The organism is Halomonas sp. DP5Y7-2 (genome assembly GCF_019802025.1).
In the GTDB taxonomy this organism is placed as follows: domain Bacteria; phylum Pseudomonadota; class Gammaproteobacteria; order Pseudomonadales; family Halomonadaceae; genus Halomonas; species Halomonas litopenaei_A.
The window spans coordinates 115,343-173,013 of the sequence record NZ_JAHVHY010000010.1 but is presented as its reverse complement, the minus strand read 5'-3'; the positions used below and the strand labels follow the sequence as shown (position 1 = coordinate 173,013).

General features: G+C 62.4%; 48 protein-coding genes (2 of these 48 running past the window's edge). 20 read left to right on the top strand and 28 right to left on the bottom strand.

Features of this window, described 5'->3' with window-relative positions; all coding sequences use genetic code 11:
* Positions 1-100, top strand: partial view of an NADPH-dependent FMN reductase gene (locus KUW18_RS18695; RefSeq protein ID WP_224852163.1) — the final stretch only. It extends 473 nt beyond the left edge of the window; only the last 100 of its 573 coding nucleotides appear in the window; the start codon falls outside the window, past its left edge; its stop codon occupies positions 98-100.
* Positions 101-161: 61 nt separating this feature from the next.
* Here KUW18_RS18695 and KUW18_RS18690 read toward each other — a convergent pair whose 3' ends face one another.
* Entirely contained in the window at positions 162-551 is a 390-nt protein-coding gene (locus KUW18_RS18690; RefSeq protein ID WP_222239329.1) for an MAPEG family protein, read from the bottom strand.
* Between the two features lie 124 nt (positions 552-675).
* On the opposite strand from KUW18_RS18690, the gene KUW18_RS18685 reads away from it, so the two are divergent.
* Positions 676-1,284, top strand: coding sequence for a cytochrome b (locus tag KUW18_RS18685; RefSeq protein ID WP_222562087.1), 609 nt, complete (start codon positions 676-678; stop codon positions 1,282-1,284).
* 100 nt (positions 1,285-1,384) lie between these two features.
* Here the strand turns inward: KUW18_RS18685 and KUW18_RS18680 are convergent, their stop codons facing one another.
* From KUW18_RS18680 to KUW18_RS18665, 4 genes are all read right to left on the bottom strand, one after another.
* Positions 1,385-2,872 carry a sodium:solute symporter gene (locus KUW18_RS18680; protein ID WP_222562086.1) on the bottom strand — a complete coding sequence of 496 codons (1,488 nt, stop codon included), beginning with the start codon at positions 2,870-2,872 and terminating at the stop codon, positions 1,385-1,387.
* Between the two features lie 181 nt (positions 2,873-3,053).
* Positions 3,054-3,446, bottom strand: coding sequence for a RidA family protein (locus KUW18_RS18675; protein ID WP_206944283.1), 393 nt, complete (start codon positions 3,444-3,446; stop codon positions 3,054-3,056).
* Between the two features lie 68 nt (positions 3,447-3,514).
* Entirely contained in the window at positions 3,515-4,975 is a 1,461-nt protein-coding gene (locus KUW18_RS18670) for an N-acyl-D-amino-acid deacylase family protein (protein WP_222562085.1), read from the bottom strand.
* Position 4,976: 1 nt separating this feature from the next.
* Positions 4,977-5,840: a MurR/RpiR family transcriptional regulator gene (locus KUW18_RS18665; protein WP_206944288.1), complete on the bottom strand. Its 864-nt coding sequence runs from the start codon at positions 5,838-5,840 to the stop codon at positions 4,977-4,979.
* A gap of 213 nt (positions 5,841-6,053) precedes the next feature.
* Here KUW18_RS18665 and KUW18_RS18660 point away from each other — a divergent pair, with 213 nt between their 5' ends.
* Together KUW18_RS18660 and KUW18_RS18655 are read left to right on the top strand one after the other, a co-directional pair.
* The gene (locus KUW18_RS18660) at positions 6,054-7,298 is read left to right on the top strand and encodes an amino acid deaminase (protein WP_409995838.1); all 1,245 of its coding nucleotides are present in this window, start codon (positions 6,054-6,056) and stop codon (positions 7,296-7,298) included.
* A 305-nt stretch (positions 7,299-7,603) separates the two neighbouring features.
* Positions 7,604-8,653, top strand: a complete 1,050-nt coding sequence (locus KUW18_RS18655; RefSeq protein ID WP_222562084.1) for a DUF2235 domain-containing protein — start codon at positions 7,604-7,606, stop codon at positions 8,651-8,653.
* Between the two features lie 103 nt (positions 8,654-8,756).
* On the opposite strand, the gene KUW18_RS18650 is transcribed toward KUW18_RS18655, so the two are convergent.
* From KUW18_RS18650 to KUW18_RS18640, 3 genes are all read right to left on the bottom strand, one after another.
* The gene (locus KUW18_RS18650) at positions 8,757-10,247 is read right to left on the bottom strand and encodes a CoA-acylating methylmalonate-semialdehyde dehydrogenase (RefSeq protein ID WP_206944293.1); all 1,491 of its coding nucleotides are present in this window, start codon (positions 10,245-10,247) and stop codon (positions 8,757-8,759) included.
* A 93-nt stretch (positions 10,248-10,340) separates the two neighbouring features.
* Positions 10,341-11,624, bottom strand: coding sequence for a M24 family metallopeptidase (locus KUW18_RS18645; RefSeq protein ID WP_206944295.1), 1,284 nt, complete (start codon positions 11,622-11,624; stop codon positions 10,341-10,343).
* Positions 11,625-11,779: 155 nt separating this feature from the next.
* A complete protein-coding gene (locus tag KUW18_RS18640; protein WP_222562083.1) occupies positions 11,780-12,658 on the bottom strand; it encodes a hypothetical protein in 879 nt (292 codons plus the stop codon).
* A gap of 105 nt (positions 12,659-12,763) precedes the next feature.
* On the opposite strand from KUW18_RS18640, the gene KUW18_RS18635 reads away from it, so the two are divergent.
* From KUW18_RS18635 to KUW18_RS18620, 4 genes are all read left to right on the top strand, one after another.
* Positions 12,764-13,648: a LysR family transcriptional regulator gene (locus KUW18_RS18635; RefSeq protein WP_222483697.1), complete on the top strand. Its 885-nt coding sequence runs from the start codon at positions 12,764-12,766 to the stop codon at positions 13,646-13,648.
* A gap of 227 nt (positions 13,649-13,875) precedes the next feature.
* The gene (locus tag KUW18_RS18630; RefSeq protein WP_222562082.1) at positions 13,876-14,103 is read left to right on the top strand and encodes a hypothetical protein; all 228 of its coding nucleotides are present in this window, start codon (positions 13,876-13,878) and stop codon (positions 14,101-14,103) included.
* A gap of 665 nt (positions 14,104-14,768) precedes the next feature.
* Positions 14,769-15,350 (top strand): manganese efflux pump MntP family protein, encoded by a 582-nt coding sequence (locus KUW18_RS18625; protein WP_206944302.1) that lies wholly within the window; start codon positions 14,769-14,771, stop codon positions 15,348-15,350.
* Between the two features lie 750 nt (positions 15,351-16,100).
* Positions 16,101-17,486 carry a hypothetical protein gene (locus KUW18_RS18620; protein WP_222562081.1) on the top strand — a complete coding sequence of 462 codons (1,386 nt, stop codon included), beginning with the start codon at positions 16,101-16,103 and terminating at the stop codon, positions 17,484-17,486.
* A gap of 13 nt (positions 17,487-17,499) precedes the next feature.
* On the opposite strand, the gene KUW18_RS18615 is transcribed toward KUW18_RS18620, so the two are convergent.
* The 4 genes from KUW18_RS18615 to KUW18_RS18600 are packed head-to-tail and all read right to left on the bottom strand — an operon-like array spanning position 17,500 to position 24,902.
* Positions 17,500-20,010: a CoA transferase gene (locus KUW18_RS18615; RefSeq protein ID WP_222562080.1), complete on the bottom strand. Its 2,511-nt coding sequence runs from the start codon at positions 20,008-20,010 to the stop codon at positions 17,500-17,502.
* Between the two features lie 60 nt (positions 20,011-20,070).
* The gene (locus KUW18_RS18610; protein WP_222483678.1) at positions 20,071-21,645 is read right to left on the bottom strand and encodes a BCCT family transporter; all 1,575 of its coding nucleotides are present in this window, start codon (positions 21,643-21,645) and stop codon (positions 20,071-20,073) included.
* Between the two features lie 54 nt (positions 21,646-21,699).
* Positions 21,700-23,370: a GMC family oxidoreductase gene (locus KUW18_RS18605; protein ID WP_206944317.1), complete on the bottom strand. Its 1,671-nt coding sequence runs from the start codon at positions 23,368-23,370 to the stop codon at positions 21,700-21,702.
* 23 nt (positions 23,371-23,393) lie between these two features.
* The gene (locus KUW18_RS18600; RefSeq protein ID WP_222562079.1) at positions 23,394-24,902 is read right to left on the bottom strand and encodes a CoA-acylating methylmalonate-semialdehyde dehydrogenase; all 1,509 of its coding nucleotides are present in this window, start codon (positions 24,900-24,902) and stop codon (positions 23,394-23,396) included.
* A gap of 178 nt (positions 24,903-25,080) precedes the next feature.
* On the opposite strand from KUW18_RS18600, the gene KUW18_RS18595 reads away from it, so the two are divergent.
* The 4 genes from KUW18_RS18595 (at position 25,081) to dusA (ending at position 29,575) form a co-directional block, all read left to right on the top strand.
* Positions 25,081-25,989, top strand: a complete 909-nt coding sequence (locus KUW18_RS18595; protein ID WP_222164354.1) for a LysR family transcriptional regulator — start codon at positions 25,081-25,083, stop codon at positions 25,987-25,989.
* 189 nt (positions 25,990-26,178) lie between these two features.
* Entirely contained in the window at positions 26,179-26,877 is a 699-nt protein-coding gene (locus KUW18_RS18590) for a glutathione S-transferase C-terminal domain-containing protein (protein ID WP_206944323.1), read from the top strand.
* Positions 26,878-27,226: 349 nt separating this feature from the next.
* On the top strand, positions 27,227-28,393 hold the full coding sequence (gene ampC, locus KUW18_RS18585) for a class C beta-lactamase (protein WP_222562078.1): 1,167 nt from the start codon (positions 27,227-27,229) through the stop codon (positions 28,391-28,393).
* Positions 28,394-28,573: 180 nt separating this feature from the next.
* Positions 28,574-29,575, top strand: a complete 1,002-nt coding sequence (gene dusA / locus KUW18_RS18580; protein ID WP_222562077.1) for a tRNA dihydrouridine(20/20a) synthase DusA — start codon at positions 28,574-28,576, stop codon at positions 29,573-29,575.
* Positions 29,576-29,660: 85 nt separating this feature from the next.
* On the opposite strand, the gene KUW18_RS18575 is transcribed toward dusA, so the two are convergent.
* Complete coding sequence (locus tag KUW18_RS18575) at positions 29,661-30,695, bottom strand: succinylglutamate desuccinylase/aspartoacylase family protein (RefSeq protein WP_206944329.1); 1,035 nt, start codon at positions 30,693-30,695, stop codon at positions 29,661-29,663.
* A gap of 182 nt (positions 30,696-30,877) precedes the next feature.
* Between KUW18_RS18575 and KUW18_RS18570 the strand changes: the two genes are divergently transcribed.
* Complete coding sequence (locus KUW18_RS18570; RefSeq protein WP_206944332.1) at positions 30,878-31,501, top strand: TetR family transcriptional regulator; 624 nt, start codon at positions 30,878-30,880, stop codon at positions 31,499-31,501.
* A 14-nt stretch (positions 31,502-31,515) separates the two neighbouring features.
* Here the strand turns inward: KUW18_RS18570 and KUW18_RS18565 are convergent, their stop codons facing one another.
* The 4 genes from KUW18_RS18565 to KUW18_RS18550 all read right to left on the bottom strand — a co-directional run bounded on the left by KUW18_RS18565 (position 31,516) and on the right by KUW18_RS18550 (position 38,644).
* On the bottom strand, positions 31,516-32,247 hold the full coding sequence (locus KUW18_RS18565; protein ID WP_224852167.1) for a hypothetical protein: 732 nt from the start codon (positions 32,245-32,247) through the stop codon (positions 31,516-31,518).
* A gap of 295 nt (positions 32,248-32,542) precedes the next feature.
* On the bottom strand, positions 32,543-35,770 hold the full coding sequence (locus KUW18_RS18560) for an efflux RND transporter permease subunit (protein WP_206944334.1): 3,228 nt from the start codon (positions 35,768-35,770) through the stop codon (positions 32,543-32,545).
* Positions 35,767-37,095, bottom strand: a complete 1,329-nt coding sequence (locus KUW18_RS18555) for an efflux RND transporter periplasmic adaptor subunit (RefSeq protein ID WP_206944336.1) — start codon at positions 37,093-37,095, stop codon at positions 35,767-35,769. The genes KUW18_RS18560 and KUW18_RS18555 overlap by 4 nt, the downstream gene beginning before the upstream one ends.
* Positions 37,096-37,180: 85 nt before the next feature.
* A complete protein-coding gene (locus KUW18_RS18550) occupies positions 37,181-38,644 on the bottom strand; it encodes a TolC family outer membrane protein (protein WP_206944337.1) in 1,464 nt (487 codons plus the stop codon).
* Positions 38,645-39,006: 362 nt separating this feature from the next.
* Between KUW18_RS18550 and KUW18_RS18545 the strand changes: the two genes are divergently transcribed.
* Together KUW18_RS18545 and KUW18_RS18540 are read left to right on the top strand one after the other, a co-directional pair.
* Complete coding sequence (locus KUW18_RS18545; RefSeq protein WP_222562076.1) at positions 39,007-39,915, top strand: alpha/beta fold hydrolase; 909 nt, start codon at positions 39,007-39,009, stop codon at positions 39,913-39,915.
* A 97-nt stretch (positions 39,916-40,012) separates the two neighbouring features.
* The gene (locus KUW18_RS18540) at positions 40,013-40,324 is read left to right on the top strand and encodes a YqfO family protein (protein ID WP_222562075.1); all 312 of its coding nucleotides are present in this window, start codon (positions 40,013-40,015) and stop codon (positions 40,322-40,324) included.
* 117 nt (positions 40,325-40,441) lie between these two features.
* Here KUW18_RS18540 and KUW18_RS18535 read toward each other — a convergent pair whose 3' ends face one another.
* Positions 40,442-40,999, bottom strand: a complete 558-nt coding sequence (locus tag KUW18_RS18535; RefSeq protein ID WP_206944340.1) for an NUDIX hydrolase — start codon at positions 40,997-40,999, stop codon at positions 40,442-40,444.
* 101 nt (positions 41,000-41,100) lie between these two features.
* On the opposite strand from KUW18_RS18535, the gene KUW18_RS18530 reads away from it, so the two are divergent.
* The 4 genes from KUW18_RS18530 to KUW18_RS18515 all read left to right on the top strand — a co-directional run bounded on the left by KUW18_RS18530 (position 41,101) and on the right by KUW18_RS18515 (position 44,889).
* Positions 41,101-41,736 (top strand): CoA pyrophosphatase, encoded by a 636-nt coding sequence (locus KUW18_RS18530; protein ID WP_206944341.1) that lies wholly within the window; start codon positions 41,101-41,103, stop codon positions 41,734-41,736.
* 66 nt (positions 41,737-41,802) lie between these two features.
* Positions 41,803-42,462: a 2OG-Fe(II) oxygenase gene (locus KUW18_RS18525; RefSeq protein WP_206944342.1), complete on the top strand. Its 660-nt coding sequence runs from the start codon at positions 41,803-41,805 to the stop codon at positions 42,460-42,462.
* Positions 42,463-42,522: 60 nt separating this feature from the next.
* Complete coding sequence (locus KUW18_RS18520; protein WP_222562074.1) at positions 42,523-44,136, top strand: PAS domain S-box protein; 1,614 nt, start codon at positions 42,523-42,525, stop codon at positions 44,134-44,136.
* 69 nt (positions 44,137-44,205) lie between these two features.
* Positions 44,206-44,889, top strand: a complete 684-nt coding sequence (locus tag KUW18_RS18515) for a response regulator transcription factor (protein ID WP_261396793.1) — start codon at positions 44,206-44,208, stop codon at positions 44,887-44,889.
* 49 nt (positions 44,890-44,938) lie between these two features.
* Here KUW18_RS18515 and KUW18_RS18510 read toward each other — a convergent pair whose 3' ends face one another.
* On the bottom strand, positions 44,939-45,520 hold the full coding sequence (locus KUW18_RS18510; protein WP_222562073.1) for a DUF6624 domain-containing protein: 582 nt from the start codon (positions 45,518-45,520) through the stop codon (positions 44,939-44,941).
* 270 nt (positions 45,521-45,790) lie between these two features.
* On the opposite strand from KUW18_RS18510, the gene KUW18_RS18505 reads away from it, so the two are divergent.
* On the top strand, positions 45,791-46,279 hold the full coding sequence (locus KUW18_RS18505) for a nucleoside deaminase (protein ID WP_315900691.1): 489 nt from the start codon (positions 45,791-45,793) through the stop codon (positions 46,277-46,279).
* Here the strand turns inward: KUW18_RS18505 and KUW18_RS18500 are convergent.
* The 9 genes from KUW18_RS18500 to KUW18_RS18460 all read right to left on the bottom strand — a co-directional run.
* Positions 46,269-47,126 carry an MOSC domain-containing protein gene (locus KUW18_RS18500; RefSeq protein WP_206944349.1) on the bottom strand — a complete coding sequence of 286 codons (858 nt, stop codon included), beginning with the start codon at positions 47,124-47,126 and terminating at the stop codon, positions 46,269-46,271. The genes KUW18_RS18505 and KUW18_RS18500 overlap by 11 nt on opposite strands.
* Positions 47,127-47,390: 264 nt before the next feature.
* On the bottom strand, positions 47,391-48,080 hold the full coding sequence (locus tag KUW18_RS18495) for an aspartate/glutamate racemase family protein (RefSeq protein WP_222164224.1): 690 nt from the start codon (positions 48,078-48,080) through the stop codon (positions 47,391-47,393).
* Between the two features lie 87 nt (positions 48,081-48,167).
* Positions 48,168-48,650: a GNAT family N-acetyltransferase gene (locus KUW18_RS18490; protein WP_222562072.1), complete on the bottom strand. Its 483-nt coding sequence runs from the start codon at positions 48,648-48,650 to the stop codon at positions 48,168-48,170.
* A 91-nt stretch (positions 48,651-48,741) separates the two neighbouring features.
* Complete coding sequence (locus KUW18_RS18485) at positions 48,742-49,515, bottom strand: enoyl-CoA hydratase-related protein (protein WP_222164226.1); 774 nt, start codon at positions 49,513-49,515, stop codon at positions 48,742-48,744.
* A gap of 269 nt (positions 49,516-49,784) precedes the next feature.
* Positions 49,785-50,636 carry a 3-hydroxybutyryl-CoA dehydrogenase gene (locus KUW18_RS18480; RefSeq protein ID WP_206944354.1) on the bottom strand — a complete coding sequence of 284 codons (852 nt, stop codon included), beginning with the start codon at positions 50,634-50,636 and terminating at the stop codon, positions 49,785-49,787.
* 163 nt (positions 50,637-50,799) lie between these two features.
* Positions 50,800-52,428, bottom strand: a complete 1,629-nt coding sequence (locus tag KUW18_RS18475; RefSeq protein WP_222164227.1) for an acyl-CoA synthetase — start codon at positions 52,426-52,428, stop codon at positions 50,800-50,802.
* Between the two features lie 130 nt (positions 52,429-52,558).
* Positions 52,559-54,346 (bottom strand): acyl-CoA dehydrogenase, encoded by a 1,788-nt coding sequence (locus KUW18_RS18470; RefSeq protein ID WP_222562071.1) that lies wholly within the window; start codon positions 54,344-54,346, stop codon positions 52,559-52,561.
* Between the two features lie 454 nt (positions 54,347-54,800).
* A complete protein-coding gene (lolA, locus tag KUW18_RS18465) occupies positions 54,801-55,439 on the bottom strand; it encodes an outer membrane lipoprotein chaperone LolA (protein ID WP_206944357.1) in 639 nt (212 codons plus the stop codon).
* Positions 55,440-55,629: 190 nt separating this feature from the next.
* A protein-coding gene (locus KUW18_RS18460; protein WP_261396792.1) for a DNA translocase FtsK crosses the window boundary here: on the bottom strand, positions 55,630-57,671 show its 3' portion. The gene runs 1,684 nt beyond the window's last position; only the last 2,042 of its 3,726 coding nucleotides appear in the window; its start codon lies off the right edge, out of view; its stop codon occupies positions 55,630-55,632.

The window sequence follows — 57,671 nt, the reverse complement described above, 5'->3', positions numbered from 1 at the left end:
TGCCGGTGAGGCCTTCCATGAAGACGGTAGTCTGGCAGACGAAGGCAAGGCCAAGGCCCTGGACGGTATCTGTCAGCGACTGGTGGATAGTTTGACATAGCGCCAGTGAGGGCCGTCTGACCACCGACGGCGACCCAGGCAAGAGGCACGTATCGGGGCGCCTACCACAGCGCCCCGATCATGATGACAAGGCATGCCAGCATACCCATGGCAAACACACCAGAGCGGATCCATTGCCAGTCGAGGGCATAGGCGATGGGATGCAGCAGGCGCGAGGCAAGAAAGACTAGCGCAGGCGTGTCGAGGCTGTTCAGATCGGCGCCAGCGCCCATGGCGACCACGGCCGTGCTCAGATAGACGATCAATGCCTCCCAGGCATTGGACTGGGCCGCATGCAGGCGCGCGCCAATCCCTTCCATGGCGGCCTGCTGGGCGCGCGGATGGCGGTTATCGAGATGGCCGAACTGGCGCACGCGCCAGGCGGCACCGATCCAGGCCAGCAGGATCGGCAGCAGGGAAGCGATAAACAGGGTGACGAGAAAGATCGACATGGCAGGCTCCGAGGGCGAATCTTCCTCAGCATGGCACAGGCAATGGCTGACAGGCGAAGGGACAGGCGTCAGCATGGCGGTACTTGCCTGATGCCTGGCTTACCGAGCCCAAGAGGTTTCCTCCATGCCCGCAAGCCGAGACCGCGACGTCCCCCACGTACCCGATGTCCACCCTGCCCGCCACGCCCTGACCAGTCGTGCCCTGCACGCCTTGCTGGCACTGACCATCGGCCTTCTTTACCTGAGCGCCTACGGGCGCAAGTGGGCGACCACCCAACTGGAAGCCGCCAACTGGTATCTGCTGGTGGCCCACATCAACCTGGGACTGTTAAGCGTAGCGCTGTCGCTGGGCCTGCTGATGACGCACCTATGGCTGCCTCGACCTGCCCCCCAGGGCCTGCCCCGGTTGACTCGCCTCGCTCACCGAGGCCTGCTCGCGTTACGGCTGGCGCTGCCAGTCGCGGCCTATGTCGGCACCGGCTTCGACCTCAAGGTGCTGGGCCAGTGGACACTGCCTTCGTTTCAACGCCTGCCAGTGGCTGACTGGCTGTCGGATGCACTGGCCCAACCGCTGATAAGCCTGATGGATCCTTTCGCTCGTTTTCACAAGGATTGGGGCGCCGATATGCTGCTGCCGGTGCTGCTGGGCGGCCATATCGCGGGCGCCCTTTTCCATCACTGGGTACTCAAGGATGATGTCCTCAGGAACATGTGGACGCTCAAGTCACCCTAGGGTTATCGGGGCGGGGCCCTGTGCAAGATGGTCGATGAATAAAACCCCGCGTCACATGCATGACGCGGGGCCCTGGAATCCTCATGAGTGCCTTACTCGATCAGGCCTTGGCCCCCTTGCGCAGTGGCACCTCGGGTACGGCTTCCATACGCTCACGTTCCTGGGTGATCAGCTCCAGCGCCTGATCCTCGGTCAGCTCGGATGCTGGGGTGAACAGACTCACCACGATACCCACCAGGATTGCCATTCCCACTGCCGGGATACTCGGATTGCCCCAGTACAGGTTCCAGCCACTATGGCTGATCACCACCAGTGACGTTATCGAGGCAGTTGCCAGGGAAGCGATCGCCCCCTGCCAGGTATAGCGAGACCAGAAACGTCCCAGAATCCCGCAGACGAACATGCCCGCCAGTACCGTGGCCACCATCTTGGTGATGTAGGCGATCACGTTATCGGAGGTCAGGGCGAAGGCCAGCGCCAGGCTGATCGTGAACACCAGACCGACACGGGACAGCCAGACCACGCTGTTGGCCGAAGGAGCACGACCCTTGACCAGCACGTAGAGGTCACGAATCAAGGTGGTGACCCCGGCGATGGCATCGCTGCTGGCGCTGGACATGGTGGCCGAGAGGCCCGCGACGAGCAGCAGCAGGCCCAGCCACAGCGGCAGCACTTCGGTGGCCAGGTAAGGGAACGCAAAGTTGCTGTTTTCAAGGCCAGGGTTCAGCGCATAGGTCGACATGCCGATGATCGCCGGGACGATGGAAAACAACATGTACAGGCAGCCGGTGACCAGGAAGGAGCGACGCACTGAACCCACGGAAGCACCGGAGTAGATCCGCTGACGGAAGGACGGAGTCGACAGCACCCCTACCGCGATGACCGCCACCAGTGACAGCGCCGGTACCAGGCCAACCTTTTCGATCGCCAGGAAGCTGGTGGCAGCGGCATCCATCGAGGCGGTCATCTCGGCGAAGCCTCCTACCTCTACCACGGCCACCGCCGCCATCAGGAAGAAGCCGACGAACAGCACGATCGCCTGGACGGTGTCGGTCCACACCACCGCCATATAGCCACCGATGACACAGTAGACGCCAAACCCCAGGGCCACGATGAGCTTGGCCTGCCACACCGGGATGTCAGCCATCCAGGCAAGATACAGACCGCCGCCAAGGATATGGGCACCCAGCCAACCGATACAGGCGATGTAGATGAACAGGGCCACCACATTGCGCACCAGACGGTTGGCGCCCACATAGAACGACAGCTCTTCACTCATGGTCATGAAGCGGTAGCGCCGCACCCCGGAGAAACACAGCGCCAACAGCAGCACGCCGATGGAGCCGCCGAGGCCATACAGCGCCCCGCCCCATCCGTTGGCGTAGCCAAAGCCTACGGCTCCCATGCTGGAGCCGGTACCCACCATGGTGGCGACGGTGGTGCCGATGGTCAGAAACAGCGGGACACTGCGCCCGCCAAGAAGAAAATCATCGCCGGAACCGCGATCATTGCGCGACATCCACCAGCCAAAGCCAATCATCAGGACGATGTAGATACAAAAGGTAGCAAGGAAAAGATGACTGTTCATACAGACCTCTTATACTTGTCGTCTCGGTCGTTGCCGCGATCGAGACAGTGAACGTAAGCGTTTGCTGAGCCTGGCGTCGGGTCCTTGCCGGGACCCGGCGCCCTCCTTCACTGCGATGCGGGCATCCTGCCCAGGACGAGTTGCCGCTCGCCCCTGGTTATCCCCTGATCCCCTTCCTTATTCAGGCCCGGTCAGCGCGATAGCACGTCAGATCGACCTCGACCTTGCAGTCCACCACCAGGTCCTGAACGCTGCAGATACGTGCCGGCGGGTGATCCTTGAAGTACTCCGCAAAGACCTTGTTGAACGACTGGAAGTAGCGGGCATCGGTCAGCACCGCGGTCACGTGCACCACGTGTTCGATGTCGTACCCAGCCTCACGGGCGATGGTCAGCGCATTCTCGAAGGCCAGTCGGCTCTGCTCGATGATGCCGCCTTCCACCACTTCACCGTCGGTCATGGGTGTCTGGCCAGACACCTTGAGCCAGCCCCCCGCCTCGACGGCCCGGGAGAACGGCAGTTTCTGTCCACCGGTGCCTACGCCTCCCTCGGCGCCATAACGCTTGATGCTCATCTTTCACTCTCCTGTCAGGTACAGATGCAAACTCTTGATATGTTGAGCGTTCCTTGGCGAAGCGCTCGCTACAGTGGCGTCGCCTCCAGGCGCACGCTTCGACGCAACATGCGTCCGTTACGTTCGTTCGAGGCCCTGCCCTCGGTATAGGCCGTGTGGCCATTGACCCACACCCGCAGAATGCCTTGTGCGGGCGTCTTGGGTTGGTCATAGGTGGCGCTGTCGTCCAATCGTTCCAGGTCCAGCAACACCAGGTCAGCGAACGCTCCCTGGCGAATCACTCCGCGATCTTCAAGGCCAAAGGTGGCAGCGGAGAGCCCGGTCATCTTGCGCACCGCCTCGGCGGGCGCCATCAACGCCAGGTCCCGGCTGTAATGGGCGAGGACTCGGGGAAAGGCGCCCCACAGACGCGGGTGGGGATGAGGATCATTGGGCAGGCCATCCGAGCCGACCATGGTCAGCGGGTGCGCCAGTACCTGGCGCATATCCTCTTCACACATGTTGTGGTAGACCGCTCCCGCCGGCTGCAGCCGCTTGGCCGCCTCCAGCAGTGACACCTCCCAGTCGGCGGCAATCGCCGCGAGTGGCCGGCGCGCCTGCTCGGGATGCGGTTTCGACCAGGTGATAGTGATCTCGATTTCATCCGTGACCTGGCCCAGGTCCAGCGTCGACGAACCCGCGGTATAGGGGTAGCAATCGCAGTGCACCCGCTGCTGGGTGGCCGCATCGGTCAGCTGCGACAGCGCCCTTGGTGCCTGCCCCCAGTTACCGGCGCCGGCACACTTCAAGTGAGAGATCACCAAGGGTGCGCTGGCGTCACGAGCGGTGGCGAAGGCTTCGTCCATGGCCTCGGCCTGGCCGGCGAACTCGTCACGCAGATGGGTGGTATAGATGCCCCCTGCAGCGCTGACCGCACGCACCAATGCCGCCACTTCGGCACTCGGCGCCTGGCGGGCGTTGCGATAGGCAAGCCCGGTGCTCATCCCGATCGCTCCTTCGGCAAGGGCTTGCTCGAGGGATGCGCGCATGGCAGCAATCTCTTCCTTGCTGGCGGGTCGCTCAAGGTCCTGCATGACTTGAGAGCGCAGGCTGGTGTGCCCCACCAGCGCGGCGACATTGATGGCCGGTGCCGCCTGTTCGACGGCCTGGGCATAGGCGGCAAAGGTGGGATAGACGAAGTCGTCGGCCTCACCCAGCAGGTTCATGGGGTCCGGCACGTCGCTACCTGCCAGCTGGACCGGAGAGGCACTGATGCCACAATTGCCCACCACCACGGTGGTCACCCCCTGACTTAGCTTGGGCAGCATGTCAGGGGTGCGCACCACATTGGTGTCATCGTGGGTGTGAACGTCGATAAACCCAGGCGTGAGGGTCAGACCTTGCGCCTCGATGACGTCGAGAGCCTCGTGTCCCGCCAACTGCCCCAGCGCCACGATGCGATCGCCCTTGATGGCCACATCGGCGATGAACGGGTCGGCGCCAGTGCCATCCAGCAGGGTGGCGCCACGGATCAAGAGGTCATGCTGCATATCAGTCTCCCAGTGGCTGACGATTGTCGCCGCCACGATGGTCATCCAGTGCAATCTTCAATCGCCGCAGCTTGGCACGCGCCTGGTCGCGATGACGCATGGCCAGTTCCAGCGCCAGCACGTCAATCGCGGCCATCAGCGCGTAGCGCGACGCCGAAGGGTGAAGAATGAAATCGGTTTCTCGGGTGGCGATAGGCAACACAACATCGGCCGCTGCGGCCAGGGGCGAACCAACAGCGGTTAGGGCGATGACCTGGGCTCCGTATTGACTGGCAATCTGAGCCGACTCGACCATCTCCGGGGTATAACCGGACACCGACAGCACGACCACCACATCGTCAGGATCCAAGGTGGCGGCGACCATGCGCGGGACCAGGCCATGCGGATAAGCACTGACCGGATAGCCGAGGCGCATCAGCCGAAACTGCAGCTCCTGGCACATCACGCTTGAGCCTCCGCCGCAGCCGAAGGCCAGGATCTGACGTGCCTGGTCCAGTCGCTCCACCGCGCCGGCAATGTCCGCCTCGAGCAACAGTTCGCGATTGATCGCCAGCGTCTGGGTGGCAACGTCGTATACCGCAGCAGGGCCCCGCGCCGGGTCGGCGTCCTCGATGAAGCGGCGACCTGCCGCCAGCGCTCGATTCAGGCGCAGCTTGAGATCGCGCACGTTGTCGCAGCCCACGGATCGCGCAAAGCGGGTCACGGTGGCATCACTGACACCAGAGCGCCTGGCGATGTCGGTGATGCTGGCCTCGGCCACGAAGTCGATATCCTCGAAGATCAACTCCGCCACCTTGCGCTCCGAGTCGCTCAGCGACCCGACAAGGGCAGTGATTCGGGACAGGATGTCGATCTGCTGACTCATGACAGGCTCCTAGCCGTTACCGCGATGGCAGGTCAATAAGCCCATCGAAAGGGCTCGCTATCGGTGTTGTCATTACGCTATGTTAGTTTCTAACATCAATCCATAGTTTTATGAAAATTTCCTACAAAGGTCGTAGTCAGGTCAATTTTCATCGGTTGCCAATGGCCACGCCCGGCGTAACATGACCTTCGCTCAGCTCTCAGGAGAATCCTCATGTCACTGTCGTCTCACTCACCTGCGCACTCCGCCGCGGCAATGGATACCAAGGGGTCCCACAAGGGCACCCTGGAAACCGGTCGTGGCCTGCTGGCGGATGTCAGCCTGCCCGCTGCGGTCATTCATCAGCGCCCGTTGGCACATAACCTGGACTGGATGCAGCAGTTTGCCCGCCAACACGGGGCTGAGCTTGCGCCCCACGGCAAGACCACGATGACGCCTGAGCTGTTTCGTCGTCAGCTCGATGCCGGCGCCTGGGGCATCACCCTTGCCACACTGCCACAGTGCCGCGCCGCCTTTGCCGAGGGGGTCAATCGGCTGCTGGTGGCCAACCAGATGGTGGGCCAGGCGAACATGGCCATCGCCGCCGACCTGATCCGCGCAGGCGCCGAACTCTTCGTGACCGTCGACAGTGCGGAGAACCTGGATCAATTAGGCACTTTTTTTGGTGACGCTGGCATCACCCTGAATATCCTGATTGAGGTAGGTGTCGAAGGGGGAAGGTGCGGCCTGCGTGACGATGCCGAGGTAGTCGAGCTGGCACGCAGGGCCAAGGCCTTGCCCGGCATCGCTCTGGCCGGTCTGGAAGGCTATGAAGGGGTCGTGCACGGTGACGATCCCATCGCCGGGATTCGACGCTACGCCAAGCGGCTCATCGCCAACGTCAAGCAACTGGCGAGTGAAGGATTGATCGAGCGCGATCTGCCCATCGTCACCGCCTCAGGGTCTGCCTGGTATGACCTGATCGCCGAAGAATTCCGTGACGGTGGGTTGGACGGCAAGTTCACCCCAGTGCTGCGTCCGGGCTGCTATGTCGTCCATGACCACGGTATTTACCGCGAGGCCCAGGCCGGCGTTCTGTCACGCCGCAAGGACCTTCACCAGGGCCTTGAGCCCGCACTAGAGGTGTTTGCCCAGGTGCAGTCCCTGCCGGAGCCCGGCATGGCTATCGTAGCGATGGGCAAGCGCGATATCGGCTTCGACCTGGCCCCGGAAGCGCTGCGCCGCTACCGGGAAGGCGGTCCTACCGACCAGACGCTGTCGGTAGACGGCTGGAAGGTCATCAAGCAGATGGACCAGCATACCTTTATCGAACTCCCGGCCGACGCTACTGACGTGCGTATCGGTGACGTCCTGGCCTTCGGCGCGTCGCATCCTTGCATGACCTTCGACAAGTGGCGTCAGCTGCATCTCGTCGATGACCAGCTGGAAGTGGTGGAGACCTGGGAAACGCGTTTCTGACCAGCGCGCATCCGGCGACCAAGTAGCGACGGCGGCCACACGGCCGCCGTCGCTTTCTCGCTGGCACCATCTGTTCATCACCCTTCATATCCCCCTCGTGCGGTGCAACAACGCCTGATCTCCCCTTCTCCTATGCCCAGCCGTTTCTCCTATGCCCAGCCGTTTCTCCTATGCCCAACCGTTCAATCTAGGCCCGTTCGCCCGCCTGCTGGTCCTGGCGCAAGGTCGACGCCGCCACCTGCACGTACACTGACAGCGATGACCGGGCGTTTTCCGGGCGCCGCCAGCGAGAGCAAGGAAGGTCGATGGCCAAGAACGTGGCGTTGTTTTTCGATGGCACCTGGCAGGTGCCTGACACGGACCTGCAGGATGGGGATACCAATACCAACGTGAGTCGCCTGTACCAGGCGGTGCTCGAGAACCCCATGGCCGAGGGCGGCACGATAACTCGCTACTACCGGGGCGTGGGTAGCGGTCGCCGCTGGTACGAGCGACTGGTGTCGGGAGCCACGGGGCTAGGTCTTTCCGACATTCTGCTCGACGCCTATGTCGAACTCATCGACCTGCTGCGACCGGGCGACCGACTGTTTCTCTTCGGCTTCAGCAGGGGCGCCTACACGGCACGCAGCCTTAGTGGGCTGCTTCACACCACCGGGCTGTTGAGGCCCGCCCACCGTCAGCTGGCGTGCAGGGCGTACAGGCTCTATCGCGATCGCCGACGGGGGCCGCACTCCGCCGAAGCCAAGCGCTTTGCCTCACGCTATACCTGGATGCCAGACATTCACATGATCGGAGTGTGGGACACGGTGGGCAGTCTCGGCATTCCCCTGAGGAGCTTTGCCAACTTCAACCGACGACTGTTCGAGTTTCACGATACCAGGCTGAGCCCTTTGGTCCGTCATGCCTATCAGGCGCTGGCCATCGACGAACATCGCGAGGCCTTCGCGCCAACCCTGTGGTCGCCGCAGACCACGACCGCCACGCTGGAACAGGCCTGGTTTCCGGGTGCTCACTCGAATGTGGGGGGTGGCGTCGAGCAGCGCGCACTCTCTGATATCAGCCTTGACTGGATGATGACGCGTGCCGCACTCCACGGCCTGACACTGGCGCCACACAGCCGACCGCTGTTGGGAGCGCCGCCCCGTGACGATGACATCGTCGACTCCTACGCCCTGTTTCTGTCAAACCTCTACCAATTGGTATCCCCGCTGCGCTACCTGAGGCCTGTCGGCTTTGCTCGCTTCGGTAACGAGTGCCTGCATGCCAGCGTCGCCGAGCGCCAGACGGTGCTGCCACACTACCGGCCAGGCAATGCCTTCCACCCCAGCCTGTCGCACCGCTCACGTTCCCCTTGAATCGACGTCAGCCAGCAGGGCATCTCTGAAACGCCAAGCGCCCACCGGATGGGATGGGCGCTTGGCTCACGAGCCCGCGACCTGGGGCTCGTTAGGCGAGAGCTCAGTGCGAGGGGAAGTTGAACTGAGCCTGCTCCTTCTGGCGCTGGCTGGGCCAGCGCTGCGAGATCGCCTTGCGTCGCGTGTAGAAGCGCACCGCGTCGGGGCCGTAGGCGTGAAGGTCACCAAACAGCGACTCTTTCCAGCCGCCAAAGCTGTGAAAGGCTACCGGCACCGGCAGCGGCACATTGATGCCGACCATGCCCACCTCGATGGCATCGGCGAAGCGCCGCCCTGCCTCACCATCCCGGGTAAACACACAGGTACCGTTGCCGTACTGATGAGCGTTGATCAGCGCAATGGCCTCATCGAAGCTTGCCACGCGGACAACACACAGCACCGGTCCGAAGATCTCGTCACGATAGACGCTCATCTCCGGCGTTACCCGGTCGAGCAGGCTAGCGCCGAGAAAGTACCCCGGTGAAGCGGCCACCAGCGGATGCTCACGGCCATCCACGATCAGTTCGGCGCCCTCGTCGACACCCTGCTGGATATAGCCCGCCACCTTGTCGCGATGGCCCGCATTGACCAGGGCTCCCATGTCGAGGCCAGGCTCGGTGCCAGCACCGATCTTGAGCTCACGGGCTTGCTGGGACAGCCGTTGCACCAACCTATCGGCGGTGTCATCGCCGACACACACCGCCACGCTGATCGCCATGCAGCGCTCACCGGCGCTGCCGTAGGCGGCCCCGATCAGGGTGCTCGCGGCGTTGTCCAGGTCGGCATCGGGTAGCACCACGGCGTGGTTCTTGGCGCCACCGAGCGCCTGCACGCGCTTGCCGTTCTCGGCGCCACGCTGATAGATCGCCTTGGCCACCGGGGTCGATCCGACGAAGGACACCGCCTTCACATCGCGCGCATCGATCAGCGCCTCGACCACCTCCCGGTCGCCGTGGACAACGCTGAACAGACCATCCGGCAGTCCAGCCTCAGCCAGCAGTTCGGCCATCTTCACGGCTGCCGACGGCACCTGCTCGGAGGGTTTGAGGATAAAGGCGTTGCCGCAGGCCAGCGCCATCGGATACATCCACAGCGGCACCATGGCGGGGAAGTTGAACGGCGTGATCCCGGCCACGATGCCCAGCGGCTGATGATTCGACCAGGTGTCGATGGCCGGTCCCGCGTTGTGGGAATATTCCCCCTTCAGCAGCTCCGGCACGCCGCAGGCGTACTCGACGTTCTCGATGCCACGCTTGAGCTCGCCCATGGCGTCTTCCAGCACCTTGCCGTGCTCTTCGCTGACCAGCGCGCAGATCTCGTCGGCGTCGCGCTCCAGCAGCATCTTGAAGCGATACATCACCTGGGCGCGCTTGGCCGGCGGGGTGTCGCGCCAGGCAGGCTGGGCGCGGCGGGCCGCCTCGATGGCACACTCGACGGTAGCAGCGTCGCCCAGGGCGACACGCCCGACCGGCTCGGCGGTGGCCGGGTTGATGACATCCAGATGGCGCTGGGACGGCTGTGACTCACCGCCGATCCAATGATTCACGTCTTTCATCAAAACTCTCGATATGACTTTCTTACAAGGCGTCAGCGCCGGGCGGCCATCTCACATGCAGCCCGGCGCAGCATGGTACGCAGATGATGCGGCTCAGAACTGGCGGTCGAGCAGGGCCTCGTCGAAGGGATAGCGGGACAGCTTTTCGACGCCGGTGTCGGTGATCAGCACCTCTTCTTCCAGCTTGACCCCGTCGGCGGCGCCCACCTCGCCGATGTAGCTCTCCACGGACACCACCATGCCTGGCTCAAGCACGCCATCCTTGGAGAAGCGATCAAAGTCCATATGGTGGGCGACCAGCGGCGTTTCACCGTGCATGCCGACGCCGTGAATGATGGAGGGGTAGCGACGGTCCAAGAAACGCTCGGGGATCTTCCAGGCCTGCTCGGCGATCTCGCGATAGCTTATACCTGGCTTCAGGATGCCCATATTGTGGTGCACCTGGTCGTAGGCCATCCGATACAGCTCCTTCTGGTAGGCGCTGGGGCGATTCGGGCCGACGTGGAAGGTACGCGAAAAGTCCGAATAGTAGCCGTGACAACCGATGGTATCGGTGTCCAGCGCCACCAGCTCGCCCGGACGGATGACCCGGTCACTGGCCTCATTGAACCAGGGGTTGGTACGCGGGCCGGACGACAGCAGACGGGTCTCGATGAATTCGCCGCCCTGGCGGATGACGTTGCCGTACATGACCGCGAACAGTTCGTTCTCGGTGATGCCGGGCTTGATCGCGGCTTCAACCTCAGCGACTGCCGCCTCGCTGCCGGCCATGGACTGGGCCAGACAGGCGATCTCTTCCGGGGTCTTGATGCGCCGACAGTGCAGGGTGTCCTGCATGCAGTCGAAGACCTCAAGGCCCTGGGCCTCGAGCGAACGGGCCAGGTTGAGCGCACAGCGATCCAGCCCGATCTTGCGGTTGCCGCGCCCGTGCTCTTCGATCAGCTCGGCGATCTCCACACCGAAGGGGTCCGAAGAGAGGTTGTCGCGCTGATTGACGGCGGACCACACCACCTTGGACGTGCGCGATTCATCGATGGTCTCGAGCCAGGTAGAGACGTGGGCGCTGCCCGGGTATTCGAACAGGATCACCGGCCCTTCCAGGGGCACATAGATGTAGCGGGTCGAGTTGCGCAGGAAGTAGCCGAACATGTTGCGCGACCCGGTGGCATAGCGCTGGTTGTTGGGGTCGAACAGTACCATGGCGGCGTAGCCTTGCTCCGCCATCGTCGCGCGCAGCCGCGCCAGGCGCCCGGCGCGCAGCTGTTTCGGGTCAAACGCCGTGGGGATGCTATCGCCGTTGGCCATCGGCGCTGATGGCACCACGGGAATGTGATCCGGTTCATTGTCGGTAAGGTTGTCGAAGTCGACGATGCTCATGTCAGGGTCCTGTTCAAACGGGCAGAAAATCACGCTGGGTGCGGCCTGTCCGGAGCTCTATGGACGGGCTCTCTGGGACGGGGCTGTTTGGGACGGGGCTCTCTGGGACAGGGCTCTGAGACGCTCAGCTAGAACCCGGCCGCCGCACTCCACGCTTAATCCGCCAGGGAATCGGTACGATTCATGCCTTCCTTCAGGAGGGTCTCGTGAATCGGCGCCATACGGCCGAAAATACGTTGGGCGCGCTCTGGGCGGCCGATGAAACCCGGCTCCTTGGCGTAGGCGAAGATCACGGTGTGGCGCTCCTTCTGGCCTTCCACCGGCGTCACGCGATGCAGAGAGTAGCGGCCAAAGAAGACCTGCAGGTCACCTGGCTGCAGGTCCAGCGCCTTGAGACGCGAGCGATCGCCATCCAGCACCTTTTCGACCTCTTCAAAGTTCTCGCCTTCAGGACTACGAATGCCGGGGGCATACTCGAAGCGCCCACCGCCGTGGGACTGGCGAGTCATCATGGTGACGATGAATTCGTTGGTGTCGTAATGCCACGGATGCTGGCAGCCCTCTCTCAGCACATTGACCACCAGGTCCGCCAGCGGGTCGGCATACTGATGAATCTCCTCCATGCCCACCACGGTGGCGATAAAGCGCTGGAAGTCCGGATGCTGGTAGACCTGACGAATGATCGTGTCTTCACCGATGCGGTCACCGGCGACAAAGCCGTTGGTGCGATCGTCGAAGCGATTAAGCGGATGCGACGCGGGCCGCTCGGGATCCCCGGCGTTGTTGTAGGGATTCGTTTCGGTCTGATTGTAGTGAGCATCCGGTGAGAGCCTTTCGGTCTCGCGCTCCAGCCGCGCCAGCGCATCGGCCGGCACGAAGTTCTTGAGCACCACGCAGCCGTCGTCGGCCAGCTGAGCGTGACAGCGCTGGATCAGCGCCCGGCCGGACTCGCCGTCCAGGTCATGAATCGGGTAGTGCTCAAGGTCGATCAGACCGTCCAGCGAGGACGTGGTGGGCGCATCGGTGGCCTGCATGAGAAGCTCCTGCCTGTCTGGTGTGTTGCTGGACAGGATAGGGAGCGGCTCTCCATAATAGAAATGAATGGTTGAGATACTACTTATTTCAAAGGCTCATTAATCATGGACACAGACCTGCTCCGCGCCTTCGTCACCGTGGCCGAGTGCCAAGGCTTCAGCGCCGCAGGACGAGTGCTGCATCGCACCCAGTCCGCCGTCAGCCTGCAGATCAAGCGACTGGAGGACCAGATGCACAAGTCGCTGTTCGAGCGCACCAGTCGCAGCGTACTGCTGACGGCGGACGGGGAGCGCCTGCTGCCCTATGCCCGACACATGCTGACCCTGGAAGATGAGGCCAAAGCCGCGCTGGGAGATCATCAGCAGGGTGAAAAGATTCGCTTTGGTACCTCGGAAGAACAGGCCAGCGCCTACCTGCCGGAGCTGCTGCCACGCTTTGCAGAGGCTTATCCCAGCACACGTATCGAGGTCATCTGCGGCATCAGTGCTGGCCTGGTGGATAGCTTCCAGCAGGGGCTATTGGACGTGGTGCTCTCGATTCGCCATGGCCCTACCCAGTCCGGCCAGCTGCTTGGGTGGGAGCCGATGGTGTGGGTTGCCGCCCAAGGAGCAGACCCTACCCGCGGCCGGCGCCTGCCGCTCGCCCTCAACCCTGAAGGGTGCATCTTCAGAGCCCATGCCCTGGCGGCCCTGGGCAAGCAGGAACGCGCCTGGGAGCTGCGCTACTCGAGCCAATCACCGACTGGCATCAACCTGCCCGTTCAAGCAGGCCTGGCCGTGACCGTCAAGACGCCCCGCAGCGTTCCCGAGGGCTGCCGGATTCTGGATGACGCCCACGGTCTGCCGGCTCTGGGCCAGGTTGAAATTGAGATGCATCGCCGTCCGGGTCACGCCAGCGACGCCTTCAGTACCTTTTGCCAGCAGCTTGAGGAAATCGTGACGCATAACGATGCCGTCGCCGTGCCCGAGTTCCACGATCCGGCGCCATAGACCGCCAGCGACAAACAAGGCGTCACGGCGGCCACCATGTGTCGCCTTTGGCCTGCCATCCACCCGACCACGAGGGGGATGCCAGCGCCGTTACCTCGCTTCTTCAGGCCAGCTACCTCCTGATCACTATGTCGAAGCTACATGGACCATGTCACAGTGCGCTCAGCAGGTGTGCTCGCCTTCGCGCGCACCTTTCACTTGACCTGAAAAACGGTCGGGAGATAACGGTGACTGCAAGTCGCAACGATACCGCCAGCGGCGGCCAACCCTCCACAAAGGCCTTTCCAGCGCAGGGTGACCGGGACGAAATGGCTGAGGAGCTTGCCCGGCTGAAGGATCGCCATAGAAAGCTGAGAGACAGTGTCACCAGCATACGTCACTACGCCGGCGACCACCTGCCCGCAAAGCCTGGGCTGGTCATCGTCAAGATGTTGGAAGATGCGTTAAAGGTTTAGCAGGCAGACAAGCGCTGCCCAGATGCATGTCACTGGTGCAAGCAATACTGCCACCCGTATAGAAAACATCTTTGCGCATACTACTGCATCACCTTCTGCACATGAGCATCGCTACCACCCTCTTCGGCCGGTTTCTCCTGCCGGCCCTTGCGTTCCTTTCTTCGCCGCATTCTGCTACTTCTGACCACCTGACCATGGGACTATTCCGCCCCTTCCCTGCCTTTCCTATAACGTATAGCCGAAGCTATAGGTCTTTGTTTTAGCTTAATCTTGCAGCCTTGGTAAAGAGTTGCATCCTGTCAACAAGACGCTAATATCCCATGCAATGTCGCTATGGCAGTGATAGCCGAAAGGCGCGTATCTGAGTCATTTTTTCCGATGGCGTTGTTGGACGGGCTTGTGCCATCGGGCTTTCTCAACGGGCTTTCTCAACGGGCTATCCCAAAAGGCTTATCCAACGGGCGCTTCTCAAGTGGCTTTCGTCAGCGAGCATGACTCACAACGCGTCATCGCAGACATCAGCAGAGGCCATAGGCACTGAAAGCGCTACGATGCTGGAGTTTTAACAACGGTCATGGCCGCCATCACACCGCTGCCATTCTGCCCATAAAAAGCACGATAACGTTGCCATCATTTACCACAGTCACTGCTATTAAAGAGTCACCATGAATCCGACCTCCACCCTGCTGCTGGCTTTCTCCCTGTCGTCAGATGCCTTCGCCGCGTCTGTCAGCAAAGGGGCCTGCGTGCGACGGCTGCGTTTTATCGTGGCCCTGCAGACAGGGTTGATGTTCGGCCTGGTGGAGGCCACCACCCCGATTATCGGCTGGATGCTCGGTTCCAGCGCTCATGAGACCATTCGTGACTGGGATCATTGGATCATCTTCTTCCTGCTGCTGGCCCTCGGTGGAAAGATGATCCAGAGCGGCTTGATGCCCAGGGCAAAGGACTGTGCCAGCTGCGACTGCGGCGCCACCACTGACCGTACCCGCTGGTGGCTGATCATCGCGACCGCCGTCACCACCAGCCTCGACGCCATGGCCGTCGGTGTCGGCCTGGCCTTTATGGAAGCCAATATCTGGATCACCGCATTGACGATAGGCGCGGCCACAACGCTGATGGCGACCTTGGGCATGCTGTTAGGTCGCAAGCTCGGCAAGGCCGTTGGCCCACGAGCAGAAATTATCGGCGGTCTGGTACTGATCGGCATCGGTGCAACGACCCTGCACCACCACTTACTGGGATAACGTCCCGCTTGGCTGAAACAGCGGCAAGGGACACCCTGCATAAATGCCTGCTTCGCCAATTCGCTGTTTTTAGCTGAGGCTGCACCGGCCATCCGTCAAAGCGAATGTCATAGCCCTGATCACAACAGAGCGCCGTGTGCCTGGAAGGCTTTTGGCCGTGGCCTAACTGCCTTGGTTTTCGCTGGCTCAGTGATCCTGCAGTACCTAACTAGTCTCCCACTCGTCTCTCACTAATCACTCACTCGTCCCGAGCTTGCCCCTCACTAGTCCCGAGCTTGCCCCTCACTAGCCACGCGCTCGCCCCTCACTAGCCCCGCCCTCTTCCACAAAGAAGCCAAATCAGCACAGGTTGCGCACGCCAAGGCGCGGTTTCTCGATACTCTGCTGTGAGATACCGCTAGGTCTGAGTCTGTGCTAGTTCACCCAATACGACAGATCAAGGCCTTGCTGATACCCCAACGGTGGATCCGCAAGGCTATCCCACGACTTTCTCCCCTTCCGGTTATTCTGTCGGCAGGCCTGCTGTCAGGCTGCGCCAGCTCGTCGCCTGACCGACAGCCGCAACAGGCTTACTATCCTTCGATACCCCCTGCACAGGCCAGCGCGTCAGAGTCCGAGCCGGTTGTATCCGCATCGCTGTCACCCTCGGCCCTGTCTCCCTCGGCCCTGGCATCACCATCCTTAGCATCGCCTGCCCTGTCATCATCGGCTCACGCCTCTTCGACGCTGGTCAGCCAGTCCGTCGCTCGTATGGCCAGCGCCAGCCTGGTCTCCCAGGGAGTCGATGTCGCCCACACCGTTGGTGTCGATCGCCTCAGCATGGGGGCGCAGCAGGCTGTGCATAGCTCGGCTGACTATCTGGAAAGCTCACTTGATGTTATCGACAGCGCGGTGGATACCCTGGCGTCACTTCCCCTGCTGCACCGCTTTGATGATCGGATCACCCGCGTGCTGTCACTGGATCGCTACGGCCGACGTATCGGGCATGCCTTGGGATTCGGCGAACAGGACCTCTATCTCGCCGAACAGCAAGAACGTCTGGAGCGCTCACTCACCGCCCAGGTAGCAGACGTGCTACAGGCCGGACTGGAGCCTTTACTGATCACTACCGACTCGCTGTTGCTGCCCGGACTGGCAGCAGACCTGCTCGTGGCAGGAGGAGACGCCCTAAAGGAGGGAAGTGGCAGCGTGCTGAGCCGCACCGGCGAATGGGTCAGCCTGGCAGGTATCGTCCTGGGAGGACAGCACAATGATAACGGTCTCGCCGGCGTCGCAGCCCGCAGCGTGTCGCGTCATAGCGGTATTCCCAGGCTGGATGAGCAAGCCGTCATCGGCCTGGTGGACAGCGTCGGCAGTGACGACAAAAGTACGCTTGCGGCTACCGCGCTGCTGGGACGCACTACCCTGAGCAATACCCTGGCGGTCGAGCTGACGGGCGTGAACCGTGATATTGGGGGCCAGCTGTCGCGGCCCAGTCAGCGACTACAGGATAGCGTCACGGACACGCTTGCCCCCGCACAGCAGCTGGGTGAGCTGGCGACCAGCCTGACCGCGATCATCGACGAGACGCAGACCACGCTTCACGGTATCCAAGGTCTCGTCGACGAAAGCCGTGACGTGTCGAGACGCCTGGACGGCCTGCCCCTGTCCAGCTCACTCAGCGACGGCGTCACGCTGTTAGGTCAGCTCGACGGCCGGCTAAGCTCCACCGGCCAGACGGTTCTACCAACCGTCAGCACCGTCGCCGAAGGCCTGGCCTGGGCCGACGCCAGCACCCGGCAACTGGCTCAACGCGCGGGCGATAGCCTGGCGCCGATCACCGACGCCAACATGGCAAGCGTTGAACATCTAACGAACACCGTGATTCAGGCGCCCATGGCGGCTCGACCGGTCGATGAACTCAGTGACGCCGTGCTGTCACTGGGTGACGGCATGGGCCTTGCCCCCATCGCCGCTGGGCTCGACTGGGTCATGGTGGTGCCGATCAACCGCAACATTCCAGCGAATACGTTGAGTGGTGTCAGCGTCAGTACCGGTGGTCATGGCAACAACCGTCACGGCGTCGACCCTATCACCCCTCCCCAACACCTCGGTGGAAGTGCGCTGGCAGGTTCAAGGGCCGACCAGATGCCTTGACGGTCGGTCATGTTCAGGTCGGCAGATACTCCTCGCTCCAGCTCTCCGACACGACGCCTTCGGTGATCAACCGCTCGATCTCCTCGGGGCTGTGCCCCAACTCCTCCAGTACCTGACGGCTCGAACTACCGTATTTCTCCGACGGCGCCAGCGGATAGATGCGCCCTCGCTTGGGACGGATGGCATAGGGGTCAAGCTGCGTAATGACATGACCGCTGGGGTGCTCGTCGTAGACGGTGAAGGAATAGCTGCCACGATCGATGCCCGGGGTATTGTCCCAGCGCCGCGAATTGTAGGAGCGCAGGGCCTCGATGTTCTCGCACACCGCCGCAGCGATGCCGGCCTTCTGCAGCCGCTCCACCCAGTCGGTGGCCACCGCATTGATAAAGCGAGGTGCCAGATAGGCCGCTCGCTCCTCCGGAGCCACATCGACCACCCCTTCGATCCCCGGTACCAGGGCGAACTTGTGCAGGTCCCGCTCGTAGGCGCTGATCAGCACTACCCCGTCGGCGGTGAAATAGAAGCGCGACAGATCGTCGTAGCCGTTGAGTTCACGACCAGAGGGCTCGTCGAACAGGCCGCGCCGCTCGTAGTCGTAGCAGAACGGCATCTGGGCCAGGCCGCTGAGCGCCGACAGCGAGGTCTTGACCCGGCTGACCCGGCGGGTGCGCAGCTTCTGGTACAGAGCAGTGGCGACACCAAGCGAGGCACCGAAGCCGCACATCACGTCGATGGTGCCGACGTGGGCATGCTCTTCCGGCGTATCCATGCTGCCCCCGAAGCGCAGCATGATGCCGGTGGTGGCCTGCACCAGATCATCGTAGCCCAGGTAGTTGGTCCGGGGACCCGGCTTGACCCCGCTGAAGCAGTCGAGCTGGCAGAAGATCGCCTCGGGATTGATGCGCTGCATGTCTGCCTCGGTCAGCCCCATCCGCTCCACCTGCTTGTCGGTGGCATTCCACACCACCACGTCGCTCTGGCGGATCAGCTCATCTAGGATGTCACGCCCCCGAGGCACCTGAATATCGGTCAGCAGGGAGCGCTTGGAACGCATATGCGACAGGCCGAAGATGACCGTGTTCCAGCAGTCGTAGAAGGGCTTGGCGGGGTCCACCTTGATGATGTCGGCACCGAAGCGTGCCAGAAAGGCCACCGAGTGGGGACCGGCGATGACGTTGCACAGATCCAGCACCTTGACGCCTTCGAGCCAGCCGTCCTTGGCGTTACGGGCACGCACCCGGGGCAGCTTGGTCTCGATGCGATGCAGCACCGCCAGCGCCTGGTCGAACGATACCCAGCGGCGCGGCGTCGGGGTGAGCATCTCGTGGCCGCTGTCGTGCAGCCAGACCATCGGGCCGGGCTGGGTCATCAGGCCGAATTCGGGATCGTCCACTTCGATCATCAGCCCGGCGGTCTCGGCGTGGTCGTCGTGGATCCACTCCTGCAGCCAGCGCTGCGGTGCGCCGGGGAACTTGCCTCGGCCGAAGATCTTCTCCCACTCCTTGGAGGTGCGGGTCAGGAAGACCTCCTTCATACGCGCGGCGATATGATCCGCCCAACGCTTAGGCAGTGGGTAGACGCCAAGCGACACGTCACTCTGCCACTGGCTGGTGGGTGCATAGGTGTCGGGCTCTTCCACCAGTCCCTCCTCCACCAGCTCATCGTAGAGACCAAGCACCTTGAGGCAGCGCTTGGCGTGCTCCTTGTGACTCGGACAGACCACGTAGAACATGCGCCCGTCCTTGCACTTGTAGCTGCGATAGAAGGGGTCGAGCAGCTCCTGCAGTTCGTCGTAGTCCAGGTTCATCGGCGCGCCTTCGATGCGGCGACGCTCGATCTCCTTCTCGCGCTGGGTCTTGTAGCGTTCCGGCAGGCCCTCGATCTTGATGGAGTTGTAGCACAGGCCTTCCATCAGGGCGCAGGCGATGGGGACTTCGATCTCGTCGCCGAGACCGGTACGCTCACGCGCCTGCAGCGCCAGGGTGACGGCGGTAGCTGCCAGCATGGTGCCGTAGGCCGAGCCCAGCGGCAGCGGCGAGAAGGACGGGTTGATGCCCATCAACACCCGGTTCAGCCCCATGTCGGTAAACACCCCCGAGTGGGCGGCGATGACGCTCTCGAAGGCCCGCCAGTCACGGCGCAGTTCGTCGTTGGAGGCAAATCCCGGCATCGACAGGGTGATCAGCTCCGGGCGCTCTTCGCGCAGCGCAGCGAAGTCGATGCCCAGGCGCTGCATGACACCGGGCCGGAAACTCTCGATCACGATGTCGGCCTCTTCGATCAGCGTCAGCGCCTGTTCGAGGCCCTCGGCGGTCTTGAGATCGATCGTCACGATCAGCTTGTTGCGCTGCAAGGTGGCGTTGGCCGGTGACTCCCACATGGGCCCCGCGGGCGGGTCCACGTGAATGACCGTGGCGCCAAGGTCGGCAAGGATCATCGCCACCGCAGGGCCGGCCATGTACTGACCGAAGTCGATGACCTTGACGTCCTTGAGCGGCAGTTGGGAATGAGGATTCGGTGACATCGGGGTCTTCCTGTAGAGCAAGGGTGGCAACGGGAGGAGGCCTAAGCCCCCTCGGTGACGTCAGTGTTTGCCGTCTTCGATGACCAGGTGGGGTTCAAGGACCTTCTTGGCGAAGTCCTGGCGCAGCCAGCGCACCAGAGACCAGGCAAGGATCGCCAGCACGGGGATCATCGGCAGCGCTACCACAATGGTGGAGGTCTGTACCGGCTTGAGCCCGCCAAGTTGAATCAGCGCCACTCCGACGCCGGCGATCAGAAACGCCCAGATCAGGCGGATCTTGCGCTGCGGCTCCTGATAGCCGGACAACTTGCGCGAGGTCACCGATGCCAGCACATAGGCAGAGCTATCCAGGGTCGTCGCCAGGAAGATGAAGCACAGCAGCACAAACAAGGTGGTAATCAGGCCGGACATCGGCAGGGTACCGAGGATCGCCTCGACGGCAGCGGGGATGCCCCCAGCCGACAGAATGGCCGCCACATCCAGGGCGCCGGAGATCTGCAAGTCCAGCGCGTAGCCGCCCCACACCGCAAAGAACACCCAGCATCCCAGGGAACCGAACACCATTTCGGCGATGATCAGCTCTCGGATGGTGCGACCGCGCGAGATGCGGGCGACGAACAGGCCCATCATCGGGGCGTAGGCAATCCACCAGGCCCAGTAGAACACCGTCCAGTCGCGCCAGAAGCTCGAATCCCCCACCGGGTCGGTCCACATGCTCATGGGCACGAAATTGGAAACCATCTTGCCGAGGCTGTTGACCCAGCCTTCCACCATGAATAGGGAGTCACCCACCACCAGGGTGAACACCAGCAGAACTCCCGCCAGTAGCACGTTGATGTCCGACAGGATCTTGATGCCCTTGGCCAGGCCGAACCACACGCTGGCGGAGAAGATAGCCGTCCAGATCAGCAGCACCGCGATATCCAGCATGAATGACGGCGACACCCCGAGCAGGCCGCTCAGCAGCTGCGATACCAGGGGAACCGCAAGCCCCAGCGAGGTACCGACACCACCGACGATACCGAAAACCACCACCGCATCCAGTAGCGCGCCCCACCAGCCATCGGCATGACGGCCCATCACCCCCCGCGCGGCCACGGACAGCCTGACGCCGGGACGGTTGTGGACGAACATCGAGTAGGCGATCGGGATAGCCGGCAGGCAATAGAAGGCCCAGGGCGTGAAGCCCCAGTGGAACTGGCCGTAGGTCAAGGCCCATTCTGCCGCCTCCTGGGAACGTGGTTCGACGCCAAAAGGTGGGCCAGTAAAGTAGTAGATGGGTTCGACCCAGGCCCAGTTGACGATGGCAATGCCGATGCCCCCGGCAAAGATCATCGCCACCCAGCTGAAGTAGGAGAACTCGGGCTTGTCATCGGGGCCGCCGAGTCGCACGTTGCCGTAGCGGCTGATGGCCAGTCCCACCAGAAAGACCACCACGGCGATGCCGGCAAGCAGATACAGCCAGCCGAAACGCCCGGTGGCGAAGGCGAAGGCCGCATTGACCAGTGCGGCTCCCGACTCTGGAAATAAAATGATAGGCAGCATTAGACCCGCGATGACCAGCACGGCGGGCACGAAGACCCGCAGATCGAGCCGGTCGGCGTGTTGATCGGAGTGAGACTCTGGCGCGTTCATCAGGGATACCTTTATCGTTTGTTGTTGTGACGCTGGCTGCGCAGAACGCCGGTGTCAGCCGCCGGCCTCGAGCATCCAGCCTGCCGCTCGCTCGGCGATCATCAAGGTAGGTGAGTTGGTATTGCCGCTGGTGATGGTCGGCATGACGCCGGCGTCCGCCACCCGCAGCCCCTGGATCCCCCTCACCCGCAAGCGCGAGTCGACCACCGCCATGGGATCGTCGGCCTGGCCCATCCGGGTGGTGCCGACCGGGTGAAAGATGGTGGTGCCGATGTCTCCGGCGAGCCGCCACAACTCCTCATCGGTCTGGTACTGGATGCCGGGCTTGACCTCTTCCGGTTCGTACTTGGCGAAGGCCTGCTGCTCGGCGATCCTGCGGGTCACGCGCAGCGAGTCCGCCGCCACCCGCCGGTCCTCGTCGGTGCTCAGGTAGTTGGGTGCGATGGACGGCGCCTGGGCCGGGTCGGCGCTCTGGATCCTGACGCTGCCGCGACTGGTCGGATTCAGGTTGCAGACGCTGGCGGTCACCGCCGGATAGGGATGCAACGGCTGACCGAAGGCTTCCAGACTCAGGGGCTGGACGTGGTACTGGATGTTGGGGTGCTCATACTCGTCGCTGCTGCGGGTGAAGATGCCGAGCTGCGACGGTGCCATGCTCATCGGGCCGGTGCGCTTGAGCAGGTACTCCACCCCGATACCGGCCTTGCCCCACAGGGTGCTGGCCATGGTGTTGAGGGTCTTGGCGCCCTTGACCCGATACACCGAGCGAATCTGCAGGTGGTCCTGCAGGTTCTCGCCGACCCCCGGCAGTTCGTGGACGACGTCGATGCCGTGCTGCTTGAGCAGCTCACCAGGCCCGATGCCGGAGAGCTGCAGGATCTGGGGGGAGCCGATGGCGCCGGCGGACAGCACCACCTCACGGCGCGCCCTGGCCACCTGGGTGGTGCCCTCACGCTTGACCTCGACTCCTTCACAGCGCTTCTCGCCGTCAGTCTCGCCGCCCGCGACGATCAGCCGGTTGACCTGGGTGGAGTGCCACAGGGTCAGGTTCGGCCGCTTGAGCGCCGGACGCAGAAACGCCTTGGCGGTGTTCCAGCGCCAGCCGGAGCGCTGATTGACCTCGAAGTAATCGACGCCTTCGTTGCTGCCACGGTTGAAGTCCTGGGTACGTGGAATCCCCGCCTGGACCGCCGCCTCGGCGAAGTCATCCAGCACCTGCCAGTTCAACCGCTGCTTTTCGATGCGCCACTCGCCACCGTGACCGTGAAAGTCCCGGTGGGCGGCGTCGGCGTCACCGCCCTCGTCCAGGCGATAATGATCCTCGTGCTGGATGAAAGCCGGCAGGCAGTGCTCCCAGCGCCACTGCTCGTCGCCGGTGACGTCGGCCCAGTGGTTGTAGTCCCGGGCCTGGCCGCGCATGTAGATCATGCCGTTGATGCTCGAGCAGCCACCGAGTGTCTTGCCGCGCGGATACAGCAGCGAGCGCCCGTTGAGGCCCGCGTCTGGATCGGTGCGAAAGCGCCAGTCTGTACGCGGGTTGTCGATGCAGTACAGGTAGCCCACCGGTACGTGGATCCAGTGGTAGTTGTCGCGACCACCGGCCTCGATCAGCAGCACCCGGTTGTTCGGGTCGGCGCTCAAGCGATTGGCCAGCAGGCACCCGGCGGTGCCTGCTCCGACCACGATGTAGTCAAACTCGCTGTCGTATTGTTGTGCGGTTGTCATCGCGAATCCCTCGATTCAGGGCATTATTTGGCGGTCGGCATCACGAACTCCGCGCCCGCCTCGATGGAGTCGGACCAGCGCTGCATGATCGACTTCTGCTTGGTATAGAAGCGCACGCCCTCTTCGCCGTAGGCATGCATGTCGCCAAACAGCGAACGCTTCCAGCCACCGAAGCCATGCCACGCCATGGGCACCGGGATCGGTACATTGATACCGACCATGCCCACCTGGATGCGACGGCCGAACTCGCGGGCCACCTTGCCGCTCTCGGTGAAGCAGCTGACGCCGTTGCCGAACTCATGGTCGTTGATCAGCTCGATGGCGGTGGCCACGTCCGGCACGCGCACGCAGGCCAGCACCGGGCCGAAGATCTCCTCGCGGTAGATCGTCATCTCTGGCGTCACGTGATCGAACAGAGTGCCGCCCATCCAGAAGCCCTCGCTGCAGCCTTCACCGGTATGGCTGGCATCGAAGTCACGGCCATCAACTACCAGCTCGGCACCCTCCTCGACGCCCTTGTCGATATAGCCGGTAATCCGCTGGTGGGCCTGGGCGGTGACGATGGGTCCCATCTCGGCGTCCAGCTGCATGCCGTCCTTGACCTTGAGGTTGCGTGCCCGCTCGGCGACCCGCGCCACCACATCGTCGGCCACATCACCGACCAGCACCGCCACACTGATGGCCATGCAACGCTCGCCGGCGGAGCCATAGGCCGCACCGATCAGCGCATCCACCGCCTTGTCGAGATCGGCGTCGGGCATCACCACCATATGGTTCTTGGCGCCACCGAGGGCCTGCACACGCTTGCCGAGAGCAGCGCCACGCTGATAGATCAGGTTGGCGATGGGGGTGGAACCGACGAAGGACAGCGCCTTGACGTCAGGATGATCGATCAGCGCGTCCACCGTTTCCTTGCCGCCCTGGACCACGTTGAACACACCGTCGGGCAGCCCGGCCTGCTTGAGCAGGTCCGCCATCATCAGCGAGGCGCTGGGATCGGTGGGGCTGGGCTTGAGGATAAAGCTGTTGCCGGCGGCGATGGCGACCGGGAACATCCACATCGGCACCATGGCCGGGAAATTGAACGGCGTAATGCCGGCGACCACGCCTAGCGGCTGACGCAGGGTCCAGTTGTCGATGCCGGTGCTGACCTGGTCGGTGAAGTCGCCCTTGAGCAGCTGCGGGATACCACAGGCGAACTCGACGATGTCGATACCCCGTGCCACCTCGCCCTGGGCGTCGGTGAAGACCTTGCCGTGCTCACGGGTGATTGCCTCGGCCAGGGCATCCTTGTTGGCGTTGAGCAATTCGAGGAAGCGGAACATCACCCGGGCGCGACGGATGGGCGGGGTGTCGGCCCAGCTCGGGAAGGCCGCCTTGGCCACCTCCACCGCCTTGTCGATCTCGTTGGCGGAAGCCAACACCACGCGCCCGCTGACCTGGCCGGTCGCCGGGTTGTAGACGTCCTGATGGCCCAGGGATGCACCTTCGTCTCTCTGGCCGCCGATAAAGTGAGGAATCGTCGAGGTCATGGGGTACTCCTTTATAAGCATTGTTTAAGTAAATCGAGCCTGGGCGTCTGCAAAAAGGTGTCCAGCCTGCTCGTCTTGTCGCTGTACAGCCTATCGCTGATGGGGATCGGAGCAATTGAGTTATTTGGAACCCAGATATAAAGTTTTCAAATATCACGCTCGATCAAAGGAAGGCGCCATGCAGGACTACCCCACACTGCGAGCATTCGTCACGGTAGCGCGCCTCGGCAGCGTCTCTCGGGCCGCCGAGGCACTGCACCTCACCCAGCCGGCGATTAGCCTAAAGTTGAAGCAGCTGCAGGCAACGCTGGGTCTGACGCTGTTCCACCGCCGCCCCCAGGGACTGGAGCTGACCGCGGACGGTCAGGCACTGCTGCCCACCGCCGAGAAGGCGCTGGAGAGCGCCCGGGTGTTCGATCAGATGGCCCGCTCACTGCACACGACAGTGCGCGGTCTGCTGAGAATCGGCACCATCATCGATCCTGAGTTCATCCGCCTGGGCAGCTTCCTCAAGGTACTGGTCGAGCGCGCGCCGCAACTCGAAACTGAGCTGCGTCATGGCATGAGTGGTGTCGCCCTGTCACGGGTCGAGCGAGGGGAGCTGGACGCGGCCTTCTACCTGGCGCCACCAGGTGTCGGTGCCAGCAGCACCTCACCGGCGCTGGCACACGTTGAACTGACGCACTTTCGCTATCATGTGGTGGCCCCATCTGGCTGGGAGTCACGGGTTGCGGACACCGCATGGCCCGTCCTGGCCAGCCTGCCCTGGATCGTCACACCGGCGGATTCAGTGCACCATCGCCTGCTCAAGCGCGCCATGCAGCAAAGCGGCGTGACGCCCAGGCGGGTCGCCCAGGTCGACCAGGAAGCCTGCATGCTCGACTTGGTACGCGCCGGAGTGGGACTTAGCCTGGCCCGTGATTCGCTAGCCCTGGCCGAGCGCCAACGCAGCGGCCTGACCATCGTCGAGGGAGTGGCGCTGGACTGTGCGCTCTGTTTCATCTGGCGGCGAGAGCGTACCGCTGACGCTCCACTGCAAGCGGCGCTGGAAACCCTTGAACAGGTCTGGCCCAGTCGGCCCCACTAACCACCGCCGGCTAAGCACCTACACAGATATCAGTGACGAGGCTAGCTTAAGGCGCCCAGGCCAGCGACGCCGAACCACGCGCCCTTGCAAGGGGATGTGGCGTGCTTCTTTGGGCGCAGACCCGGCGCCTAACCGGCTGCCAGCGGTGATACCATCAAGCACTCTTCCGCCTGGACGAAGGAACGCCCCATGACTGACCTGTCTCGCTTTCCGATTACCCAGAAATGGCCCCCCAGTCACCCGGATCGCCTCCAGCTCTACTCCCTGCCGACGCCCAATGGCGTCAAGATATCGATCATGCTGGAAGAAATCGGGCTGGCCTACGAGGCTCACCGAATCAACTTCGACAGCAAGGACCAGCACTCTCCGGAGTTTCTCTCCCTCAGTCCCAACAACAAGATTCCGGCGATCCTCGACCCGGACGGGCCGGAGGGCAAGCCACTCACGCTGTTCGAGTCAGGAACCATTCTGCTCTATCTCGCCGACAAGAGCGGGCAACTGCTGCCACAGTCCCCCCAGGCGTACTATCAGGCCCTTCAATGGCTGATGTTTCAGGTTGGCGGCGTCGGTCCCATGTTTGGCCAGGTCGGTTTCTTCCATTTCTTCGGCGGTAAGGAGTTCGAGGACAAGCGTCCCTTGCAGCGCTACCTCGACGAGGCCCGACGGCTGCTCGGTGTGCTCGACAAGCAGCTGGAAGACCGCCAATGGGTGCTGGGGGATGACTACTCGATAGCGGATATCGCGATCTTCCCATGGGTGCGCAACCTGGTTGAGCGTTACGGTGCCGGCGAGCTGGTCGGCTACGACGACTTCCTCCAGGTCAAGCGAGGACTCAGCGCCTTCCTCGAGCGTCCAGCAGTGCAACGCGGCCTGACGGTCCCTAGCTAAAGCCCTCCTGCCGGCAACATAGTTCTCCAACTGCGACTCGGCGGGCTCAAACTACAAGCGGTCTTTTATACCGTCAGGGCCATAGCGCGAAGGGAAGAAGGGAGGAAAAGCGAGAGTGGCAAAGAGAGAGGACAAAGAGAAGGGGTAAAGAGGGACCAAGAACCAAGCCCTAAAGTGAGATATGGAAACGTAAGAGACAATGAGGGTTGGTGCGAGCGGGTGAGAGATGACGTGTACAGCACAATAAGCCGATAATCCCGTTGAGCGGCTCCGACCGGGCCGCCAGCTTCACACTACCGCCCCCTTCTCACGACCCCGGCATCTAATGCCGGCTCATCTGGAGCTTGTCATGACGTTGCGTCACCTGCCCCCCCTGTGCGCTCTACTGCTGTCGTCCTTCGCTTACGCAAGTCCGCCAGCTTGCCAGAACGCTCAGCTCGACAAGACAGCACAGGCGTTGATGGACCGGCATGGGATTCCCGGCATGTCGGTAGCGGCGATCGATGCAGGCGAGGTGTGCCTCAGCCACTACGGCGTCGCGACGCAGGAATCCGGCACCGACACCACCGCCGAGCTTACCAACGACACGCTGTTCGAGGTTGGCTCACTCAGCAAGACCTTTACCGCGGCGCTGGGTGCCTGGGTGCACGAGAACGGCAGCTTCGCGCTGGATGACACCGCCGCCAGCATCGAGCCCCGTTTCAGCGGCCGACCGGTCGGTGAGGTCAGCATGGCAGAGCTTGCCACCTACACCGCCGGTGGCTTCCCGCTGCAGTTTCCCTCGGGCGTCGACGACGACACCATTCACGACTACTTCGTGAACTGGCAGCCGGACTTCGCCGCCGGCACCCAGCGACTTTATTCGAACCCCAGTATCGGCCTGTTCGGCCTGCTCGCAGCCCAGAGCGACGGAGCGAGCTTCGCTGAGCTGATGCAGGACAGCATACTGCCCACACTTGGCCTCAGTGCCACCTGGCTTACGGTGCCCGACGACCAGGCCCACCACTACGCCCAGGGCTACAACGGTGATGAGCCGGTACGCGTCAACCCAGGCCCGCTGGATGCCGAGGCCTATGGCATCAAGACCACGGCGCTGGACATGGCCCGCTTCATCCAGGCCAACATCGATGCCTATCAAGGCAACCAGAACACCCCGGACGGCCAGCGCATGGCAAAAGCCCTGCTGACCACCCATCACGGCTACGCCGCCGTCGGTGACATGCAGCAGGGCCTGGGCTGGGAAAGCTATGCCCTGCCAACGACACTCGAGACCCTGATGGCAGGCACCACCGCCGAGATGGCCCTCGAGCCCCAGGCCGTTACCATGCTGGCAACCTCTGGCGAGCCTGAGCCCCAGCGCTGGTACCACAAGACCGGCTCCACCGGCGGCTTTGGCGCCTACGCCGCCTTTATCCCCTCTCGGCAACAAGGCATCGTTATCCTCGCCAACAAGCGCTACCCCAACGGCGAACGGGTGGAAGCCGCCTGGCAGATCCTGAACTCCCTGGACCAGTAACCGAAAGACCAAAGGGCACACCATGCCCGATAAGTGCAGATAGGCGGAGCACCATCGCCCGTGATAGTCCTCCGCCAGCTGCCTGGGCAAGCGGTGAATGTTGCGCAGACAGCCAACGATGAAACCGGCCCACCAACGCTGGTACACTACGCGCCCTCTAAGCTCCGACCCGTGAACCCCATGACTGACCACGATCCCCTGGCCCAGGCCCGCCGCTTTTCTGTGGCGCCGATGATGGATTGGACTACCCGCGACTACAGGGTGTTCGCGCGTGCGCTGACGCGCCAGGCGCTGCTGTACACCGAGATGGTGACTACCGGTGCCATCTTGCATGGTCGCCCTCGTGATCGGTTTCTTGGCTATGACAAGGTGGAACACCCTCTGGCGTTGCAGCTGGGGGGCAGCGATCCGGGCGAGCTCGCGGAATGCGCGGCCATCGCTCAAGAGTGGGGCTACGATGAGGTCAACCTGAACGTCGGCTGCCCGAGTGATCGCGTGCAGAATAACCTGATCGGCGCCTGCTTGATGGGCCATCCCGACAAGGTGGCGGTAGCTGTGGCCGCCATGCGTGAGGCGGTGTCGATCCCGGTGACGGTGAAGTGTCGTATTGGTATCGACGATCAGGATGAGGACGCAGACCTGGAGCACTTCATCACCAAGGTCGCCGACGCGGGCTGTGAAGTTTTCATTGTGCATGCGCGCAAGGCGTGGCTGCAGGGGCTGTCGCCCAAGGAAAACCGCGATGTGCCGCCGCTCAACTATCCACGTGTCCATCGCCTTAAGGCGAACCGGCCCGACCTGCATATCGGGATCAATGGCGGCATCAAAAGCCTGACGGAGTGCGAAGCGCAGCTTGAGCACGTCGACAGCGTCATGGTGGGACGCGAGGCATACCAAAATCCGTGGCTCTTGGCCCAGGTCGATGAGGCCCTCTACGGGGTGCCTGGCCCGGCTCAGAGCCGCCATGCGGCAGCGATGACGCTTCGCCCCTACATCCAGCGTCGGCTGGAGGAAGGGGCCAAGCTCAACCATATGACACGCCACCTTCTGGGCCTCTTCCAGGGCTGCCCTGGCGGCCGGAAGTTCCGTCGTCACCTCTCTGAAAATGCCCACAAGGAAGGTGCCGGTCTAGCCGTGTTCGATGATGCGCTGGGACTGGTACCCGACACCGTCGAGTCCTGAGCCTTGCTGCCGTGTTGAAGGCATTAAACGCCAACGGCCGAGCACGAGGCTCGGCCGTTGGCTGGCATCAGGTTCCCCAGGAACGTCAATACAGGGCGTCCGGCGGTGGTTCCAGACTGGACTGAAACGTCTCGATGGCACTCTCGGCCTCTTCGATGGCATCAAACCGAGCGACGTGAAACAGCGCCTCCCCCTCGTTGGCCAGAGGCAGTCGACTCATGCCGATCACGATGCCGTCAGCCATGGCCAAGACCTCGCCTTCGGTCTCGCCGAAGGGGTCTGCTACCTTCCCCAGTACCTGGCCCTTGGCTACCCGTGCGCCAAGTCGCACCTTGGGACGCAGAATGCCGTCGATAGGTGCCCTGGCCCAGCTCGATCCATTGGCGACTTCCGCGGCAGGTGGCGCGCGACGGCGCTGCTCGCCGGTGAGCATTCCAAGCCTGCGCATGACCCGTTGAACGCCGCGAACCCCTGCGGTGATCGCCCATTCGTCAAAGCGCAGTGCTTCACCCGCTTCATAGGTCAACACCGGCGTACCGCGACTCTGGGCATAGTGGCGAAGGCTGCCCTCGCGCAGTTCCGCATTGAGGATGACCGGAGCCCCGAAGGCATCCGCCATGCGTCGCGTTTCTTCGCCGGCATCACCAAGCTGTGCGCGAATCTGTGGCAAGTTGGTGCGATGAATCGCGCCCGTGTGCAGATCGATGATGTGAGTCGCGTGATCGACAATCTGTTCACGAAACAGCGCCGCAATACGCCCGCCCAAAGACCCCGACTCACTCCCGGGAAAACAGCGATTAAGATCGCGGCGATCAGGCAAGTACCGGCTGTGTTGCACGAATCCAAAAATATTGACGATAGGCACCGCGATCAGGGTGCCCCTCAAGCGGTTGATCTGGCGGGAGCGCAGTAGCCGACGGACAATTTCAACGCCGTTGATCTCATCGCCGTGAATGGCGCCACATACCAACAGGGTAGGACCTGCCTGCCGTCCGTGGACCACTTCTACGGGGATATCCAAAGGGGCGTGGGTATAAAGCTTGGCCACGGGCACATCGATCTGTGCGCGACTGCCGGGCTTGACCGTGACTCCGGCCAGTTCAAAAGGGGCTCTCGCCATACAGGCTCCTTGGTCACCTTATCGGTCCGTCTACAGGCGGACGGCATGTTCGTTCTTATACGCCCACGCCGTCTCCAAAACGAGTCCAATTTACCTCGCATCACTCATCGACGTCACTGAACTCATTCGGTGAGTCCGGTAGAATACATTGCTTGACGATACCGCTGGAGTTGCCCGCCCACATGGCCCGCCGTACCAAGGAAGAAGCTGCCGCTACCCGAGCCGCCCTGCTCGATGCCGCCGAGGAGGTGTTTCTCGAACGCGGTGTGGCACGTGCCTCGTTGGACCAGATTTCCCGACGGGCGGGAGTGACCCGCGGCGCGCTGTATTGGCACTTCCGCAACAAGGGCGATCTGTTCCGCGCCATGCTGGAACGTGTTCACCTTCCCTTTGAGGACCTGCTGAACAACCTTGATCACGCAGAGGTGGGCCATCGGCCATTGGAAGCGGTGCGCTTGGGCTGCCACACCGGTCTGAAGCAGTGCGATACCCCGAGACACCGACGCGTGCACGGCATCTTGCTGCACCATTGCGAACGTACCGATGACTTCGACCCGCTGCAGGCAAAGGCAGAGATAGCCAGAGAAACCTGTCAGGCCTTGCTTAGGCAGTTTCAACAGGCAGAAGAGCGCCATCAGCTGCGCCCGGGGCTAAGCCCGGAGCGCGCCACTGACTTATTCCACTATGCCCTCAGCGGACTGTTCTGGGAATGGCTGCGAGTACCCGATGCGTTCTCGCTCAGCCAGCGCGGCCCGGCGCTGGTGGATGACCTTATCACCCTGATCGGCAGCAGTGAGACGCCATAGCAGCGAAGCACCGGTCAGTGCTGGTGATGTCCGTGGTAATGACGATGTTGCCTGCTCTCGGCATTGTCCTGGGGTGGCACCGGCTCATGGCGCTCGATCAGCTTGAGTCGCACCAGGCGCGTGCGAGCATCGAGAAACTCGCGCTCGGCGACTGAGCGAAATCCATCTTGTTCATCCAGGTACTTGACCAGCACCCGCACCTCTCCTTCCTTGGGCATTGAGCCGGGCTTGCCCCTGAGGCAAACCTCCCGCGTGCCATCGGAACACAGCACCGCTCGACAACATCCCTGCTGGTCGACAAAGCCCACCACTTGCACTCGTTCACCCAGCAGGCACCGCTGGTTGAACGAGGGCCGGTCACGGTAATGGCGCAACAACGCGCGGCAACTCTTGGCCGCAAGTGGTGACGCAAGAGCAAAGGCCCCCCACAGCACCGCAATACCCAAAGGCACGATCACCAGCGCCAGATCAAACCAGCGCAACACCAGTAGCTCGGCAACCAGCGTGATGACCGCCGCGTAAACGAACAACACAGACAGCGCCATGGTGACGGGCACGCCAGCAAACCCAAGCGACACCATGGTGCTGGCCAGGTGGTCGTCTCTCAGGCTATCGCGCTCAAACAGCTGCAACGGTGCCACCCTGACGGCGACCAGCAACCAGTAGATCAGGACCACGGGCAGTAGCAGCGTGAACAGAATAAGCGGAAAGCTGAATGCCGTTTCCTGGATGATCGCGATATTCATACGTCTCTCCCGTGGCGAAGGGTGGGCCTTCCACCTGCCCAGCAGCCGATGCCACTCGTTTAGTGTCTGATAAAAGCATAGCGCTCTCTACGGCAAACCTCGACCGGGCGGTGTGGATTTTTTCGTTACCGGACAACGTGTTGCGCTGCAGCAAGCGATGCGCCGAGGCCTTGATATATGCTCTCTGCGTGCGTCGGCCTGCCCCGAAAGCCGGCCCGGTGGAAAGAAAAAAGGCGCCGTCCCAATGGGACGGCGCCTTGGTCAGCACCACGTGCAGACAAAGCAAGTAACGCTATCAGGGGGTCGTCGGACGTTGCTCTTGATCACCTCTGTCATCACCCCTGTCATCACCCCTGTCGCCGCTTCTATCTTCGCCCTCGTCGTGGGACGAGTTGCTGCCGAATAGCTTGTGCGACAGCGTGGCGATCATGGCGTAGAAGGATGGCACGAAGCAGCTGCCCAGCACCGCCACCGACGCCATGCCCATCGCCACCGTGGTACCGATGTGGTGACTACTGGTATCACTGGCGCCGGTCGCCATGGCCAGTGGCAAGGTGCCGAAGATGAAGGCCATGGAGGTCATGACGATGGGGCGGAAACGCAGCTCAGCCGCGGTGATGGCCGCCTCACGTATGCTCTTGCCCATTTCCTTGCGTTGCAGCTCGGCAAACTCGACGATCAGGATCGCGTTCTTGGCCGCAAGGCCGATCACCACCAGTACCCCGATCTGGACGTACACGCTGGTGTCGAGTCCACGCATGGCAATACCCGCGATGCCACCGAGGAAGGCAAAGGGCGTTGCCGTCAGCACCGCCAGCGGCAAGGACCAGCTTTCGTACTGGGCCGCCAGAATCAGGAATACCATGACCATGCCGAAGATAATGGCGATGGTACCGGCGTTGCCTGCCTCGCTTTCCTGATAGGCAGTACCGGTCCAGCCCATCCCCCAGTCACTGCCCAGGGTGTCCTCGACAATCCTCTCCATGGCCTGGATCGCCTGGGTGGAGGAATAGCCCTCAGCAGGACCGCCCTGGAACTGCGCCGCCGAGTAGACCCCAAAGCGGGTCACCACGGCAGGCGCCGCCTTGCGCTCGAGAGTCACGAACTCGGACAGCGGAATCCGCTCGCCATTGCCACCACGCACGTAGACATTGTTGATGTCGTCCGGGGTGTCGCGGTACTCCGCCTCGTTCTGCAGGTACACCTGGAAGTTACGGTTCTGGTAGCTGAAGAAGTTGACGAAGCCGTTACCGAAGGTATTCGACAAGGTCGCGTTCAGGTCGGTCAGCGACACGCCGTAGCTCAGCGCCTTCTGCTGGTCGATATCAGCCCGGAATGACGGCACGTTGACACTGAACGTCGAGAACACCTGATTCAGCGCGGGATCCTGATTGGCTGCCTGCATGACCTTGAGCGAGGCCTGGTAGATCTCCTCGGGTGTGGCACCGGAGAACGACTGCAGGTAGCCGGTGAACCCGCCAGTGGTGGAGAGACCAATGATCGGCGGCATATTGAAGGCCATGACCGTGCCGCCATCCACCTCGGCACCGATCTGGAAGATCCGTCCGATCAAGTCATCAACGGTGGTCTCCCGCTCGTCCCAGTTATCCATGTTGATGAAGATGATGCCGCGGGCCGTATTGACCGAGCTGGTCAGCATGTCGTAGCCAGCGATGGCCGATGAATACCTCACACCGGGCACCTCCTCGATACGCTTGCTGACTTCCGCCATGTAGGCCTTGGTACGACTCAGCGACGCCGAGTCCGGCAGACTGACGGCCGCCAAGGCGATGCCCTGATCGGTCTCGGGCACCAGGGTCGACGGCGTGTTCTCGTACAGCCAGAACGAACCGACGCCCACCAGGGCCACCAGCGCCAGGGTCAGTATCCAGGCCTTGACCAGGCCTTTCACCGCCAGCATGAACAGCTTGGTGACCCCGTCGAAGAAGCGATCGAACAGCCTCAGCGGGGTGCGCACCGCACGCATGAAACCGGATTCTTTCTTGTGCAGGTCATGCTTGATGAAGATCGCGGACAGGGCCGGAGTGAAGGTCAACGCCATCAGCGCCGAGAAGGCCACCGATATGGCGATGGTCAACGCGAACTGCTGATAGATCTGCCCGGTGAAGCCACCGAGGAACGCCACCGGCACGAACACCGCCGCCATGATCAATGACGTCGCAATGACCGGACCGCCCACTTCCTTCATGGCCTGAACCGTCGCCTGACGAACGCTGATGTCTTCGTCTTCGGAGAGCACTCGCTCGACGTTCTCCACCACCAGGATGGCGTCATCCACCACGATGCCTATCGACAGCACCAGGGCAAACAGGGTCAGCAGGTTGATCGAGAAGCCGAACGCATAGAAGCCTGCAAAGGTCGCCAGCACAGACACCGGCACCACCGACATGGCGATCACGGTGAAACGCCAGTTCTGCAGGAAGATGAACAGAATGACGCCAACAATCAGGAAGGCTTCGATAAAGGTGTGGAAGACGGTTTCCACCGACGCATCAATGAACAGCGTGGTGTCGTAGGGCACCACGAATTCCAGCCCCGGCGGGAAGCGCCCTTCCAGCTCCGTCATTTTCTCCTTCACCAGATCCGCGGTATGCAGCGCATTGGCGCCAGGCTGCTGCTGAATCATGATCGGCGTCATGATGGCGCCGTTAAGACGCGCTTCGACACCATAGAAGGAGGCGCCCAGCTCGATGCGAGCCACATCATCCAGACGCAGTGCAGACCCGTCTTCGTTGGTACGCAGCAGGATGTTGCGGAAGTCGTCGGCACTGGACAGACGTCCGCCGGCGGTAATGGTGTAGGTAAAGGCTCGCGGGCTGTCGATGGGTGTCGACGCCAGGCTGCCCGCAGGCACTTCCGTGTTCTGGGCGCGGATCGCCGCCGCCACTTCAGTCGGCGTCAGGTCGTACTCGGCCAGCTTGTTCGGGTCCATCCAGATGCGCATGGCAAACTCGCCGCCGCCCAGCACCTCGGCCTCACCGACGCCGGGAATCTGGCGCAGCTCATCGAGAATGTTGAGGGTGGCGTAGTTCTGCATGTAGATGTTGTCGTAGTCTCCCTGGGGAGAGATCAACGACACCAGCATCAGGATCGAGCTAGAACGCAACTCGACCTGAACCCCTTGCTCCTGCACCGCTTCGGGCAACTGGGACAGCGCCCCTTGCACCCGGTTGTTGACGTTGATGGTATTGATATCACCGTCAGTGCCGATGTCGAAGGCGACACTCAGGCTCATGGAGCCGTTATCGGAGCTGGTCGAGTTCATGTAGAGCATGTTCTCGACGCCGTTGATGGCTTCCGCCAGGGGAGCCGCAACGGTTTGCGCCACGGTCTCGGCGTCAGCCCCGGGGAAGGTCGCGCTCACCGACACCGTCGGAGGCACCACGCTGGGATACTGCTCGATCGGCAGTACCCGCATGCTCATCGCACCGATGATGGTCAGGATGATCGCCAGGACCGAGGCAAAGATCGGCCGTTTGATGAAGAAGTTGGCGAAATTCATTCGTTGCCCTCTCCTTCAGCCTCCTCGGCCTCCTGGTTGCCCTGCGGTGCCTCCATTGACGCCTGGTCGGCGCCCTCTCCCGCAGCGGCCTCAGCCTGCTCGCCGGGAGCCTGTCCTGCGCCACCCTGGCCACCTTGCTGTGCCTGCTGCTCGTCGTACTGGGCCGCCTGCATCAGCGCCTCGGCATCACCGTCAAAGGGTTGCGGGTCAATCGGGGTGCCTGGCTTCAAGCTGCCCGGATCGCCGACTACCACACGCTCGCCAGGCTCGACGCCATCCAGGATGATCTGCCACGGACCGGCCAGTTCACCCAGCTGCACCGGGCGCGCGCGGGCGACGTTGTCGTCATCCAGCACGTATACCTGCGGTCCCATCAGCCCCTGAGTCAACGCCAGCTCGGGAACCGCCAGCACACCGAAGCGCGCAAGTCCCTCGATCTTCACGCGCACGTATTGCCCGGGCAGCACCGCGCCGTCAGGATTGGCGAAGGTGGCCTCGGCCTGGACGGTGCTGGTGTCGGGGTCGACGCGGGAACCGAGAAAGTCCAGGTGACCGCTCAATACAGTGGGTGCCTCCCCGCGAGAAGAGTACGCTTCCAACGAGGCAACAATGTCTTCGATGCTCATGTCTTCAAGCTGACGACGCAGCTCGAAGGCATCGTTCTGGGGCATCTGGAAGCGCACCTCGAGCGGGTCCAGAGGGGTAATGGTGGCCAGCTCGGTATTCGGCGACACCAGGTTGCCGACGTTGACTTCGCTCAAGCCAATCACGCCGGACACCGGGGCCGTGACATCCGCATAGTTCAGGTCAAGCTGGGCACTCTTCAGGGCCGCCTCGGCCTGGGCCACGCTGGCACGTGCTACCCGCGCGTCCGCCAATGCCTGATCCACCTGCTGGCGGCTGACAGAGTTCTGCGCGGCCAGCTGCTGGAAACGGTTGGCATCACGGTCCGCCCGAGCCACCTCGGCCTGGGCGCTGGCCAGATCTGCCTCACGCTGCGCTACCGTTGCCTCATACAGGTCAGGCTCGATCGTATACAGGCTATCGCCCTTCTCCACCTGATCGCCGGGCTCGAACTTGCGCTCTTCCAGCACACCAGTGACGCGCGCCACGAGCGTGACCTCCTGCTCGCTCATCAACTTGGAGGGGTACGATTTGTCCAGCGGAATGTCCTGATAGGCCAGCTCAGCCACTTCAATAGGCTTTGCCGGCGGCTGGCCGCCCGCCTGGGCGTCAGACTGTCCTTCATCCTGGCCACAGCCAGCCAGCAGCAACGCCGCCGCCAGTGCGGCCCAGGGGCGACCGCGCGTCATGGTGGTTTTCATCCCGTCATTCCTTGGGGTTCGTGATGTCGTAAGGCTGAAAGACATCCGGCCACCGCGGTGGTGGCCGGACCGGCGCTGGCGGGAACTACGAGTCCTGACGCGGAGGCGCGCCAATGTCCAGCACTGCGTCGTAGCCGTCGGCTTCGCTCTGCTCGGGAAGCGTAAAGTTGACCTGCCCTTCTTCTACCAGGAAGGCGTTCAGTTCAGCGATATCGTCAGCGTCGAGCACGCCGGCCTGGCGATGCAGGCTCAGCAGGTCGACCACGTAGTTGTATCGAGCATCGGCGTAGTCGGCGATGGCGTTATACAGGCTCTGTTCGGCATTGAGCACGTCAACAATGTTACGTGTGCCGACCTCATAGCCCGCACGAGTGGCGTCCAGAGCGCTCTGGTTGGAGACGATGGCCTGCTTGCGCGCCGCCACGGTGGACACGTCATTGCTGACCTGGGTGTACAGCGAGCGAATCTGCAGCACGGTCTCGCGGCGCTGGGACTCGAAGTCGTACTGACTCGACTCCAGCTGGTAGGTCGTCTGGCGCACGGAGGCACTGGTGCGTCCGCCGGTGTAAAGCGGCATGCTCGCACTCACGCCCACCTGGCTGTTCGAGTTGTAGTCCTCGTAGCCGTCCCGCTCATCATCGCTGTAGGCGTAGTTGGCAAAGGCCTCGAAGACCGGTAGATCCGCCGCGCGAGCCACATCGATCTGCTCGCGAGCCACATCGACACCGGCCTGCTGCGCCAGCAGTTCGGGATTGCGCTCAATCGCCAGCTCGATCCAGGCATCGCGGCTGGCCGGCTCAGGCAGCGCAATGGGCAGGTCGTCCTGGAGCATCTCGATGCTGTCGTAACGCTTGCCGGTCAGTCGCTCGAGGGCCTCGAAGGCGACCTGCAGGTTGCTTTCAGCGGTAATGCGGTCCGCCCGAGACTGGTCGAAGCTGGCACGAGCTTCTTCCACATCAGTGATGGCGATCAGGCCCACATCGAACTGCTCCTGGGCTTGCTCGAGCTGACGCCCGATAGCACGCTCCTGGGCACGGCGTGCTTCCAGAATTTCATACGCACGGAGAATGTCGAAATACGCCGAGGATGTGTCGATCAGCACCTGCTGCTCGGTCGCGGCCAGGCTGAAGGTCTGCTGCTCGAGCTGCGCCTTGGCCACGTCGACCTCACGGCTGTTCAGCGCGTCGTACAGCTTCTGAGTGGCCTGCAGGTTGATTCCGTAGCTGATGTAGTCATCATCCATACCGGTGCCGCTGAAACCGGACTGGGATTGCGTCTCGAAGATGTGGTTATAGGCCGCTTCACCTGAAGCGGATACCTGCGGATTGAGGTCCGCCTGCTCGACGTTGATGCCCTCTTCCACGCCACTGGTTGCAGCGCGTGCCGATGCCAGCTCGGAATTGTTTTCCAGGGCGTCGCGGGTAATGGTCAGCAGGTCAGCACCCTGGGCCTGTCCCACCATCAAGGCAGCTACAACGGCACACAGCAGGTGGCGGCGCACGCGTACCGGCGTACTCCGGGAATCAGAAACTGGATGGGAAGGCGTCATTAAAAGCATCCTCGGTATGTTGCTTGGCGTTGTCCACAAGTCCCATCACACCGGCCCGGAGGGCTCCTTCCAGGCAATCAGGACCGGTACAGCAGCGGGGCGCGTCATTGACACAGCGTGGTCGACTCCCGCGCCATCCGCGAGATTCGATCTTGCATCGGGTCAACGATCTTTCACTTGCAGCATACGCCAATAGTAGCAATCGATATACATACATTGTCGCATGTTTGATGGACTATTCTACCGCCCTTCGTGCAAGGATGGTGAAAATTTCGCAATTTCGCACGCACCCTCTAGCTCGACTAGAATGATGCAATGCAGCATTTGCATCCTCGCCGTCAGGCCACCCGTCAGGAGCTGCCATGGATCATCTGAGCCTGGTCACACATCGCGAACTGGAGATCGCCGTGCGCGTTTTCCACCCCGAAGCACCGAAAACGGTAGTGGCCTGGCATGGGCTGGCGCGCCATGGTGGCGACTTCGCAGCTCTGGCAAGAGAGCTGGGTCCAGAATGGCGCGTTCTTGCTCCTGACACCCCCGGGCGAGGGCTCTCCAGCTGGTCCATGTATCCGGCCAATGACTATGTATACGCCCATTACATGACAGTCGCGTTAGCTGTACTCGACCACTTTTCGTTGGACAGCGTCCCCTGGATTGGTACCTCCATGGGAGGCCTGCTCGGCATGTTGCTGGCGGCAGATCCTGCCAGCGCATCCCGCATCGAACGCCTGGTGCTCAACGATGTCGGCCCCGAGCTCGACCCCTCGGGGCTGACCGAGCTTGCCAGCTACTTTACGGTCCCCCATCGATTCACGCGGCTGGGGCAGCTTGAAGCAGAGCTACGTCGCCACTACGCCGGCTTTGGCATCGACACCGAGGACGGTTGGCGCCAGCTGACACTGGAGAGCGCTCGGCGCCTGCCGGACGGCAGCTGGACCTATCACTACGACCCCCGGATAGGCGAGCAATTTGTCCATGACACGCCGCGGGATACCTGGTCCGACTGGAGGGCCATACGTTGCCCCTTGATGGTCATTCGTGGCGAAGATTCCACGCTGATCAGCGAAGACATTGTCCAGCGCATGGGCGAAGCACAGCCAACACTCGAGACATTGAGCGTACCTGGCTGTGGACACGCTCCCATGCTCGATCGCCCCCAGCAAGTCGACCCCATCAAGGCCTTTCTGGACTCCACCACCAGCGCCCAGCAGGAGGCCGTGGACGCCAACGCCTTGCCATGGTGGAAGCGCTGGCTGGGTATCGGGCACTGACACGCCCCGGCTACACTTGGCGGTTCTTGACGGGTCTAGCCTGCCCGGTGGGCAGGCAGTCGCAGGCCCTCATGCACTGTTGCTCCAGGGAGACGTTATGTACAAGCTCGCCTTTTTCGTACCACACGACCATGCGGAGGCGGTCAAGGAAGCGGTCTTCGCCACCGGTGCTGGCCGTATCGGCGACTATGAAGCCTGCTGCTTTCAGACCGCCGGGGAAGGTCAGTTCAGGCCCTTGAATGGCGCGGATCCGCATATCGGCCGAGTCGGTGAGCTCGAGCGAGTACAGGAGTTCAAGGTCGAAATGGTGTGTGCAGATGAGTTGATTGAAGCGGCAGTGTCGGCACTGAAACTTTCACACCCTTATGAAGAAGTGGCCTATGACGTCTGGCGCCTGGCCGAACTGTGACGTCTGGCGCGTGGCCGAGCGGCGACCTCCTGCTCCAGCTCGGCTCAAGCTTCGGCTCACGCTCAGATCGGCCTCGCCATCACAGGCCCACGGCGAGCAGCGTTGAATGGGCCCCGCTCAGGCACTGCCGAAGAAGGCGGAGCGCTGCTCTGGGGTGATGTCACTGACGTGCAACGGGAAGTGATCAGTGCCCCGGTCTTCGAAAAAGTGCCGCAAGGTGCGCTCGATGGTGGGAAAGGCAAGCTCATCCCAGGGTATCTCGTGTTCTTCAAAGAGTTGCACGTCCAGGCTCTCCGGCCCCGCCGCATAGCTGCCGTTCAGCTCCGCCAGAAAGATCATGAAGACCTGGTCGATGTGGGGCAGATTGATCATGGTGTACAGCCCCGCCAGCGCCACATCGGCGCAGGCTTCCTCGCGGGTCTCCCGTCGGGCCGCATCCGGTGTCGTCTCTCCGTTCTCCATAAAACCTGCCGGCAGCGTCCAGTACCCTTCTCGGGGAGCTATGGCCCGCCGACACAGCAATACGCGAGAGCCGCACACCGGCAAGGTCCCCGCCACGATCCTGGGATTCTGGTAATGAATCGTGCCGCAGGCATGGCACAGGAAACGCGGGCGGTCATCCCCCTCAGGGATGGCAAAGCTGACCGGCTCACCACAGTGGCTGCAAAAATTCATGGGCTGCAATCGTTCTTGTCGTTCCCTGGCAGGGAGTGGGAGACAGGCTTGACGCCGCTACGTAGGGCTGGGTACAACGAACGAAACCCAGCGGACACCCCATGTTAGAGAAACTACGCAAACGCCTGCAAGCGCATTCCCCGCGGCAGCTAAAGGTCAAGCTGCCAGAGGCAGCGGTGCTGATCCCAGTGATCGACCGACCAGAGCCGGGCCTGTTGTTCACGCGTCGCGCCAGCCATCTGTCGACCCACAGCGGCCAAGTGGCCTTCCCTGGCGGCAAGCGCGAGGATCAAGATGACCACCTGCTGGCCACGGCCTTGCGTGAGTCGGAAGAGGAAATCGGCCTGGAGGCCCATCACGTCGAGGTGATCGGTCAGCTGTCCGACGTGCTTTCCCTGCACGGGCTCAAGGTCACGCCCTTTGTCGGCATCATACCGCCGGGGCTCCCGCTGGCGCCGGATCAGGGCGAGCTGGACGCCATCTTCGAGGTGCCGCTGGCTCACTTCCTTGACGATCATCGCACCCATACCGATGTCATCCCGGTCGACGGCAATAACCTCTACGTGCCCAGCTACCTGATCCCTGCCGACCAAGGCGAGGACTACGTGATCTGGGGGCTATCGGCGATGATGCTGGTGGAGCTTCTGGCGGAGGGATTCGGCCAGGAAATGAGCCTCTCGCGCCGCCCTGAGGGTACACTGCGCCACCTGCCTCCGCGACGGGCCCCACATGCCTGACGCAGACAGCCACCACTGGCTCGCAAGGGCACATGACATCACCTGGCAAGAGACGACTTCGGCACTATGAGCTATCCAGACGCTTGCCCTCTACCCCCTGGCCGCCTCGACGAGTTGATCGAGGCGCTGGTGGAGCAAGGCTTTTATATCGGCAAGGAACTGCTGGATCCGGCGCTTTGCCAGGCCCTGCACAGCGAAATCGAGGACCGCGCTCGTCTAGAGGCCCTGACCAGGGCAGGTATAGGACGCGGCAACGAGCACGAAACCCGCGATGATATTCGCGGAGACGCCATCCATTGGCTCGACCGGGAAACCCTGGCTCAGCGGCGCTACCTGGACACCATGGGGGAATTGCAGCAGGCCCTCAATGCCAGCCTGTTTCTCGGCCTCTTCGAGTATGAAGCGCACCTGGCACGCTACCCCAGCGGCGCCTTCTATCGTCGCCACCTCGACAGCTTTCGCGGCCGCGCCAACCGTGTGGTCTCCACGGTCGGCTACCTCAATCCGGACTGGCCTGAGGACGGCGGCGGTGAGATGGTGATCTACGCAAGCGATGACCAGGATCGGGAAGTGGCGCGTGTGGCGCCACAGGCTGGGACCCTGGTGTGCTTCCTGTCAGAGCAAGTACCCCATGAAGTGTTGCCAACGCGACACCCCCGGGCCAGCATCGCGGGCTGGTTCCGACGCAACGCCTCACTCGGGGGCATGATCGACCCCGCGCGCTGAGTCAGCCGCCCTGTGTGACCTGCGCTTGCCAGACAAGCCATATCGCTATCGAGTGTGCCCATGTCCACCACTACCGACACCCGGCTGCGTGAGCTCGAGCAAACCATCGCGCGGCTGGAAGAAGAAAAACGTCACTATCAGTGGCTGGCGGAAAGCACCACCGATCTGATCTCGCGGCATGACCAGGACGGCGTCTTTCTCTATGCCTCCCAGGCCTCGCAGTCGCTGCTCGGCTTTGCGCCGGAAGAGCTGGTGGGCATCTGCGCCTATGACATGTTTCACCCCGACGACCTGGCCGCCCTGCTGAGCAAGTCACCCAGCATTTACTACCACGAAGGCTTCTACGAGCAGACCTACCGTTTCCGCACCCGTGAAGGCCACTACATCTGGTTCGAGACCACGAGCCGAACTCGCCGAGACCCCGCCACCGGCGACTTGATCGACATACTCTGCGTATCCCGCGATGTCAGCCGGCGGGTCGAGGAAGAAGCGAGACGTCAACGCCTGGCACGGGTGGTCGAATCGACCACGGACTACGTGCTGTTCTGTGATGAAGACGAGACGCTGGTCTACTCGAACCAGGCGGCTCGCGAGCTGCTGGGCCTTGCCAAGGACAGCCCCTCGCTGGCCATTCGCCAGCTGCTGACCACCCAGGCTACCCAGACCTGGTGCCAGCAGGTACTGCCAGCCATTCACCAGCATGGACGCTGGAGCGGAGAGTTGGCCCTGGCCAGCCCTGGCGGTGACATTCCGGTGCTCAGTGTGGTCCAGCAACACCGTGAACAGGCAGGCCATGCCCAGCTATCCCTGGTCAATCGAGACCTCAGCCTGCGTCTGGAAGCAGAAGCGCAAGCGCGGCGCCACCAGGAACAGATTACTCATGCCAATCGGCTGGCCTCCCTCGGCGAGTTGGCCACCACGATTGCCCACGAGTGCAACCAGCCATTGGCGACCCTCAGCAACTATGCCAGTGGCGCGCTGATGCAGCTTGAACGCAATCCCCAACAGCCTGCCAGTGAGCTCACCGTTCCACTCACCCGAATCAGCCATCAGATTCAGCGGCTATCGGACCGTCTCAAGCATATTCGCCGGTTTGTTCGCCGTGGCAGCCTGCACCTTGCCCCCCAGGACCTCTCCGCCATCATCTCTGCGGCGGTCGACCTGTGGGAGCCACAGTGCCGCCACGAAGGGGTTCAGCTCATCTGGTGCATGACGCCTCCTGGCCTGTACGTTACTGCCGACGCCGAGGGGCTGGAGCAGGTACTGGTAAACCTGATTCGTAACGCGCTAGACGCCTGCCGCGACACGGTGGCCACTACCTCGCCTCCCCGTATCCTCGTCGATGCCTATCCCACCGGCGCAGATACGGTATGCATCGACATTCTGGATAACGGGCCAGGCGTCCCTGAAGATCAGCGTCCACAGCTCTTCACGCCTTTTGTCAGTAGTCGCCCGGAGGGCCTTGGCATGGGGCTATCGATCAGTCTGTCATTGCTGGAGGCCATGGGCGGAGGGCTGACGCTTGAGGACACTGGTCGTGACGGCGCAACGTGCCGAGCTCCAGTGCCAGAGGATTCTCAGCGCTTCCAGGTGTCTTCCCCCTTTACCGGTGCACTCTTTCGCATCAGCCTCGCGCGCGTCTCTCGGCACCACCCACCAGCGCCAGCGCGATGAACAGTCCCCGGCAGGGCCCCAATCGGATAGGATAACGACGTCTCTTGTTTTCTGTTATCGGCGGTCAGCATGTGCTCACCACATGTCCAGGCTCGCCAGACCACCTCGGTAACTGCCATGTCCCATGATGTTCCGCCTGCCACCGTCGCCATCGTCGATGATGACGAAGATCTGAGGGAGTCGCTGGCCTGGCTGCTGCAGTCGGTAGGACTCGGCGCTAGAGGCTACTCCAGCGGTGATGACTTTCTTGCCTCGACCCATTCGCATCAGGTGCTATTGCTGGATGTGCGCATGCCCGGACTCAGTGGGCTTCAGGTCCAGCAGCGGCTAGCCCAGCGCGACCAGCACCTGCCGTTGATCATGATGACGGGACACGGTGATGTCCCCATGGCGGTGGCAGCCTTGAAGGCAGGCGCCTTCGATTTCATCGAAAAGCCCTTCAACCAGCAGCAGCTGATCGACACGATTCAACAGGCGCTGGATCTCCATCACTGCCAGATGAACCACTGGTCGCGACAGCAGGAGCTGAAGCGTCGCTACGACACGCTGAGAGCCAATGAGCAAGCCATCCTGCGGGAGGTGGCGCGGGGTCTGACCAGCCGTGAAATCGCAGAACAGCTATCCCTCAGCGCCAAGACCATTGAGGTCTACCGTCAGCGCATCATGAAGACGCTGGGTGCCGCCAATCTGGCTGAACTGATTCGAATGGCCGTTGCGCTGGAGCTGGTCGATGCGCTTCCGGCCACTCACTAACATCGCGCACTCGCCTGGCAAGTATCGCCACCTCGCACACCTTCTCGCCTCAGGCCGAATCACGCCATCGATCCGGGCCGGCGCTTCGCTCCTGATGCCAGGAAGGCCCCTTAGGTGAACCCCGCAGCCGGGCCAGGCGCTGAGAGAGCGGCTCCAGCCCCAGCGCCTGTCGGCGTCGGTCCACGTCGGCAGGGTTCTCGATCTCACCAGGGACCGGCCAGCCATCCTCACCAATCTCGAACTGGGTGCCGTAACGCTGTGGCTGTCCCATCAGCACGCGCATACGATCCTCCAGGTAGGCCAGCTGCCACCCGGGAGCCTGACCGTCGCCAACGGCCTGCTTCAGGGCAACACAGCAGCGCTGCATGAAGTCGACGTCAAACACCGCATGCATGGCGATATGCCACGCCGCCTCGCAACCATCCTCGCCTGCGGCATCGCGGCCCGGCCAGCCCTGACGATCGATGATCCCCGACAGCCGCTCGGCATTGTCCTGATACAACGCCCGAACCCGCGGGTGATAATCCATCGAGGGAAGTTCCCCGGAAGCGCTGAGTTCCTCCAGCAACGTCCGGTCCTGTTGCAGCAGCGTGATCATCTGCTGGGCCAACACTCCTTTGCGTATCGTCATCCCGAGCACCTCGTATCCGCTGATCTGCCACGCTTGCTCACAGACTCCTAGGGTTAATGGTCTGCATCAATAGTCGATTCTCCGACCGCTCCGTAGGAAAACATCGACAAAGCAGGCTTGTTTCAGCAAAGAAAAGACTGGCGTCACCGAGCGCAGCGTGGGGTCAACCCGCATGCTAGAGTCCATGGGAACACCCTGGCATCCCTCCTCCGAGGCATCCCAGGCCTAGCAGACGACGCTGTCAGTGCTGCCACTTATGAGGACATGCTGATGAATGAGACCGACCTCCATCACCTGCGCCGTTGCATCGAACTGGCACAGCAGGCCCTGGACAAGGGCGACGAACCCTTTGGTTCGCTGCTGGTCGATGGCCACGGCAAGATACGCTTTGAGGACCACAATCATGTCGCGGCGGGTGACGCGACTCAGCATCCCGAGTTTGCCATCGCCCGTTGGGCCGCCACCCACCTGTCAGCAGAGGAGCGCAGGGAAGCCACGGTATACACATCGGGAGAACACTGCCCGATGTGCGCCGCCGCCCACGGTTGGGTCGGCCTTGGCAGGATTGTCTACGCCAGCTCGTCTGAACAACTGGGTCAATGGCTGGCGCAGTGGGAGGTCGCCCCGGCACCGGTGGCACCGCTACCGATTGGATCCATTGTCCCGGGCCTTCAGGTCGACGGGCCAGTCGCAGCGTTCGGCGATGCGATTCGCGAACTGCATCGCCGATACCACCAGGAGAAGCGCCTCAGAGGGTGACAGGACGCTGGCTTGCTTCCAGGTGGTCGCCGACCCTGAGCACGGCACCGACACCGTCTTCGATGATGGCATTCTGACCGAAGTAGGCGCCTTTCCAGCCAGGCTGTGTGTCCATTTCGACCAGCGTCTTGAGGGGCTCCTTGGGGGAAGGCGCAGCGCCACTGCGCTGATCAAGGGTAATGATCTTGCAACGCTTGCAGGGCTTGCGTAGCCCCAGTCGATAGCCTGGGCCCGCCAGGCTGCTCCAGTCACGCTCAGCAAAGGCGTCAGCGCCCGACACCACCAGGTTGGGACGGAAGCGCTCCATCGGGACGGGGTCTTCTCCCTTGGCCAGCAGTCGCTCGTTGAGCGCCGCCAGAGACGCCTCGCACGCAATCAGCAGTGGATAGCCGTCGGCAAAGCCAGTATGAACCACGCCCTGTTCCTGGGGGGACAGGTAGTCGGTTTCGACCAGCCTTCTGGCGGAATCGGGGAGTCGCACCAGGCGCAAGGATCCTTGAGGAGCGCCCAGCGCAGCGGCGAGCCACTGTGACGCCTCAGGGCCCTCATCCTCCGCCTGGCAGTCACTTGCCCAGACCCTCACATCCAGCATGGCCCCACTGGTATCCGCCAATGGCACCACCAAGGGCGGCATATCCGCATGACGCAGTTGTAGCGCTGTTTCGGTCAGGACGACACCGATGGTCGCCAGCGCTGGCAGCTCGCGCTGGGTGACGAATTTGCCCGCGGGATTGACCAGCATCCAGCGACGATCATGGGCCAGGCCGCGCTCGGTAAGTTCCGCATGGGACAGGGTGATTCCCTGCAGGGACTTCACCGGATAGCAGGCGAGAGAGGACAGCTTCATCAACGTTCCTTGTCAGTGGTGGGTGCGCTCGACGTGGCGGTGAGCGGTAGCCCTGCGATCTTACCCGACAATGCCGACACGCTGTCGTAACAGACTGTCGAGACGATCTATCACAGCGAGCTGTCGTGACACGCTGTCGTGACACGCTTTCGTGTCGCCCTATCGTGACACGCTTTCGTGTCGCCCTATCGTGTCGCCCCAGCGTGACAGCGCCCACAGGATCCATGACGCCGATGTGGTAAGTGTCAGTTAAGCTGGCTGAGCTCAGCCAATGGCCAGTTCTACTGCCCTTTTCGCGTGGATCGCCGTGGTGTCGTACAGCGCCACCGCGGTATCCTGCTGATTGACCAGAAGCGCAATCTCGGTGCACCCCAGAATCACGGCCTGGGCCCCATCAGCGGCAAGCTCCTCCATGATGGCCAGCATCTCATCGCGAGACGTTGGCACGATCTGGCCATGACACAGTTCATCGTAAATGATGCGATGCACTTGCTCGCGCTGGGGCTTGTCAGGGACCCTTACGTCAATTCCGAAGGCCTCGAGCCGATCCTTGTAGAATCCCTGCTCCATGGTGAAACGCGTACCCAGTAGCCCAACACGCTTGATCCCGTCCATGACCAGTGCATCCGCAGTGGCGTCGGCGATGTGGAGCAAGGGAATATCCACGGCCTTCTCGATCTGACGTGCCACCTTGTGCATGGTGTTGGTGCACAACACGAGCATGTCGGCGCCGGCTTCCTGCACCTGCCAGGCAGCGCCTGCCAGCAAGGCGGCAGCGTCTTCCCAGCGCCCCTGCCGCTGGAATGCCTCGACTTCGGCAAAATCGACGCTGACCAGGACGATCTTGGCCGAGTGGTGTCCCCCAAGGGTCTCGTTGACGCCACGATTGAGGTACTGGTAGTAGCTCACCGTGGATTCCCAGCTCATTCCACCCAACAAACCGATGGTCTTCATGCCCGCCCTCCCGGAATCATCCCTGACGTCAGTATCGTCTAACCCACAGCATACAGGGACCCGCTGAGAGGAACAGTATTCATCAGCTCAACCCTTTGCTGCTCCTGAGTGGGCTGCGCGATCATGAACAACCGCTTTCTCCAGGCCCAGCACCTGGCCATGGGGAGTCGGGCAGCCTCGCACCTGCTGATACCCCTGTCGCTGATACCATGACACGGCGCGACTCCCCGACAGCACACGCAGGCGAAGGCATTGAGCACCTGACAAGCGCGCCATGTCTTCCCACAGTGCGAGCAAGTGCGTACCGATTCCCTTGCCGCGTTCATCCGGCACCACATGCAGCTCCCGCAGCACGACAACATCAGCACTCTGCTCCCATGCCAGCAACCCCACTCGCCCACGGTCACAGACCGCCCAGCGCCAGCACCTCTCGGGGAAACGCTGGTGAAACCGTTCACTGTCCCAGGTCAGCCCGTGGCGAAGGTAGTCATCTGCCATCTGATGACGCACTAGCGTTTCTGCCGCGTCTGCCTCTGCGCATCCCTCGAGCGTCACCCTATCGCCGTCCATGCCCCATGCCCCTTCCCATACCTTTCCTACAACAACACGGCCCTGGTAAACACCAGGGCCGTGTTGTCGAGGCTATGACAAACCCGCGCCGTCAGAAGTTGGGTTTGCGTTTCTCGACGAAGGCGCTCATGCCTTCACGCTGCTCGTCGGATGCGAAGCACAGCGCGAACAGGCTGGTCTCCAGCGCCAACGCACTGTCCAGATCCTGATCCAAGCCATCGTGGATGACCTGCTTGGCACTGCGCACGGCTCCCGGACCATTGCCAGCGAGCTGCTTGGTCAAGGTCTGGGCATAGTCTTCCAGCTCCGCCTGGGACATCACCTGATTGACCAGCCCGATACGCAGCGCCTCGGCGGCATCAATCTTGCGTCCGGTGGTGCACAGGTCCAGCGCCATGGCCGGCCCCACCCGGCGCGGCAGGCGCTGTGAGCCGCCGAAGCCAGGAATCACGCCCAACAGAACCTCCGGCTGACCAAACACGGCGTTGTCGCTGGCCACCGCCCAGTCACAGGCCAAAGCCAGCTCGCAGCCGCCTCCGAGGCAAAAGCCGTTGACCAGGGCCACCACGGGCACTGGCAGCGTCTCAAGTCGCTTGACGGTCTTCAACGCCTGGGCCGCGAAGTCGCGCGCCTGCTGAGGTGACATCTCACGCATCTCGGTGATGTCGGCCCCTGCCACGAACGACTTTTCGCCAGCGCCGGTCATCAACACCGCACGCAGCCCTTCGCGGCCTTCCAGCTGGTCCAGTACGTCTTCCAACGCCTGGATGACGCCACTGTTGAGAGCGTTCAGCGCCTTGGGGCGGTTGATGGTCAGACGAACAACGCCGCCTGTATCGGTCATCTCGACCAGTTGCTCACTCATGCAGGGACTCCTGTACGTAAAGGGACAGACACCGCTGTGAAGGCTTCAGCCGCCCTCCGCCACTCGCCCGGGACGGGTGACGGCCAGACGCCTCGAACAAGCATGGGATCTAGCGCGTGCTTCACAACGCTGTGCTCGAAACCGTGATAGTTAGGCCTGGCTCTCAAGACCGGGCTTTCAAGACCGGGGGTTCAAGACCAGGCGTTCGCATCACCCTAGCGAACGCTTGGTAGGCTCACAAGCCATTCTTTTGGCGCATATACGCCGCATCAACCACTGTAGTCGTGGAATCCTCGCCCGCTCTTGCGGCCCAGATAACCTGCATCGACCATTCGCTTCAGCAAGGGGCAAGGACGGTACTTCGGATCCCCGAAGCCTTCCGCCAGCACATTCATGATCGCCAGGCAGACATCCAGGCCGATAAGGTCGGCCAAGGCCAAGGGCCCCATGGGGTGGGCAGCGCCGAGCTGCATGGACGTATCGATATCGTTTACGCTGGCGACGCCTTCCTGCACCAGGAACGCTGCCTCGTTGATCATCGGCACCAGCAGTCGGTTCACCGCAAAGCCCGGCGAGTCTGAAATCGCCACAGACGTCTTGCCCATGGCCTCCGCCAGCGCCTCGACACGAGCCACCGTGGCGTCACTGGTCTGTTCAGCGCGAATGATCTCGACCAGCTTGAGCACCGGCACCGGATTAAAGAAGTGCATACCCACCACCCGTTCGGGACGTTGGCACACGCCGGCCAGTCGAGTGAGCGACAGCGAGGAGGTATTCGAGGCCAGAATGGCCTGGTGATTGAGCGCGTCCAGCTCCTTGAACAACCGTTCCTTGAGCTCTGCGGCTTCAGGGGCGGCTTCAATAATCACCTGCCGATCTGCCAGTGCATCAAGCGACGTGGACGTCGCCAGGCGGGCACTGGCAGCCTGCTGATCCTGCTCGCTGAGGCGACCTTTCTCCACCAGCCTGCCAAGTCCCTTGGCGATTCCTGTCTGCGCGCGCTCAAGGGCTTCCTCAGCGACATCACACAGCGTGACCTGGAAACCACTCTGAATCAGCACCTGGGCTATCCCCTGCCCCATGGTACCGCCTCCTACGACTCCGATCAGAGTCTCGCTCATGGCATCGTCCCTCTAGGTTTCATTCAATGGTTAATCGGTGATACATCTGCGACATAACTGTGTGAGTGCACGACCACGCTGGATCATATAGCAACGCCGCCGGAGATGACCGGCGGCGTCATGCAACGTTCCTCGGCAGGTAACTTACCCTGGGCGAGTAGCGTCAGCTTTCCTTGGCTTGCTGACGCAGCATGAATTTCTGGATCTTGCCTGTGGAAGTCTTCGGCAGCTCGGCAAACACGATGCGCTTGGGCACCTTGAACCGCGCCAAGCGCTCGCGACAGTGTTCGATGATGTCCTGTTCGGTCACCTCAGAATGAGCCGCCTTGAGCTTGATAAATGCACAGGGACTCTCCCCCCACTTTTCGTCGGGCTGCGCCACCACGGCGGCTTCCTCGACGCCAGGATGCGCATACAGCACATCCTCGAGCTCAATCGTCGAGATATTCTCGCCCCCGGAAATGATGATGTCCTTGGAGCGGTCCTTGATCTCGATATAGCCATCGGCATGCCAGACCGCCAGGTCGCCGGTGTGGTACCAGCCGCCGTCCAGCGCCTCTCGGGTGGCGGCCTCATTCTTGAGATACCCCTTCATGACATTGTTGCCGCGCATCATGATCTCGCCAATGCTCTCCCCATCCTTCGGCACAGGCTCTAGCGTCACCGGATCGGCCACACAGAGTGCTTCCAGCATGTGACCACGCACACCCTGTCGGGCCTTGAGGCGGGCGCGCTCCTGCAGCGGCAGCGCATCCCAGGCTTCGCGCCAGGCACACACGGTGACCGGACCGTAGACCTCGGTCAGACCATAGACATGGGTCACGTCGATTCCCATCGCTTCAACGCCCGCGATCACCGCCGCTGGCGGTGCTGCGCCGGCCGTCGTCGCCTTGACCGGATGATCGATGGGTCGACGGTCTGCCGCCTCAAGGTTGACCAGGCCGTTAAGTACGATCGGCGCCCCGCTGAAGTGGCTGACCTTCTCGTCTGCGATCAACTCCATGATGCGCTTGGGGTCAACCTTGCGAAGGCATACGTTGACCCCGGCGTTGGCGGCGATGGTCCAGGGAAAACACCAGCCATTGCAGTGGAACATGGGCAACGTCCACAGGTAGACGGGATGGTGTGGCATGGCCCATTCAAGAATATTGCTGACCGCATTCAAGTAGGCGCCTCGGTGATGGTAGACCACCCCCTTGGGCTTGCCGGTCGTACCCGAGGTGTAGTTCAGCGAGATCGCGTCCCACTCGTCCTCTGGCAGCCGATAGGGATACTCAGGGTCACCTTCCGCCAACAGCGCTTCATACTCCAGCTGCCCCAGACGCTCGGCGTTCCCCTCGAACTCAGGGTCCAGCACATCAATGATCAAAGGGGGCTGCTCGAGGCCTTTCACCGCCTCGCCCACCACCTCGACGAACTCGGGGTCTACCAGAATGGCCTTGGACTCAGCATGCTCCAGCATGTAGGCGATGGCCGCCGCATCCAGGCGAATGTTCAAGGTGTTCAGCACGCAGCCTGCCAGGGGCACGCCGAAGTGGGCCTCGAACATGGCCGGCACGTTGGGCAACATCACCGATACGGTATCCCCCTTGCCAAGCCCGCGCTGCTCCAGCGCCGAGGCCAGGCGACGGCAACGCTGCCAGGTGGTAGCCCAGTCGCGGCGCACCTGTCCGTGCACGATGGCAGGCAGATCGGGATAGACGCTGGCCGTACGTTCGATGAAGGTCAACGGAGAGATCGCCACATGGTTGGCTGTGTTGCGTGGCATCCCCTGGTCATAAAGACTACTCATTAGTAACTCCTTATTTTATGGCGCATGTTGACCCAGTGACGGCCTGCGTCTTCCGTTGGCGAAGGATAAATGGCAAGTGGAATGGGCCTGAAACAAAGATAGCCGCCGAGAAGCCTCGGCGGCCACGAGATCACGCGAGTGACAGTGACAGCCAGTCCTGGTAACCGGCTTCGATCACAGACCGTTGCGCGCGCCCTTCGGGCAGCCAGTGACGAATCGCAAAGTCGGCACAGACCAGCTTGCGACGATAGAACTCGTCATCCTGCCCGGCGTCCAGAGCGGCTCGTGCGACCAGAGCCGCACGCCCCATCTGCCATGCACACAGGACGTGTCCTGCCAGTGACAGCAAAGGGGTGGCGTAGGCTTGCACCGCATCCGCTCCGCTGTGTTCGTCGCTGCCCTCTTCCAGCACCCTGGTGAGGCAGGCCCGGAGATCCTGGCTCGCCGCCGCCAGCTCATGGCCCAGCTTTTCGAGTGACGGGTGAGACCCCAGCGCCTGGGCGGTGCCATCGACGTCATCCAGCAGGCTCGACATCGCCGCGCCACCATCACGCTGCAGCTTGCGCCCGGCAAAATCCAGTGCCTGAATGCCATTGGTACCTTCGTAGATCGGCGCGATGCGCACATCTCGCAGCAGCTGGGCAGCACCGGTTTCCTCGATAAAGCCCATCCCGCCATGCACCTGCACCCCCATGGAGGCAATCTCCACGGCCTGGTCGGTGGAAAAGCCCTTGACCACCGGAATCAGCACATCCACACGGGCCTGGGCGGCCTGTCTGACGCTGGCATCATCGTGATGCCGTGCAACATCCAGCTGCTGCGCACAGAGCAACGCCAGGGCGCGCAAGGCGTCAGTGCGCGCCCGCATCGACAGCAGCATGCGTCGCACATCCAGATGCTGGGCGATATCACAGGCCTCGCCGCCTCGGGCTGGCGGTGTTTTTCCCTGGGAGCGCTCGTTGGCGTAGGCCACGGCATGCTGGCAGGCACGCTCTGCCACACCGATGCCCTGAATCCCTACCTTGTGACGTGCCTCGTTCATCATGGTGAACATATGATTCAGGCCGCGTCCGGGTTCACCGACCAGATAGCCGATGGCCCCGTCCTTTTCACCAAAGCTAAGGGTGCAGGTGGGGCTGCCATGAATCCCCATCTTGTGCTCTATGGACGCGCACACGACGTCATTGCGCTCACCCAGACTACCGTCTTGATTGACCAGAAACTTGGGTACCAGAAACAGCGAGATGCCTTTGTTGCCTTCGGGCGCATCAGGGGTGCGTGCCAACACTAGGTGGATAATATTGTCCGCTGCATCGTGCTCCCCCCAGGTAATGAAGATCTTCTGACCGAACACGCGGAAATGATCGCCCTCTGGCACCGCACGGGTGCGTACGCGTGACAGGTCAGAGCCTGCCTGGGGCTCGGTCAGGTTCATGGTGCCTGTCCAGCTACCCTCGACCAGACGCTCCAGGTAGCGTTCGCGCAGTGCTTCATCGCCATGGTGCGCCAGTGCTTCGATCGCACCGGCTGTCAGCATAGGGCACAGGCCCAGCGCCATGTTGGCGCCATGCAACATTTCCTGGACAGCACTGGCCACCACCTCCGGCAACCCTTGTCCGCCCAGCGACTCGGATACACCAATGCCATTCCAGCCGCCTTCCGCGTAGGCCTGGTAAGCCTCAGCAAACCCATCCGGCAGCGTCACCCCGCCGTCGTCACGTCGTTGGCAGCCCTGGCGGTCCCCTGTGGCATTCAGGGGCCCCCACACATCGGTGGCTAGCTTTCCGGCTTCTTCCAGCACGGCATCGATCAGATCAGGACTGACCTCGCCGAAGACCGGCAGGTCCAGGGATTTGTGCTCAAGCAACTCACTCAGCACAAAGGCCATGTCTTTCAAAGGAGCGGCGTAGGGATACATGGGGGCACCTCATGAAAACGATACCCGCGATAGTAGATTCCCTAGTCGACGCAAACTATTGGGCCAAGGTCGAAAAACCGTAAAACGGTGATCTTCGACAAGGTCCATGCTCAGACCGGCAAGGTGCACGCACTGAGATGGGGCCAGCAACTGCCCAGGACCAGGCCCCGTGGCGACGCCCTGTCAGTGCTCGGCAGACATCCTGCCGTACACAGAGGTGACGGGGCATGCCCCCAGGGATAAGGGATAACGGAGAAGGGAAAAGCGAGAAGCGATGAAGGCGGTGATCAGAACGGAGGCTGCGGCAAAGAGGGTCAGAGAAAAAAAGTGGCCAGAAAAGACAGCGCCGCCGCCCGAAGGGGCGACGGCGGCATCAGGTCCCGAGTCTCTGTTATGTCCTGACTGGCCGTGAAAGGCCAAGACATCAGAGCGACGACCCTACCGGACCCGTGGATCAGGGTGTCTGGCGAATGACATCGGTACCCTCGGGAATATCGAACTGGTAGCGCCCGTCATCGATCTGGCCATTCTGCTCGGCGTTGTCAAAGGCAATCGCCGTGCGTTGGCCGGTGCTGTCGGTCATTTCCAGTGCCGCCAGCTCCTCGCTGTAGAAGGTCAGGCGCAGGCTTTCAAACAAGGTGTCGGCCGCCTTGGGTTCCAGCGTGAAGGTCTCCGAGGTGCCTTGCTGGGAGCTCGACACGTTATAGCTGTCGGTCAGCTCGCTGGCACTTCCCGACAACAGCAAGGCAGGCGTGTGCGTAACGCGTTCGTCCAGAGCCTGGATAGTAGCTTGCTGCAGGTCCGGGTCGAACAAGGTGACTTCGCTGCCGTCCGATACCACCACCTGCTCATACGGCGCCTCTACCTCCCAGCGGAACTTGCCGGGACGTGACAGCCACATGTGACCCTCCGTACGCTGCAGTCGCTGACCGCTGCCGTCCAGGATCTGCTGTTCAAAATCGGCAGAGTAGGTGTTCAGCGGCTCCAGCATGCGCGTCAGTCGCTCGGCACCATCCGCCAGCGCAGTAGCAGGCACCGCAAGTGCCAGTGCCAGCGTGGCCAGGCCAGAAGTCAGGGTAAGGCGTGCAGGCATAGCGTCTCTCCGTCGATATGGTCGATTTCCCTGTCGTGCCGAAGTTGCTCCGGCATGAACGGGCATGTCCCTTTGAGCCCAGTATGCCTGGCAAGTTGCCATGGGTCTCAAACGCAACCGTCTGTTGCATGGTCGTTTCATGGTAGCGCCGCATGCGTCGCCAAAAAGCGACGCATGCGACGATCGGGGGCTAGCCTCCTGCGGGAGGCGGTGCCAGCACTTCACGTCCGCCGTTGGTGCCCATGGAGGACACGACACCGGCCATTTCCATGGCTTCCACCAGACGCGCAGCCCGGTTGTAGCCGATCTTGAAACGCCGCTGCACGGCGGAGATAGATGCGCGCCGCGACTCGGTAACAAAGGCCACCGCCTCGTCATACAGCGCATCCTGTTCGGCATCGCTGTCGTCACCGGAGCCCTCAGCCTCCAGCCCGGTCAAGGCATCGGCGGAGACACCCCCCGACAGGATCTCGTCAATGTACTCAGGCTCGCCACGGCGCTTCCAGTCCTCGACCACTCGGTGAACTTCGTCATCGTCGACGAAGGCCCCGTGAACGCGAGTGGGCTGGCCCGAGCCGGCCGGCAGATAGAGCATATCGCCGTGACCGAGCAGGTTTTCAGCGCCGCCCTGGTCGAGGATGGTGCGCGAATCCACTCGCGACGACACCTGGAAGGCCATGCGCGTGGGAATGTTGGCCTTGATCAGGCCGGTCACCACGTCCACGGACGGGCGCTGGGTCGCCAGCACCAGATGGATACCCGCGGCGCGCGCTTTCTGGGCCAGCCGAGCAATCAGTTCCTCGACCTTCTTGCCGACAATCATGAACATGTCGGCAAACTCGTCGATCACCACCACGATGTACGGCAGCTTTTCCAGCACCGGAGGGGTCTGATGCATTTCCCACGGCTGAGGCTCCCACAACGGATCCGCCACCTGGGCGCCGGCACGCTCGGCTTCATCTAGCTTGCTGTTGAAGCCGGCGATATTCCGCACCCCCATGGCCGCCATCAGCTTGTAGCGGCGTTCCATCTCGGCCACACACCAGCGCAGCGCGTTGGCGGCTTCCTTCATGTCGGTGACGACAGGCGCCAGCAGATGCGGGATTCCGTCGTAGACCGACAGCTCAAGCATCTTGGGATCGACCATGATCAGGCGTAATTCGTCAGGGGTCGCCTTGAGCAGCATCGAGATCAACATGGCATTGACCCCGACGGACTTGCCCGAACCGGTCGTACCGGCCACCAGCACGTGAGGCATCTTGCCCAGGTTGGCGACCACCGCCGCTCCCCCGATGTCCTGGCCCAATGCCATGGTCAGAGCGGAGGCCTCGTCCTGATAGCGATCCGAATCGATCACCTCGCGCAGGCGAATCATGGCCCGGTTGGGATTGGGAATCTCGATCCCCACGGTGGGACGCCCCGGAATCACCTCCACCACGCGGACGCTCTTGACCATCAGCGAACGCGCCAGATCCTTGGCCAGGTTGCTGATCTTGGACACCTTCACTCCCGCTGCGGGCTTGATCTCGAAGCGGGTGATGACCGGACCCGGCCATGTGTCGACCACCTCGGCCTTCACGCCATATTCGCGCAGGCGCATTTCCAGCAGCTCCGCCATGTCGGCAAGCTGCTCTTCGGTGTAGTTGGGCTGGTGCGGCTCGGGCGGCGTCAACAGTCGCAGACCCGGCAAGTCACCATCGGGTTCGGGCAGATCATCGAAGCCGGAACGCTGGTTCTGCAGGTGCTCCACGGTCCACAGCGTCGGGCCGCCCTGATCGGCCGCTTCCCTCCCCTGCTCCGCTGTCGCCACATGGGGAGTGACCGGCGCATCGCTATCCTGGTGGTGGACATGCCCGCGGTCCTCGGCCGAGGGCTCAGCTGAAGAGGCGTCGCCCCTTGGCGGCGCCTCTGCCGCCGTCACAGACGACTGCTGGCGACTGTCCAAGGTGGGCTGCGACACGCTGTCATGGTGAGCGCTTACCACCCGCCGAGGGGCCTCGTGCGTGGATGACAGCAGTCCAGCGCTGGACGCCAGGGCGCCACCAGCCAGCGCGCCGCCGTCGTCTGGCAACACCGGCTCGGGGATATCCTCCGCCCGCCTTTCTTCGCGCTGAGGCGCTTCAGGGGTAGCAGCAGCGGGAGCTGCAGCGCCAGCTGTGGAGGAACCAGCTGTGGAGGGCCCAGTTGTAGAGGGAGCAGTTGTGGAGGATGCAGCTTCGCTGGGCGGCTGCG

Excerpts from the sequence above, each read along its gene's own strand:
- KUW18_RS18690 (WP_222239329.1), bottom strand. The coding sequence starts at position 551 with ATGTCGATCTTTCTCGTCACCCTGTTTATCGCTTCCCTGCTGCCGATC.
- KUW18_RS18685 (WP_222562087.1), top strand. The coding sequence starts at position 676 with ATGCCCGCAAGCCGAGACCGCGACGTCCCCCACGTACCCGATGTCCAC.
- KUW18_RS18680 (WP_222562086.1), bottom strand. The coding sequence starts at position 2,872 with ATGAACAGTCATCTTTTCCTTGCTACCTTTTGTATCTACATCGTCCTG.
- KUW18_RS18675 (WP_206944283.1), bottom strand. The coding sequence starts at position 3,446 with ATGAGCATCAAGCGTTATGGCGCCGAGGGAGGCGTAGGCACCGGTGGA.
- KUW18_RS18670 (WP_222562085.1), bottom strand. The coding sequence starts at position 4,975 with ATGCAGCATGACCTCTTGATCCGTGGCGCCACCCTGCTGGATGGCACT.
- KUW18_RS18665 (WP_206944288.1), bottom strand. The coding sequence starts at position 5,840 with ATGAGTCAGCAGATCGACATCCTGTCCCGAATCACTGCCCTTGTCGGG.
- KUW18_RS18660 (WP_409995838.1), top strand. The coding sequence starts at position 6,054 with ATGTCACTGTCGTCTCACTCACCTGCGCACTCCGCCGCGGCAATGGAT.
- KUW18_RS18655 (WP_222562084.1), top strand. The coding sequence starts at position 7,604 with ATGGCCAAGAACGTGGCGTTGTTTTTCGATGGCACCTGGCAGGTGCCT.
- KUW18_RS18650 (WP_206944293.1), bottom strand. The coding sequence starts at position 10,247 with ATGAAAGACGTGAATCATTGGATCGGCGGTGAGTCACAGCCGTCCCAG.
- KUW18_RS18645 (WP_206944295.1), bottom strand. The coding sequence starts at position 11,624 with ATGAGCATCGTCGACTTCGACAACCTTACCGACAATGAACCGGATCAC.
- KUW18_RS18640 (WP_222562083.1), bottom strand. The coding sequence starts at position 12,658 with ATGCAGGCCACCGATGCGCCCACCACGTCCTCGCTGGACGGTCTGATC.
- KUW18_RS18635 (WP_222483697.1), top strand. The coding sequence starts at position 12,764 with ATGGACACAGACCTGCTCCGCGCCTTCGTCACCGTGGCCGAGTGCCAA.
- KUW18_RS18625 (WP_206944302.1), top strand. The coding sequence starts at position 14,769 with ATGAATCCGACCTCCACCCTGCTGCTGGCTTTCTCCCTGTCGTCAGAT.
- KUW18_RS18620 (WP_222562081.1), top strand. The coding sequence starts at position 16,101 with ATGGCCAGCGCCAGCCTGGTCTCCCAGGGAGTCGATGTCGCCCACACC.
- KUW18_RS18615 (WP_222562080.1), bottom strand. The coding sequence starts at position 20,010 with ATGTCACCGAATCCTCATTCCCAACTGCCGCTCAAGGACGTCAAGGTC.
- KUW18_RS18610 (WP_222483678.1), bottom strand. The coding sequence starts at position 21,645 with ATGAACGCGCCAGAGTCTCACTCCGATCAACACGCCGACCGGCTCGAT.
- KUW18_RS18605 (WP_206944317.1), bottom strand. The coding sequence starts at position 23,370 with ATGACAACCGCACAACAATACGACAGCGAGTTTGACTACATCGTGGTC.
- KUW18_RS18600 (WP_222562079.1), bottom strand. The coding sequence starts at position 24,902 with ATGACCTCGACGATTCCTCACTTTATCGGCGGCCAGAGAGACGAAGGT.
- KUW18_RS18595 (WP_222164354.1), top strand. The coding sequence starts at position 25,081 with ATGCAGGACTACCCCACACTGCGAGCATTCGTCACGGTAGCGCGCCTC.
- KUW18_RS18590 (WP_206944323.1), top strand. The coding sequence starts at position 26,179 with ATGACTGACCTGTCTCGCTTTCCGATTACCCAGAAATGGCCCCCCAGT.
- ampC (WP_222562078.1), top strand. The coding sequence starts at position 27,227 with ATGACGTTGCGTCACCTGCCCCCCCTGTGCGCTCTACTGCTGTCGTCC.
- dusA (WP_222562077.1), top strand. The coding sequence starts at position 28,574 with ATGACTGACCACGATCCCCTGGCCCAGGCCCGCCGCTTTTCTGTGGCG.
- KUW18_RS18575 (WP_206944329.1), bottom strand. The coding sequence starts at position 30,695 with ATGGCGAGAGCCCCTTTTGAACTGGCCGGAGTCACGGTCAAGCCCGGC.
- KUW18_RS18570 (WP_206944332.1), top strand. The coding sequence starts at position 30,878 with ATGGCCCGCCGTACCAAGGAAGAAGCTGCCGCTACCCGAGCCGCCCTG.
- KUW18_RS18565 (WP_224852167.1), bottom strand. The coding sequence starts at position 32,247 with ATGAATATCGCGATCATCCAGGAAACGGCATTCAGCTTTCCGCTTATT.
- KUW18_RS18560 (WP_206944334.1), bottom strand. The coding sequence starts at position 35,770 with ATGAATTTCGCCAACTTCTTCATCAAACGGCCGATCTTTGCCTCGGTC.
- KUW18_RS18555 (WP_206944336.1), bottom strand. The coding sequence starts at position 37,095 with ATGAAAACCACCATGACGCGCGGTCGCCCCTGGGCCGCACTGGCGGCG.
- KUW18_RS18550 (WP_206944337.1), bottom strand. The coding sequence starts at position 38,644 with ATGACGCCTTCCCATCCAGTTTCTGATTCCCGGAGTACGCCGGTACGC.
- KUW18_RS18545 (WP_222562076.1), top strand. The coding sequence starts at position 39,007 with ATGGATCATCTGAGCCTGGTCACACATCGCGAACTGGAGATCGCCGTG.
- KUW18_RS18540 (WP_222562075.1), top strand. The coding sequence starts at position 40,013 with ATGTACAAGCTCGCCTTTTTCGTACCACACGACCATGCGGAGGCGGTC.
- KUW18_RS18535 (WP_206944340.1), bottom strand. The coding sequence starts at position 40,999 with ATGAATTTTTGCAGCCACTGTGGTGAGCCGGTCAGCTTTGCCATCCCT.
- KUW18_RS18530 (WP_206944341.1), top strand. The coding sequence starts at position 41,101 with ATGTTAGAGAAACTACGCAAACGCCTGCAAGCGCATTCCCCGCGGCAG.
- KUW18_RS18525 (WP_206944342.1), top strand. The coding sequence starts at position 41,803 with ATGAGCTATCCAGACGCTTGCCCTCTACCCCCTGGCCGCCTCGACGAG.
- KUW18_RS18520 (WP_222562074.1), top strand. The coding sequence starts at position 42,523 with ATGTCCACCACTACCGACACCCGGCTGCGTGAGCTCGAGCAAACCATC.
- KUW18_RS18515 (WP_261396793.1), top strand. The coding sequence starts at position 44,206 with ATGTGCTCACCACATGTCCAGGCTCGCCAGACCACCTCGGTAACTGCC.
- KUW18_RS18510 (WP_222562073.1), bottom strand. The coding sequence starts at position 45,520 with ATGACGATACGCAAAGGAGTGTTGGCCCAGCAGATGATCACGCTGCTG.
- KUW18_RS18505 (WP_315900691.1), top strand. The coding sequence starts at position 45,791 with ATGAATGAGACCGACCTCCATCACCTGCGCCGTTGCATCGAACTGGCA.
- KUW18_RS18500 (WP_206944349.1), bottom strand. The coding sequence starts at position 47,126 with ATGAAGCTGTCCTCTCTCGCCTGCTATCCGGTGAAGTCCCTGCAGGGA.
- KUW18_RS18495 (WP_222164224.1), bottom strand. The coding sequence starts at position 48,080 with ATGAAGACCATCGGTTTGTTGGGTGGAATGAGCTGGGAATCCACGGTG.
- KUW18_RS18490 (WP_222562072.1), bottom strand. The coding sequence starts at position 48,650 with ATGGACGGCGATAGGGTGACGCTCGAGGGATGCGCAGAGGCAGACGCG.
- KUW18_RS18485 (WP_222164226.1), bottom strand. The coding sequence starts at position 49,515 with ATGAGTGAGCAACTGGTCGAGATGACCGATACAGGCGGCGTTGTTCGT.
- KUW18_RS18480 (WP_206944354.1), bottom strand. The coding sequence starts at position 50,636 with ATGAGCGAGACTCTGATCGGAGTCGTAGGAGGCGGTACCATGGGGCAG.
- KUW18_RS18475 (WP_222164227.1), bottom strand. The coding sequence starts at position 52,428 with ATGAGTAGTCTTTATGACCAGGGGATGCCACGCAACACAGCCAACCAT.
- KUW18_RS18470 (WP_222562071.1), bottom strand. The coding sequence starts at position 54,346 with ATGTATCCCTACGCCGCTCCTTTGAAAGACATGGCCTTTGTGCTGAGT.
- lolA (WP_206944357.1), bottom strand. The coding sequence starts at position 55,439 with ATGCCTGCACGCCTTACCCTGACTTCTGGCCTGGCCACGCTGGCACTG.